The organism is Streptomyces sp. NPDC005374, assembly GCF_042872225.1.
Taxonomy (GTDB): Bacteria; Actinomycetota; Actinomycetes; order Streptomycetales; family Streptomycetaceae; genus Streptomyces.
Window position 1 is genome coordinate 836741 of record NZ_JBIAKA010000001.1, and the last position, 57671, is coordinate 894411.

The window sequence follows — 57671 nt, forward strand, 5'->3', positions numbered from 1 at the left end:
GGTGTACGTCGGCACCCGGGACGGTGTGCTCTACGGCTTCGGCAGCCCCGCCAGGACCGCGCTGACCGCGGCCTCCCTCGACTTCGGCCAGGTCGGCGTGGGTGGCAGCGACTCGGCCGCGATGAAACTGACCGCCACCCAGGACGTCAGCATCTCCGGGCTCAAGGCTTCCGGCGCGTTCACGGTCGACCCGTCCGCCGTACCCACGCCCGAGCAGCCCAAGGCGCTGGCTGCGGACGCCACCCTGGACGTGCCGATCGCCTTCGCCCCCACGACCACCGGCGGCGTCAACGGCACGCTGACCGCGAACCTCTCGGACGGCCAGAAGCTGGTCTTCGCCCTCCACGGCGTCGGCACCCGGCCCGGCCTCGGGGCGGCACCCGCCGCCCTGGACTTCGGGGAAGTGCCCACCGGCAGCACCTCGACGCTGAACCTCCAGGTCACCAACACCGGCACCGAACCGGAGACCATCGACTCGGTCGACTCGCCCACCGGGGTGTTCAGCACCACGGGACTTCCGAGCGCGGGCACGGTCGTACCGGCCGGTGGTTCGTTCGTGCTCTCGGTCACCTACACGCCGACCGACGACCAGGACGACAATGACGCGCTGGTGATCAGCAGTAGCAGTGCCGGCGCCACCCACACCTTGAGCGTGCCGGTCACCGCGTCGGCCATTACCGGACAGGGGCATCTGGAGTTCTCCACCGGCTCGCTGGACTTCGGCAAGGTTCCGGTCGGCGGCTCGAAGTCGCTCTCGTTCACGATCACCAACACCGGCAACATCCCGGTGACGGTGACCAAGGCCAAGGCGCCGACGGGAGACTTCAACAGCCCGGTGCAGCTGTCGGAGGGGCTGATCATCGGTCCTGAGCAGACCGCCGTGCAGAGCGTGACGTTCACGCCCCGTTCGGCCGCGGATCTGAGCGCCTCCTACGAGGTCACCGGGACCGGGACCGACGGGAACGGCACCGGCCAGGGCGCCATGTACGTGCCGATCAAGGGCACCGGTACCGGCACCGCCACGACCACCTCGGTCAGCGACGGGCTGTGGCGGACCAACGGTTCGGCGGTGCCCGCCGACGGCGGGGGCGTCCAGCTGACCCCGGCCACCGCCAACCAGGCGGGCAGCGCGGTGTACACCAAGGCCCTGCGCACCGACGGCCTGCGGGCCACCTTCACCGCGAAGTTCGGCCCCGGCAGCGGTGGGAAGGGCATGACGCTCTCCCTCCTCGACCCCGCCCAGAACTCCGCCTCCGCACTGGGCGGGACCGGCGACGGCCTCGGCGTCGCCGGCCGGCCGGGCACGGTGATCGCGCTCGCCACCGGCTGGAACAACACGCTCCAGGCACAGAACTTCGTGGGCGTCGGCAGCAGTTCGGTCGGCTCGTCGACCATCGCCTACCCGTCACTCGTCAAACTCGCCACCTCCCTGCGCCAGGGCACGCACCAGGTCGACGTCCAGGTGGCCGCCGGCCATGTGTACGTCTGGATCGACGGGACGCAGGTGACGGACGCGACACCGACGCTGCCGTCCACCGTGCTCCTCGCCTTCACCGGTGCCACCGGCGACAGTGCTGACCTGCAGACAGTGAGCGGTCCGGTCATCGCCCAGGGGCCGCCGGCAGCCACCTCGCTCCACCTCACCGCCCCGAGCACGGGTGTCCCGGACCGGCCGCTGACCGTCACAGGCACCTTGACCTCGTCCGCGGCGCTTCCCGCGGGCCAGGTCGTGCACATCACGCGGAACGGGACAGCACTCCCCGATGTGACGACGAATGCGGACGGCTCCTTCACGTTCATCGACACCCCGCCGACGGAGGGCACCCACACCTACGCCGCCGGCTACGCGGGGGACGCGAACCATGCGACGGCGAGCACGACAAGCCTCGTCCAGGTGTCCAAGCTGCCCACCACCGTCACCCTCGCGGCCCCGGCCACGAGCACCCGCGCACAGAAACTGACCGTGTCCGGCACCCTCTCCGGCTCGCCCTTCGCCACCGGCGGGGTCGTCAAGGTGACGAAGACCGACCTCGCGAACACCTCCGGCGTCGCACTCGCCGACGCCAAGGTCGCCGCGAACGGCACGTTCACGTTCACGGACACCCCGCAGATCGGCGGCGCCAACACCTACAAGGTGGCCTACGGCGGCGACATCTCCCACAAGCCCGGCAGTCGCACGGCCACCGTCCAGGTGTCCCGGGCCGCGACGTCCCTGACCGTCGCCACCGACCACGCGACGTACAAGTACGGTCAGTCCGCGAAGGTCACCGCCCACCTCGGCACCACCTACAACAGCCGTACGGTGTCGATCTACGCCCAGCCGTACGGTGGCAGCAAGGTCCTGGTGAAGTCCGGCAAGGTGGACTCCCACGGCAACCTGGCCGGGTCCTACAAGCTCAGCCGCAACACCACGTTCAGCGCGGTGTTCACGGGTGACTACCGGTACGCCCCGAAGACCGTCGCCCGTGCCGTGCAGTCCTATGCGGGCGTCTCGCAGAAGCTGTCCGGCTACTACACGAGCACGCACTACGGAAGCACCCTCTACCGGGTCTACCACCGCACCGTCAAGGAGCAGCTCGACGTCACCGTCGCCCCCAACAAGGCCGGCCAGTGCATCAAGTTCCGAGTGCAGCGGTACTACAGCGGCGCCTGGCACACGCAGACCACCACGCCCTGCTCCGCCCTCAGTTCCACCAGCACCGGCCGCCACAAGATGGCCCTGACCAACTCCGTCAACAGCAGGTTCCGCATCGCCGCGGGGTACGTCCACAGCAGCCAGGACAAGGCCAACCTCAGCACCTGGGGCGCCTGGCAGTACTTCACCGTCAGGCAGTGAGCACGACCACGACCCGCTGAACGGCCCCGCCCTCGGACAACACCCAGGGCGGGGCCGCGCTTCTCCGGTCCTTGGCCGGCAGCCGGTTCAGGGCCCGGCCGCCGGCAACGACCGCCTGTTCCGCGCCTCCTTGATCCGCGCCGCCAGCAACTCGTCCGCCGGATAGCCGACCTCCTCCAAGGTCAGCCCCTGCGGCCGTACGACATGGACGGCGCTGTCCCGGACACCCGTGTCCAGCACCTTCCGCGGCCACTCCACGCCCCGGTGCCCGTCCCCCACGAACAGCAGGGCACCCACCATCGACCGCACCTGGTTGTGGCAGAAGGCGTCGGCCCGGACCTCGATCTCGACGACCCCGTCCGGCCGCCGCCGCACCCCGAAGTCGAGGATCTCGCGGATGGTCGTCGCTCCCTCACGCTTCTTCGCATACGCCGCGAAGTCGTGCTCCCCGACGAGGGACTTGGCGGCGGCGTCCATGGCGGCGACGTCCAACTCCCAGTCGTGCCACAGCACATGGTTGCGCAGCAGCGGATCCACGCCACCGGGCCGGTCCCCCACCCGGTAGACGTACCGCCGCCACAGAGCGGCGAACCGCGCGTTGAACGCAGCCGGAGTCTCCCGCAAGGACCACACCCGCACGTCCTTCGGCAGCCGCCCCGCCAGCCGCTTCAGCAGCTTCTCCCGATGCTCCGCCCACAGCGCCTCGGGCAGATCCACATGCGCCACCTGCCCCCGCGCATGCACCCCCGCGTCGGTCCGGCCGGCCACGGTCAGCTCGTACGTCACGTCCTTCGACCGCGTCACGGTCCGCAGCGCGTCCTCGATCTCCCCCTGCACGGTCCGCCGCCCCCCGGCCTGCTTGGCCCATCCGGAGAACAGGGTCCCGTCGTAGGAGAGATCGAGCCGGACGCGGACGTAACCAGGCTGAACTTCGTCACTCACCCCTGGATCCTTTCAGGTACACAAAAGCGGGCCCGTCCCAAGAAGGAACGGGCCCACTGAAGCGCCCCTTCAGGGGCGCGGGAACTGCGCGACCAGCCACGACGGACCGGCAGCCGAAGGACTACTTACGCGTCCTTGGCCTCTTCGTCGGCCTCGACCTCGGCCGGCTTCGCGTCCTCGACGACCTCAGCCGGAGCAGCAGCCTCGGCGTCCTTCGCGGCACGCTTCGTCGCGGCCTCGGCCTCACCCGTCGCGGCCTGAGCAACCGTCAGCGCCTCGACCAGCTCGATGACGGCCATGGGCGCGTTGTCGCCACGACGGTTACCGATCTTGGTGATACGGGTGTAGCCACCGGGACGGTTCTCGTAACGAGGGCCGATCTCGGTGAAGAGCGTGTGGACGACGCTCTTGTCCGTGATCACCTGGAGCACCTGACGACGGTTGTGAAGGTCGCCCTTCTTGCCCTTGGTGATCAGACGCTCGGCGTACGGACGCAGCTTGCGCGCCTTCGCCTCGGTGGTGGTGATACGGCCGTGCTCGAAGAGGCTCTTCGCGAGGTTCGCGAGGAGCAGCTTCTCGTGCGCGGCGCTGCCGCCCAGACGGGCACCCTTGGTGGGCTTCGGCATGGTGTCTCTCCTAGGTGTCTGCCCCGGCCGTATCAGGTACCGAGGTCAGTATCCGAGCGAGCGGGTTGCTCGTCGGAGACCCGCGCCCCAAAGGGGCGCGGGGCGGTGTCGATATGCGGCTACCGCCGCGCGAGCGCGACCAGCCACAACGGCCCCGCAGCCAACGACCGGCAGTCGGTCCCGAGCTCTTAGTACTGCTCGGTCTCGACGAACCCGGCGTCTGCGTCGTCGTCCGCGCCGAAGGCGTCCGCGGCGGCGGTCGGGTCGAATCCGGGCGGGCTGTCCTTGAGGGCCAGGCCCATGCCGGCCAGCTTCGCCTTGACCTCGTCGATGGACTTCGCACCGAAGTTGCGAATGTCGAGGAGGTCGGCCTCGGAGCGGGCGACGAGCTCACCCACGGAGTGGATGCCCTCACGCTTGAGGCAGTTGTACGACCGAACGGTGAGCTCGAGCTCCTCGATCGGCAGGGCGAGATCAGCGGCGAGGGCGGCGTCCGTCGGGGACGGGCCCATGTCGATGCCCTCGGCGTCGATGTTCAGCTCGCGGGCGAGACCGAACAGCTCGACCAGGGTCTTACCGGCCGACGCCATGGCGTCACGCGGACGCATGGCCTGCTTCGTCTCGACGTCGACGATCAGCTTGTCGAAGTCGGTGCGCTGCTCGACACGGGTCGCCTCGACCTTGTACGTGACCTTGAGCACCGGGCTGTAGATGGAGTCGACCGGGATACGGCCGATCTCCTGGCCCACCTGCTTGTTCTGCACGGCGGAGACGTAACCGCGGCCACGCTCGACCGTGAGCTCCATCTCCAGCTTGCCCTTGCCGTTGAGCGTGGCGAGGACGAGGTCGGGGTTGTGCACCTCGACACCGGCCGGGGGCGCGATGTCGGCGGCGGTGACCAGACCCGGGCCCTGCTTGCGCAGGTACATCACGACCGGCTCGTCGTGCTCCGAGGAGACGACCAGCTGCTTGATGTTGAGGATCAGGTCGGTGACGTCCTCCTTGACGCCCGGCACGGTGGTGAACTCGTGCAGGACACCGTCGATGCGGATGCTGGTGACAGCAGCGCCGGGGATCGACGACAGGAGGGTGCGGCGGAGGGAGTTGCCGAGGGTGTAGCCGAAGCCCGGCTCCAGCGGCTCGATCACGAACCGGGAGCGGAACTCGTCTACGACCTCTTCGGTCAACGAGGGACGCTGAGCAATCAGCATGTTGCGATCCTTCAGTCATGGACGCCCGCTATTTGACGTCCTGCTGTTACTGCAAGGGTACGGGCGGCACGCCTCCGAGGAGACGTACCGCCCGAAACCTAAGACAACCGTGCGTCAGACGCGGCGGCGCTTCGGCGGACGGCACCCGTTGTGCGGGGTGGGCGTGACGTCCTGGATCGAGCCGACCTCGAGGCCGGTGGCCTGGAGGGAGCGGATCGCGGTCTCACGGCCGGAGCCGGGACCCTTGACGAAGACGTCGACCTTGCGCATGCCGTGCTCCTGCGCGCGGCGGGCGGCCGACTCGGCGGCCATCTGCGCGGCGAAGGGGGTGGACTTGCGCGAGCCCTTGAAGCCGACGTGGCCGGCGGAGGCCCAGGAGATCACGTTGCCCGAGGGGTCCGTGATCGAGACGATCGTGTTGTTGAACGTGCTCTTGATGTGGGCGTGCCCGTGAGCGACGTTCTTCTTTTCCTTGCGGCGCACCTTCTTGGCAGCGCCCTGACGACCCTTGGGGGGCATCTATTAACTCCTACGGGGAGGTGGTCGGTCCTACAGCGAAGACCGCTGATGAAGCGTTGTCCGCTGAGGACTACTTCTTGCCCGGCTTCTTCTTGCCGGCGATGGCGCGACGCGGGCCCTTGCGGGTACGAGCGTTCGTGCTGGTGCGCTGACCACGGACGGGCAGACCACGACGGTGACGGAGACCCTGGTAGCAACCGATCTCGACCTTGCGGCGGATGTCGGCCTGGACCTCGCGACGGAGGTCACCCTCGGTCTTGATGTTGTTGTCGACGTACTCACGAATCGCGACGAGCTGCTCCTCGGAGAGGTCGCGAACGCGGGTGTTCGGGTCGATGCCGGTCTCGGCCAGCGTCAGCTGGGAGAGAGTCCGACCGATACCGAACACGTAGGTCAGGGCGACCTCCACGCGCTTTTCGCGCGGGATGTCAACACCGGAAACGCGTGCCATTCAATGGCTCCAGTTGATCTTCGGAGGTCTGACGCGGAACCTGCTCCCAGCCGCCGTCCTCTTCTCTCATGAAGAGTTGGTACGGACCGGGTCCTCGGCCTCCGAACCGAGGGTGTCGGACACCAGGTGTCCGGGCTCCACGTATTTACAATTCAGCTCGCGTCGCGCGAAGTCTCTGCGAAGGCAGAGGGTGTGGCCTGTGTGCGATCAGCCCTGGCGCTGCTTGTGGCGCGGGTTCTCGCAGATGACCATGACCCGACCGTGACGGCGGATCACCCTGCACTTGTCGCAGATCTTCTTGACGCTCGGCTTGACCTTCATTAGTGAGGTTCTCCGGGTCAGTGCCACCACCCCGCCGCAGCGGGATGCGGGCAAGATCTACTTGTACCGGTAGACGATCCGGCCACGCGTGAGGTCGTACGGAGACAGCTCCACCACGACCCGGTCATCAGGGAGGATACGGATGTAGTGCATACGCATCTTGCCGCTGATGTGCGCCAGGACCTGGTGGCCGTTCTGGAGCTCAACCTTGAACATGGCGTTCGGAAGAGACTCGACGACAGTGCCCTCGATCTCGATGGCACCTTGCTTCTTGGCCACGCTTCGCCCTTCGAATCGACTACCTTGATCGACTCACTTGCTTCCCCCTCAGGGGCGCATGCAGGCATGCGGGTGCACGAGAGCCGACGAGTCAGTCTACGTCAGGGCACCCGGAAAGACGAATCGAGGAAGGATGCCCCGCAGCGTAGATCGTTAAGCCAGCGGGTCGGGTGCGGCCGTGATGCCGTGCTCGGCGAGCTTGGCCCTGCCGCCGTCGGGGGCCGTCAGGACCAGCGGGCCCTCCTCGGTCAGCGCCACCGAGTGCTCCCAGTGCGAGGACCATGTGCCGTCCGTCGTGATGACGGTCCAGTCGTCGGAGAGGACCTCCGTCCTCGGCGTGCCCAGGGACACCATCGGCTCGATCGCCAGGCAGAACCCGGTGACCAGCTTCGGGCCCTTGCCCCGGCGCCGGTCCACGTAGTTCAGCAGGTGCGGGTCCATGTGCATCTCGGTGCCGATGCCGTGGCCGCCGTAGTCCTCGATGATCCCGTAGCGGCCGCCGCCGGGCTTCGGCTGGCGGCGGATGTAGGTCTCGATGGCCCGGGAGACGTCCACGAGCCGGCTGCCCTGCTTCATCGCCGCGATGCCCGCCCACATCGACTCCTCGGTCACCCGGGACAGCTCGATCAGCTCCGGGGCGTGCCCCGAGCCCACGAAGGCCGTGTAGGCGGCGTCCCCGTGCCAGCCGTCGATGATCGCGCCGCAGTCGATGGAGATGATGTCGCCGTCCTTGAGGACGACCTCGTCGGACGGGATGCCGTGGACGACGACCTCGTTCACGGAGGTGCAGATCGTCGCCGGGAAACCGCCGTACCCCAGGAAGTTCGGCTTCGCCTCGTGCTCCGCGAGCACCTTGCGCGCGACCTGGTCGAGATCCCTGGTCGTGGCCCCGGGCACCGCGGCCTCACGCGTCGCCGCGTGGATGGCGGCGACGACAAGGCCCGCCTCACGCATCTTGGCGATCTGCTCGGGGGTCTTGATCTGCACCATGCGGCGGGAGCCTTTCTGGAACCGGGGAAACCTGGCAGGGGGACGGGCGCCCTCAACGATACGTGCACCCACACAGCAGCCGCGGCCCCCTGGGAAGGGAACCGCGGCTGTCGTACTCGGGAAGAACCGCTACGCGGCGTCGTCCTCGCGCTTGAGCGCCTCCATGGCGCGGCCGGTGACGTCCTCCACCTTGCCGAGCGCCGAGATCGTGACCACCAGGCCCTGGGCCTTGTAGTAGTCGATGATCGGCTCGGTCTGCGTGTGGTAGACCTCCAGCCGCGTGCGGACCGTCTCCTCGGAGTCGTCGTCGCGCTGGTACAGCTCGCCGCCGCAGACGTCACAGACGCCGTCCTGCTTCGGCGCCTTGTACGACACGTGGAAGACGTGCGCCGAGTCGTTGCGGCAGATTCGGCGGCCGGCGATGCGCTTGACGACCTCCTCCTCGGGTACCTCGAGGTCCAGCACCGCGTCCAGCTTCATGCCCTCGGTCTGCAGCATCTCGTCGAGCGACTCGGCCTGCGAGACATTGCGCGGGAAGCCGTCCAGCAGGAAGCCGTTCACCGCGTCGGGCTGCTCCATGCGGTCCTTGGCCATCCCGATGGTGACCTCGTCCGGAACCAGGTTGCCCGCGTCCATGTAGGACTTCGCGAGCTTGCCGAGGTCCGTCTGCCGGCTGATGTTGGCGCGGAACAGGTCGCCCGTGGAGATGTGCGGGATCGACAGGTTCTGAGCCAGGAACGCGGCCTGCGTTCCCTTGCCGGCGCCCGGCGGCCCGACGAGGACGATACGCATCAGCGGAGGAACCCTTCGTAATTGCGCTGCTGGAGCTGGCTCTCGATCTGCTTCACCGTCTCAAGACCCACACCCACGATGATCAGGATGCTGGTCCCGCCGAACGGGAAGTTCTGGCTTGCCCCGAAGCCGACCAACGCCATCGTTGGTACGAGAGCGATCAGACCCAAGTACAGCGAACCCGGCCAGGTGATCCGGTTGAGTACGTAACTCAGGTACTCAGCGGTCGGTCGGCCAGCCCGGATGCCCGGGATGAAGCCACCATACTTCTTCATGTTGTCGGCTACTTCTTCGGGGTTGAAGGAGATGGCGACATAGAAGAACGCGAAGAAAACGATCAGCAAGAAGTACATGGAAATGTAGATCGGGTGATCGCCCTTGGTCAGGTTGGTCTCGATCCACGTCTTCCAGCTGGAGGTCCCGCTGGAGAACTGCGCCACCAGGGCCGGGATGTAGAGCAGCGACGAGGCGAAGATGACCGGGATCACACCGGCCTGGTTGACCTTCAGCGGGATGTAGGTCGACGTACCGCCGTAGGAACGGCGGCCGATCATGCGCTTCGCGTACTGCACCGGAATGCGGCGCTGGGCCTGCTCGACGAAGACCACCAGGCCGACCATGACCAGGCCGACGGCGATGACGGTGCCGAACTCGATCCAGCCGTCGGCGAGGGTGCCCTGCTTCTTGATGGCCCACAGCGCGGACGGGAAGGTGGCGGCGATCGAGATGAACATCAGGATCGACATGCCGTTGCCGATGCCGCGGTCGGTGATGAGCTCACCGAGCCACATGACGACGGCCGTACCGGCGGTCATCGTGATGACCATGACGATCGTGGTGAAGATCGCGCGGTCGGGGACGATCTGGCTGGAGACCGAGCAGGTGCCGAAGAGAGCACCGCTGCGCGCGGTGGCCACCAGACCGGTGCCCTGGAGGATGGCAAGCGCCACGGTCAGGTAGCGGGTGTACTGCGTGATCTTCGCCGTACCGGCCTGGCCCTCTTTCTTGAGGGCCTCGAGACGAGGGATGACCACAGTCAGCAGTTGCAGGATGATGCTCGCGGTGATGTACGGCATGATGCCGAGCGCGAAGATCGTGATCTGCAACAGCGCGCCACCGCTGAACATGTTGACCAGGCCGAAGAGGCCCTGGTTGCCGGAGGCCTCCGTCACACACTGCTGGACAGCCGTGTAGTTGACGCCGGGGATCGGGACATGGGTACCGACCCGGTAGACCACGATGATGGCGAGCGTGAAGAGCAGCTTCTTGCGCAGGTCGGGTGTCCTGAACGCCCGGGCGAACGCGGTGAGCACGGTGCCTCCTGCGACCCCCGCGCTACTGCGTCAAGGGTGACGGTCTTGAGGATCGACGAATGATGGGTACAGAAAAGGACAGTGCAGGCTACCTTACCGGCGACACAGCTCCCCGTGGAACGACCAACCGGGGATACCCCGTTTATGGGGTATCCCCGGTCTGGATCGCTCAAGTCATCGAGACGCCTGTGGTGTTCAGACGAGCTCGGTGACGGTACCGCCGGCGGCGGTGATCTTCTCCTTGGCGGAGCCGGAGACGGCGTCGACCGTCACCTGCAGCGCCACGGAGATCTCGCCCTGGCCGAGGACCTTGACGAGGCTGTTCTTGCGAACGGCACCCTTGGCGACGAGTCCCTCGACGGTGACCTCGCCACCCTCCGGGTACAGCGCGCCCAGCTTGTCGAGGTTCACGACCTGGAACTCGGTCTTGAACGGGTTCTTGAAGCCCTTGAGCTTCGGGAGACGCATGTGGAGGGGCATCTGGCCACCCTCGAAGCGCTCCGGAACCTGGTAACGGGCCTTCGTGCCCTTGGTACCACGACCGGCCGTCTTACCCTTCGACGCCTCACCACGACCCACACGGGTCTTGGCGGTCTTGGCGCCCGGGGCGGGACGGAGGTTGTGGATCTTGAGCGGGTTGTTCTCCGCCATGATCAGTCGACCTCCTCAACCGTCACGAGGTGGCGGACGGTGTGCACCATTCCGCGGAACTCGGGGCGGTCCTCCTTGACGACCACGGTGTTGATCCCCTTGAGACCAAGGGACCGCAGGGTGTCACGGTGGTTCTGCTTGCTGCCGATGTACGACTTCGTCTGCGTGACCTTGAGGCGAGCCATTACGCACCCGCCCCGGCACGTGCACGGAGAAGAGCCGCGGGGGCGACGTCCTCGAGCGGCAGACCGCGGCGGGCCGCGACCTCCTCGGGACGCTGCAGGCCCTTCAGGGCCTCCACGGTCGCGTGCACGATGTTGATCGCGTTCGACGAGCCGAGCGACTTCGACAGGATGTCGTGGATACCGGCGCACTCGAGCACGGCACGCACCGGGCCACCGGCGATAACGCCGGTACCGGGGGACGCGGGCTTGAGCAGAACGACGCCGGCAGCCTTCTCACCCGTGATCGGGTGCGGGATGGTGCCCTGGATACGGGGGACCTTGAAGAAGTGCTTCTTGGCCTCTTCAACACCCTTGGCGATCGCGGCCGGCACCTCCTTGGCCTTGCCGTAACCGACACCGACGGTGCCATCGCCATCGCCCACTACGACGAGCGCAGTGAAGCTGAAGCGACGACCACCCTTCACAACCTTGGCGACGCGGTTGATCGCGACAACGCGCTCAACGTACGCGGTCTTCTCGGCGGCAGCAGCGCCGCCGTCACGGCCCTTCCGGTCCCGCCGCTCGCCGCCACCGGCACCGCTTCCACGGCGCTGGGGTCCAGCCATTGGATTACCTCTCTCTTTCCGCTAGCTACGGAAGCGACTCAGAACTTGAGTCCGGCTTCGCGGGCGGCGTCCGCCAGGGCGGCGATGCGCCCGGCGTACTGGTTGCCACCACGGTCGAATACGACAGCCTCGACGCCGGCGGCCTTGGCGCGCTCGGCGACCAGGGCGCCGACCGACTTGGCCTGCGCGGACTTGTCGCCCTCGTTGCCGCGGATCGTGGTGTCCAGGGTCGACGCCGACGCCAGGGTGTGACCCTTGATGTCGTCGATGACCTGGGCCACGATGTGGCGGTTGGAGCGCGTCACGACGAGACGCGGACGCTCAGCCGTACCCGAGATGTGCTTACGGATCCGGATGTGGCGACGCTTGATCGCGGCACGCTTGTAAGCGTCGCCCTTGAGGATCTTCTGTCCGTATGCCATGGCTTACTTACCCGCCTTTCCGACCTTGCGGCGGATGACTTCGCCCTCGTACTTGACACCCTTGGCCTTGTACGGGTCGGGCTTGCGCAGCTTGCGGATGTTGGCCGCAACCTCGCCAACCTTCTGCTTGTCGATGCCCTCGACCGAGAAACGGGTCGGGTTCTCCACCTTGAAGGTGATGCCCTCGGGGGCCTCGACGGTGATCGAGTGGCTGTAGCCGAGGGCGAACTCGAGGTTCGATCCCTTGGCCGCAACGCGGTAACCGACACCGCTGATCTCGAGCTTCTTCACGTAACCCTGGGTCACGCCGGTGATCATGTTCGCCACCAGCGTGCGGGACAGGCCGTGCAGGGCCTTGTTCTGACGCTCGTCGTTGGGGCGGGTGACGTTGAGAACGCCGTCCTCACCCTTGGCGATGTCGATCGGCGCTGCGACGGTGTGGGAGAGGGACCCCTTGGGGCCCTTCACCGAAACCGTACGGCCGTCGATGGTGACGTCCACGCCGGCGGGAACCGTGATGGGGAGCTTGCCAATACGCGACATAGCTGTTTCCTCCGATTCCTTTCCGCTACCAGACGTAGGCGAGAACTTCTCCGCCTACGCCCTTCTTGCCGGCCTGCTTGTCGGTGAGGAGCCCGTGCGACGTGGAGATGATCGCCACGCCCAGGCCGCCGAGCACCTTCGGCAGGTTGGTGGACTTCGCGTACACCCGGAGACCGGGCTTGGAGATCCGCTTGATGCCCGCGATGGAGCGCTCACGGTTCGGGCCGAACTTCAGCTCGAGGACGAGGTTCTTGCCGACCTCGGCGTCCTCGACCTTCCAGCCCGTGATGAAGCCCTCCTGCTGGAGGATCTCCGCGATGTGAGACTTGATCTTGGACGCCGGCATCGTCACTGAGTCGTGGTATGCCGAGTTCGCGTTCCGCAGACGCGTAAGCATGTCTGCGATCGGATCAGTCATGGTCATGAATTGGCCTTCGGCCTCTCTCGCCGGGGTTTCCAGGTGCCCATCCCTCTCCTCGATCCGAGACGAGGCGGGTGCGGTGCGGTGGACCTACGGCGTAGTAAGTCGTATGGGCGTCAGGGCGCCCAACCCTCCTAGCCTAAGCCATGGAGGGTGGGCCCCTGACCAATCCCTTTACTTACCGAGAGCTTCGGGAGTCCCTAAAAGACGGGACTACCAGGAGCTCTTGGTCACGCCCGGCAGCTCGCCACGGTGAGCCATCTCACGAAGGCAGACGCGGCACAGGCCGAACTTGCGGTACACGGAGTGCGGACGGCCGCAGCGCTGGCAGCGCGTGTAGCCACGTACACCGAACTTGGGCTTGCGAGCAGCCTTGGCAATCAGAGCCTTCTTCGCCATCTCGCTCACGCCTCCTTGAAGGGGAAGCCGAGGTGACGAAGGAGGGCGCGGCCCTCAGCGTCGTTGGTCGCCGTGGTGACCACGGTGATGTCCATACCCCGGGTACGGTCGATCTTGTCCTGGTCGATCTCGTGGAACATGACCTGCTCCGTGAGACCGAAGGTGTAGTTGCCACGGCCGTCGAACTGCTTGGGGGACAGGCCGCGGAAGTCGCGGATGCGCGGCAGCGCGAGCGACAGGGTGCGGTCCAGGAACTCCCACATGCGGTCGCCACGGAGCGTGACGTGGGCACCGATCGGCTGACCCTCACGCAGCTTGAACTGCGCGATGGACTTGCGGGCCTTGGTGACGGCCGGCTTCTGACCGGTGATCGTGGTGAGGTCGCGGATGGCGCCCTCGATCAGCTTGGAGTCGCGGGCGGCGTCGCCCACACCCATGTTGACCACGATCTTGACGAGGCCGGGGATCTGCATGACGTTCTCGTAGGAGAACTCCTCACGCAGCTTGCCCGCGATCTCCTCGCGGTACTTCGTCTTGAGACGCGGGTTCGTGGTGGTAGTCATCAGATGTCCTCACCCGTCCGCTTGGCAACGCGGATCTTGTTGCCCTCGTCGTCGAAGCGGTAACCGACACGCGTGACGACCTTGTTGCCGTCCTTCTCAACGACCAGCTGGACGTTGGAGACGTGGACAGGCGCCTCGGTCGTGACGATGCCACCGGCCTGCGAACCGCTGGCGGTGGGGCCGGCCTTGGTGTGCTTCTTGACCCGGTTGACACCCTCGACCAGGACGCGGTCCTCGCGGGGGAAGGCCGCGATGACCTTGCCCTGCTTGCCCTTGTCCTTACCGGTGATGACCTGGACCAGGTCGCCCTTCTTGATCTTCATGCTTACAGCACCTCCGGCGCGAGCGAGATGATCTTCATGAACTTCTTCTCGCGCAGCTCCCGGCCGACCGGGCCGAAGATACGGGTGCCACGAGGGTCGCCGTCGTTCTTCAGAATGACGGCGGCGTTCTCGTCGAAGCGGATGTACGAGCCGTCCGGACGGCGGCGCTCCTTGACGGTGCGAACGATGACCGCCTTGACGACGTCACCCTTCTTCACGTTGCCGCCGGGGATCGCGTCCTTGACGGTGGCGACGATGACGTCACCGATGCCCGCGTAGCGGCGACCGGAGCCACCGAGCACACGGATGCAAAGGATTTCCTTCGCACCAGTGTTGTCGGCGACACGCAGTCGCGACTCCTGCTGGATCACGTCTATCTCCTGTTTGTCTGCCGGTTCCCCGGGAGCCGCTCAGCGGAGCGGCTCCCGGAGCCTGGCGGAACTGTCCTGCGAGGAATGCCCCGCAGGAGGATTTACTTGGCCTTCTCGAGGATCTCGACGACGCGCCAACGCTTCGTGGCGGACAGCGGGCGGGTCTCCGCGAGGAGGACCCGGTCGCCGACGCCGGCAGCGTTCTGCTCGTCGTGCGCCTTGAGCTTGTTGGTACGGCGGATGACCTTGCCGTACAGCGCGTGCTTGACGCGGTCCTCGACGGCGACGACGACGGTCTTGTCCATCTTGTCGCTGACGACGAGACCCTCGCGGGTCTTGCGGAAGCCGCGGGCCTCTGCAGTCTGCTCAGTCACGTTGCTCTCACTCATCAGGCGCTCTCCACCGTCTCGATGCCCAGCTCGCGCTCACGCATCAGGGTGTAGATCCGCGCGATGTCCTTACGGACGGCCTTGAGCCGACCGTGGTTCTCGAGCTGACCCGTCGCCGCCTGGAAGCGGAGGTTGAACAGCTCTTCCTTGGCTTCGCGGAGCTTGTTGAGAAGCTCCTCGTCACCCAGTTCGCGCAGCTCGGACGCCTTGGTACCGGCCGACATCACGCTTCACCTGCCTCGCGCTTGACGATCCGGCACTTCATCGGCAGCTTGTGGGCTGCGCGAGTGAGGGCCTCACGGGCGATCTTCTCGTTGGGGTAGGACAGCTCGAACATGACCCGACCCGGGTGCACGTTCGCGATCCACCACTCGGGCGAACCCTTACCGGAACCCATGCGGGTCTCGGCGGGCTTCTTCGTGAGCGGGCGGTCCGGGTAGATGTTGATCCAGACCTTGCCGCCACGCTTGATGTGGCGGGTCATCGCGATACGAGCCGCCTCGATCTGGCGGTTGGTCACGTACGCCGGCGTGAGGGCCTGAATGCCGTACTCGCCGAACGCGACCGTCGTACCACCCTTGGCCTGACCGCGGCGCTTGGGGTGGTGCTGCTTGCGGTGCTTGACCCTACGGGGGATCAGCATGTCCCTCAGGCCTCCGTTCCGGTGCTCTCAGCCGGAGCGGCAGCCGCCGGAGCCTCGGCCTTGGGGGCCTCGGCGGCGGGAGCCTGCTGCGGCTTACGACCGCGACCGCCACGCTCGCCACCACGGCCACCACGGGCCGGGCGGTCGGCGCCGCCGCCACCGCCACCACGGGCCGGGCGGTTGCCGGCGCGGGCTGCGGCGTTCTCTGCGCGGACCTCGGCGATGTTCTTGACGTCGCCCTTGTAGATCCAGACCTTCACACCGATACGGCCGAAGGTCGTCTTGGCCTCGAAGAAGCCGTAGTCCACGTTCGCGCGGAGCGTGTGCAGGGGCACGCGGCCCTCGCGGTAGAACTCCGAGCGGGACATCTCGGCGCCACCGAGGCGGCCACCGCACTGGATCTTGATGCCCTTGGCGCCGGCCTTCATCGTGCCCTGCATGCTCTTACGCATGGCGCGACGGAAGGAGACGCGGGAGGAGAGCTGCTCGGCAACGGCCTGGGCAACCAGCTGAGCGTCGGTCTCGGGGCTCTTGACCTCGAGGATGTTCAGCTGGACCTGCTTGCCCGTGAGCTTCTCGAGGTCACCGCGGATGCGGTCGGCCTCGGCGCCACGGCGGCCGATGACGATGCCGGGACGCGCGGTGTGGATGTCCACACGCACACGGTCACGGGTGCGCTCGATCTCCACCTTCGAGATACCGGCGCGCTCCATGCCGGACGTCATCATCCGACGGATGGCGACGTCTTCCTTGACGTAGTCCTTGTACAGCTTGTCGGCGTACCAACGGGACTTGAAGTCCGTGGTGATGCCGAGCCGGAACCCGTGCGGGTTTACCTTCTGGCCCATTACCGGGTTCCTTCCTTGCTGCTGACGACCACGGTGATGTGGCTGGTCCGCTTGCGGATCCGGTAGGCACGGCCCTGGGCGCGCGGACGGAACCGCTTCAGGGTCGGGCCCTCGTCGACGTACGCCTCGGAGATGACGAGGCTGTCGGCGTCGGTGTGGTCGTAGTTGTGCGCGGCGTTGGCGATGGCGCTGTCGAGCACCTTGCCGACGGGCACTGAGGCTGCCTGCGGAGCGAATCGCAGAACAGCCTGAGCCTCCGTGGCGTCCATGCCACGGATAAGGTCCACCACGCGGCGGGCCTTCATGGGCGTAACGCGGATGTACCGCGCCTGGGCCCTGGCTTCCATGGTTGTCCCTCTCAGTTACTTACGTGTCTGAATGCGATCCGCGTTTAGCGGCGCTTCGACTTCCGGTCGTCCTTGACGTGACCCCGGAAGGTGCGCGTCGGCGAGAACTCGCCGAGCTTGTGGCCGACCATCGACTCGGTGACGAACACCGGGATGTGGATCTTGCCGTTGTGCACCGCGAGCGTGTGGCCGAGCATGGCCGGCACGATCATGGAGCGACGGGACCAGGTCTTGATGACGTTCTTGGTGCCTGCTTCGTTCTGGGCGTCCACCTTCTTGATCAGGTGGTCGTCGACGAAGGGCCCCTTCTTGAGACTGCGCGGCATCTAAACCCGCTCCTAGCGCTTCTTGTTCGTCTTGCGGCGGCGGACGATGTACTTGTTCGAAGCCTTCTTCGGCGAACGAGTACGACCCTCCTTCTGACCCCACGGCGAGACCGGGTGGCGACCACCGGAGGTCTTGCCCTCACCACCACCGTGCGGGTGGTCAACCGGGTTCATCGCCACACCGCGAACGGTCGGACGGACGCCCAGCCAGCGCTTACGACCGGCCTTGCCCCAGTTGATGTTGCTCTGCTCGGCGTTGCCGACCTCGCCGACCGTGGCGCGGCAGCGCTGGTCGACCAGGCGGATCTCACCGGACGGCATACGAAGGTGGGCCATCGTGCCCTCCTTCGCGAGCAGCTGCACCGAGGCGCCGGCGGAGCGGGCGAACTTGGCGCCGCCACCGGGACGGATCTCGATCGCGTGGATCGTGGTACCGACCGGGATGTTGCGGATGGCCAGGTTGTTGCCCGGCTTGATGTCGGCCCCGGGACCGTTCTCGACGCGGTCACCCTGCTGCAGGTTGCGCGGGGCGAGGATGTAGCGCTTCTCGCCGTCCGCGTAGTGCAGCAGCGCGATGCGCGCGGTGCGGTTGGGGTCGTACTCGATGTGCGCGACCTTCGCCGGCACGCCGTCCTTGTCGTGACGACGGAAGTCGATCACGCGGTAGGCGCGCTTGTGTCCGCCACCCTGGTGGCGAACGGTCACACGACCGGCGTTGTTACGGCCGCCCTTGCTGTGCAGCGGGCGGACCAGCGACTTCTCCGGCGTGGACCGCGTGACCTCGACGAAGTCGGCGACGCTCGAGCCACGACGGCCCGGCGTAGTCGGCTTGTACTTGCGGATTCCCATTTCTCAGTCCTCGTCCGATATCGGACGATCCGACCCGCTTACGCGGTCGGACCGCCGAAGATGTCGATACGGTCGCCCTCGGCAAGGGTCACGATCGCGCGCTTGCTGTCGGCACGCTTGCCGAAGCCCGTCTTCGTCCGCTTGCGCTTGCCCTGGCGGTTGATCGTGTTGACGCCGGTGACCTTGACCGAGAAGACCGCCTGGACGGCCTGCTTGATCTGGGTCTTGTTGGCGCCGGGGGCCACGATGAACGTGTACTTGCCCTCGTCGAGAAGCGCGTAGCTCTTCTCGGACACGACCGGCTTCAGCAGGACGTCACGGTGGTCCGTGAACGACTTGCTGGCCGGCGTGACGACGGTGTTCTTGCCCTCGGTGGCGTGACGCTTCGCCTTGGCGACGCGCGCTACCTTCTTGGCCTTGGCGGCCTTCGAGGCGATGCTCGGGTGACGCGTAGCCATCAGGCTTCGCTCCCTTCGGTGTCAGCGGCCTTGGGGCCAGACACGAAGGACTCGAAAGCGGCCTGGGTGAAGACCACGTCGTCCGAGACGAGAACGTCGTACGTGTTCAGCTGGCCCGGCTCCAGGATGTGGACCTGGGGCAGGTTTCGGGCGGACAGCCACGCGGCCTCGTCGGCACGGTCGATCACGAGCAGCAGGTTCTTGCGCTCGCTGATCTTGCCGAAGAGCGTCTTGGCGGCCTTCGTCGAAGGCGACTCGCCCTCGATGACGCCGGAGACGACGTGGATGCGGTTGTTGCGGGCCCGGTCGGTGAGGGCGTGGCGCAGGGCCGCGGCCTTCATCTTCTTCGGGGTCCGCTGCGAGTAGTCACGCGGGGTGGGGCCGTGAACGACGCCACCGCCGGCGAACTGCGGCGCACGGGTCGAACCCTGACGGGCGCGGCCGGTGCCCTTCTGGCGGTACGGCTTCTTGCCGCCACCACGGACCTCGCCACGACGCTTGACCTTGTGCGTGCCCTGACGGGCGGCGGCCAGCTGCGCGACGACGACCTGGTGAAGCAGCGGGATGCTGATCTTCTCTACGTCGAAGATCTCGGCCGGGAGCTCAACGGTCCCGGCGGTGTCGCCGGAGGGCGACAGAATGTCAATGGTGCTCATAGTCCTCAGGCCCCCTTGGCCGCGGTGCGGACCAGGACGAGGCCGCCGTTCGGACCAGGAACCGCGCCCTTGATGAGGAGCAGGCCCTTCTCCGCGTCAACGGCGTGAACGGTCAGGTTCTGGGTGGTGACCCGCTCGTTGCCCATGCGACCCGCCATGCGGAGGCCCTTGAACACACGGCCCGGGGTGGCGCAGCCACCGATGGAACCGGGAGAGCGGTGCTTGCGCTGGGTGCCGTGACCGGCGCCGAGGCCCTTGAAGTTGTGACGCTTCATGACACCGGCGAAGCCCTTGCCCTTGCTCTTGCCGGTCACGTCCACCTTGACGCCGGCCTCGAAGACCTCCGCGGAGATCTCCTGGCCCAGCGTGTACTCGGAGGCGTCCGCGGTGCGGATCTCGACGAGGTGGCGGCGGGGCGTGACGTCGGCCTTGGCGAAGTGACCCTTGAGGGGCTTGTTCACCTTGCGAGGGTCGATCTCGCCGAAGGCGATCTGGACCGACTCGTAGCCGTCGACATCGTTCGTACGCACCTGGGTCACGACGTTGGGGCTGGCCTTGACGACGGTGACCGGAACAACACGGTTGTTCTCGTCCCACACCTGCGTCATGCCGAGCTTCTCGCCCAGGATGCCCTTGATCTGCTTAGCCATTCTCAGATCACCGGCCTTCAGAGCTTGATCTCGATGTCGACACCGGCCGGGAGGTCGAGTCGCATCAGAGAGTCAACGGTCTTGGGGGTCGGGTCGAGGATGTCGATCAGGCGCTTGTGCGTGCGCATCTCGAAGTGCTCGCGCGAGTCCTTGTACTTGTGCGGCGACTTGATGACGCAGTACACGTTCTTCTCAGTGGGCAGCGGCACCGGGCCCGCGACCGACGCACCAGTGCGAGTCACCGTCTCGACGATCTTCTTCGCCGAGGAGTCGATGACCTCGTGGTCGTAGGCCTTGAGCCGGATGCGGATCTTCTGTCCCGCCATGGCTACTCCGTAGTCCTGTCTATTTACCGCTCTGGAACCCGGCGTTCCTTTGACTTCCGCCGACCCACGCGGTCGGGTGTGTCGCACTCTCACCGACACAGATGTCCCTTGTTCGAACATCCCTTGTCTGGGAAAGAGGTCCACCGGGCGCCTGGCCAGTGCCGCACTACGCTTCCCGAAAGATTCCCGTACGTCCGCCCCAGCGCTGCCTTACGGCAGTTGGGGCGACGAGTACTGTGGGACTCGCTTCCGGTCCTCCCGGCGGGAGGCGCACAGCATCAACACTCGACCGAGCAACCCCGCTAGTCTGCCATACGGGGCACGGGCCTGGCCAATCGAGCCGGAGACCTTACCCCGAGAGTGACGCAGGTCAAACACGAGTCCTCTTTGCAACAAAACGTGGCTGAGCGGACGTATGTCCTCCACACCTGGTCTACGCTGTGCCGCCTGTTGCACACGGAGCGCGTGGGGACGCGCTCGGGGGTTGGGGGGCTTGCACATGTCATCAGTGCTGCGCAGATCCGGTCGCTGGCTTTTGCGGCTCGGGATATCCGTCGGAACGGCCGTCCTGGTTCTCGGCCTGCTCCCGGTCACGGCTGAGGCACATCGCGACGGATGCCACCGCTGGCACTCGTGTCCGTCCGACACTGGGTCGTACGTCTGCGGGGATCTCGGCTACGACACCTACTGCGGAGGCACAGGGGGAGGCGGTCTCCCGGAAGATCTCCCGGAATCGCTGGACCTCACCGCACCGAAGCAGCCGAAGATCGCCCGGCCGCACGCGGTCGCGGGAGGCAGGGTCAGCCTGACCGTCACGGCGGAACAGGGCTCTCGGATCGAGGTGGCCGAGACCGACGAGTACGACTTTGCCGGGGACACGGTGGCGACGGCCACGGCGACCGGCGGCGCCCAGACGATCACCTTCAAGGCCGCCGACGGCAGCCACACGTACTCGGTCACCGCCACGGACAGCGCCGACAACGTCAGCGACGCCTCCGACGACATCACCGTCGACGTGGACGGCGACGCGCCAGAGGTCACCGGCTTCTCCGTCGTCGGTCCGGACACCACGACCGCCACCACGACGGTGTCCTTCGGCTCCGAGGCGGAGGCGGCGTACAAGCTGACCGTGTCGGGCCGCGAAGAGCGGCTGACCGGCACGGTCGACGACAGCGGCAGGGTCTCGGACGCGGCACTCGTCCTCCCGGACGGCAGCTACACCCTCCGGCTCACGGTCACGGACAAGGCGGGCAACGCCGGGCACGCGGAGCAGAAACTCCGCGTGGACCTCGGCAAGCTCACTCCTCGGCTGACCGCCGAACAGAAGCCCGGGGTCGGCCTCGTACGGTTCGGCGTCACCGCCCCGCCGAAGAGCAAGGGCAGCCTCACGTACGGCGACACCGTGCGGCGGACCTTCACGACGGACGCCGACGGCCGGGCCGAGGTCAGTGCGGAGATGTCGGACGGCAGCTATCCGGCGCCGGTCCTCGAGGTCACCGACCGCTATGGACGTCAGGGTCGTACGAGTGGTCGGAAGCTGGTCGTCGACACGGCTGCCCCCGGGCTCACGGTCACATCGGACAGTGCCCGCGCGGCTCACGGTGGCCTGTCCCTGACCGTGACGACCGAGGCACGCGCCAAGGTCGAGATCGCGTACGGCACGGGCGCGCCGAGGCTCTTCACCTCCTCCGGACACGCGACCGCGGTGAGCAGGGCCTTCTCCCCCGGCACCTACCGTGTCACGGTCACCGCCACGGACCCGTACGGCAACGTCACGACCAGACGGCTGAGCGTGACGGTGGAGGACCGGCGTACCGCGGGCGACTGGCTGGTCCTGCTGCTGCAGGTGCTCCTCGTCCTCGCGCTGATCGTGGCCGCCCTGTACGTCCACCACCGCACGCGGCCGAGCCGCGAGGCGCGTCGGGCGAGGCATGCGGTCGAGCGGTACGAGCGGACTCTGGCCGACTGGGAGCGCGAGCGGACCCGGCTGGTCGAACTCGCCGAGTTCGCCGCTGAGTTGGGGGAGGTGGAGCCGGGCACCGGGGGATGGCTCGCCGCCTGGGGTCGGCGCCGACGGGGCGAGTCCGTGTGGTGGGTGACCGATGCCGACATGGTGCAGCCCGCCACGAACGGCCAGGAGATCGCCGTACGCGACTCGGGCTCCCTGGTGGTCACCGACCAGCGGCTGGTGTTCATGGGCCGTACCCGGCGCGAGTGGCTCTTCGCGAAGCTGGAACACGTCGAGCACCTCGGCCATGACACCACGCTGATGCAGGTGAGCAACCGCGCGAACGTGTCCGGGGTCCGCTACCGCCGGGAATCGGAGAGGACCCGCCTCGCCATCGAGTCGGCTGTCGCCGACGCGCCCAGGGGTGTGGCGCCCGCCCTGGGAGCCGGGCGCGGGCCCGTGCTGTCCCGCGTGCGGCAGGCGATCACGGCCCACGACCGCCGCCGACCCGCCGCACCGCAACCGGCTGCGGCCGCCGCGCAGCGCGAGCCGACGGGCGCGGCGGTCTGATCCGCTGTGGACCGGCCCCCAGGACGGTGCTCTCATGAAGTGCATGCGGGTACGGGGGCCATGGGGGATCAGGCGGAGCGGCTGGTGGTTGCTCGTCGGCGCGGCTGCGGGGGTGTCGTCCGCCTCCTGGCTGACGGCCAGGCTGCTGCCCGGTGCGGTGGCTGGAGCGGTCGTCGCCGTGGCCGCGACGGCGGGCGCGGTCCTGTCCCAGCGCGGCCAGCGGCTCGTCGAGGAGAGCGCACGGCATTCCTCGGCGTTCCAGGAGAAGTTGCTGGTCGACGACCGCGGCACGGTCCCCCGGGTGCGGGACCTTGCGGATCCGCTCGATGCCGGTGTCCACCCGGCCGCGCCGATGGGCGACGCCGATGTCCCTGGGGCACGGGTGCCGCCGTTCGTCCGCCGAGATCTGAGCGGTGAGATCGAGGAGGCGGTGCGTAACCGTCCCTTCGTCCTGGTGGTCGGCGAGTCGACGGCGGGCAAGACCCGGGCGGCCTTCGAGGCAGTCCGCTCGGTGCGGCCCGAGGCCGCGTTCATCGCGCCCGACCCAGCCGCTTCGTCAGCGCTTCAGGCAGCCGCGGCAGCGGTGCAGCGCGAGCGTTCCTCGGTCGTCTGGCTGGACGACATCGACCGGCATCTGGCGGCCGGAGCGCTGACGTCTTCCCTGCTGCGACGGTTCGCCTCACCCGGAGTCGGCCGTGCCTGCGTGGTCGTGGCGACGATCAGGGCACAGGAGCGGGCTCGCCTCACGAACGCGAGAGAAGCAGGCGATGCGCTGGGCGCGCGCACCGTCCGGGACGTGTTGGGCCAGGCCCACGAGATCCGACTCGACCGTCGCTGGCACCAGGGCGAGGTGGACGGGGCCCGGGAGCACCACGGAGACAGCCGCCTGGCGCGGGCCGTCGACAACGCGGGGCGTTACGGCATCGCCGAGTTGCTGGCCGCCGGCCCGCAGCTGCTGACCGCCTGGCAGGACGCCTGGGCACCCGGGAGCGGACACGTCCGCGGTGCCGCGCTGGTGAGCGCAGCGGTCGAGGCTCGCCGGGCGGGGTGGAGCCGTCCACTGCCGGTCGCGCTCCTGCGAGAACTCCACGAAGACCATCTGGCCGCGCGCGGCGGTCCTTTGCTCCGCCCGGAGAGCTGGAGCGAAGCGCTTGCCTGGGCCACGACCCCGCTGCTCGCCACGAGCAGCCTTCTCCTCCCCCGGGACCAGCCGGACACCTACTACGTCTTCGACTACCTCCCCGACGCCGTGGACGCCGGCCCTTCCACCACGCCGATCCCGGACACCACTTGGGCCCGGCTGATAGCGGCGGCCGAACCCGGCCTCAGCGAGGACCTCGGCTGGACGGCCCTCGGGCAGATGCGCCATACGGCGGCCCGGGACGCGTTCACCCGAGCCCTGGATGGCGGCGTCCTCACCGCCGCCTCAGGCCTGGCACAGCTCCTGGGAGACCGCTTCCAGATCGACGAGGCCTGTCGGCTCCTGCGCACCACGCTCGCCTCGGCTCCACCTGGCACGCCACCGGAGACGCTGTTCTCCCTGCGCTCGTCCCTGGCCTGGTGGAGCGGTGCGGCAGGCAACGGCGCGGAGGCCCTCGGACTGGTCTCCACCCTCCGTGACGACGTCCGGGGCAGGTACGGCGACGACCATGCGATCACCATCGGCGTCACGCAGAACGTCGCCCGTTGGACAGGCACTCACGGCCGGACCCAAGAGGCACTGGCGCTGTCCCTCGACGTCGAGGAGCGTGCCCTACGTCTGTTCGGCCCCGATCATCCGCTGGCCTTCCTCGCCCGCTTCGAGGTCGCGGTCTGGACACGCGACGACGGGGCGATCCGGCTGTGGCAGGACCTCGCGGCCGACGCCCGCCGAGTCCTCGGAGACATCAACCGGACCACCAACGACGTGCTCTGGAACCTGGCCGGGAGGCTGGCCTCGTCAGGCGACACCACCCAGGCCCTGCGGATCCTCACGAAGGTCGTCCAGGACCGAGCGGCCATCTTCGGCCCCGACCACCCGTGGACCTTCGCGAGCCGTCTCCAGCTCGCGGGCCTGTACGGCGAGACCGGTCGGCTGCCCGAGGCACAGTCCCTGCTGACGGCGACGGTGGACGAGTCGGCGCGGGCTCTGGGCCACGGCCACGAACTCACCCTCGCGGGACGCCATCAGCAGGCCCTGTGGGCAGCGCTGTCCGGCAGACAGGAGGACGTCTCGGCTGCCCTGGCAGCCCTGCTCGCCGACTGCGAACGACACCTCGGCCGCGACCATCCGCTCACCGAGGACTGCCGAGCCAGGGCTGCCGACCCCACTCGCCCGCCGTGGTACTACGAGCCGCCGTCCTGGTGACGGACGTGCGGGAGGAAGGCGGACCAGGCCTCCGGTACGACGGCGAGCCTGGGCCCGTCGGTCTGCTTGGAGTCGCGGACGTGGACGGTTCCGGGCGTGAGGGCGAGCTCCACGCAGGAGTCACCCTCACTGCCGCTGCTGTAGCTGCTCTTGAACCACACCAGCTCGCTCATGTCTCCCCCAGCAGTTGTTCGATGAATGCCGTCGACTCACGGGGTGTGAGCGCCTGCGCCCGGATGATGCCATAGCGCAGTTCGAGGATACGGAGCTGCCTGGGCTCGGCGACAGGCCGTCCGCCGGCCACCACCGGTGAACGCCCCACCGCCGAGCCGTCGGTGAACTTCAGCACCTCGATGCTGCCGTCCACTCCCGCGTGCTCCTCCCGGTCCATCGGCATCACCTGAAGCTCGACGTTCCCCAACTGCGCGATGTTCAGGAGGTGTTCGAGCTGGCGGCGCAGCACCGCCCGCCCGCCGAGCGGCCGCCGCAGCGTCCACTCCTCCAGGACGAACCCGAGCTCGGGCGCGGGATCCCGCTCGAACACGGCCTTACGGGCCACGCGTGCCGCGATGAACCGCTCCACCTCGTCCGCGCTGTAGGCGGGGCGCCGCATGAGGAGCAGCCCGCGCGCGTACTCCGGGGTCTGCAACAGCCCGTGGATGTTCAGCGGGTCGTACAGCTGGATCTCGACCGCCCTGGCCTCCGACTGCGCCAGGTCCCGCACCTTCTTCGGGTACCGGACCTTCCGCACGTCCTCCTTCATCGCGGCGATGAGTCCGCCCGCGTCCAACACCCTGTCGGCGTCGTCCAGATACTCGGGCCGGGGAATCCGCTTCCCACCCTCGATCTTGTAGACGAGGTCCTCGCCGTACCCGACCGCCTCCCCGAACTCGGCGGCCCGCATCCCCACCGCCTCCCGCCGCAGCCTCAACTGCCGCCCCACGGTGGCGATGACCGCCAGCCCCCACTCGTCGTCCGGGTCCACCTCCCAACCGGGCTCGTCCGCCTCGGTCCTGAGCCGCCCCGCCTCCGCGTCCACCGACATCGCGCGCCCCTTCCGAACAGTGACCGTGAGCAACGGTCCCGTCACTCTCATGACGGTAAGCGGAAGTGGCCACGCTGAGTGACATGAATCAAGAAACCCGGCCCACCGCTGCCGTACGCCCGACAGCGCGCCCCACCGCAACGCGGCTCGCCGCGTGCCGGTGATCCAGCGCTCGGCCCCACGCGTGATCAAAGCTTTTCCATGACCTCGGGGCAAATACCAACCCCACCCGACCCCACCGAGCCCCTGCAGCAACCCTGGTCACCCGGAAGAGTGGCGTTCCTCAACTCAGCTGGATTTGCTACCGGTTCGCTGGCATATGCTCGCCGCGACCACACAACAGCAGACATGCGACGGCCCCCGCCGGGACGGCAATCCCAGTGCGAGGGCCTGACCACCGAGGAAGAGAAGAGCTTCCCGATGGATACCCAGCACCTTAGCGCGCCCCCGTGTGCCCAGCCGCTGAATCCGCGCGGCATCACCCACCTCAACGCCCCGCACACGACCCGCTTCACGACCGTCGGCAACCACCTCGCCCAGCACCGGCAGCTCTCCCTCACCGCGATCGGCCTGGCCCTGCACATCCAGTCGCTGCCCGACCAGGCCCGCGTCGACATCAAGACCCTCGCCGACCGCTTCCCCGAGGGCGAGACCCGTATCGCCGCAGCCCTGCGCGAGTTGAAGGCCCACGGCTATCTGGCCCAGGTCCGCAAGCGCCTCCCCAACGGCCGCGTCGTCACACACACGGTGTCGTACAACCAGCCTCACGCCCAGCACCCCGGACACGGCCCCGCGCCCGCCACGCCCACGGCGGCACCCCGGCCGGCGTCCGACGACGTACCGCCACCACCGCTGCCCGCCGATCCAAGCATCGAGAACGAGCCGACGACGACCCCGGTGCCCCCGAAGGCCGCCAAGCCGCCGCTGCCAGAGCCCCGAACACCCGATCTCGACCGCCACCGGACCGCCACCGCCCTGCTCACCACACTCCACCACCTCGACCCCCGTCTCCTCCTCTCCGAGCGCGCCGTACGCCACCTCTCCCCCGCCGTCGCCGCCTGGCTCGAACGCGGCGCACGCCCCGAAGCCGTACGCCTCGCACTGACCACGGATCTGCCCTCCCCTCTCCGTAATCCGGCCGCCCTCCTCGCCCACCGCCTCACGGAACTGCTGCCGCCACCCGCCCCGGCGACAGCACCGCCGCCGCGCGGCGACGACCGACCAGCGCCTCCTCCTCCGTTCCACAGCTGCGAGGGCTGCGAACGCGCGATCCGAAGTCCCCAGCCAGGGGCCTACTGCCGCGACTGCCGCGATGGGGGCCTCAGTACGCCCTCGGCAGCTTGAACTACCGCACAGCAAAAGCGACTTCAAATGTCAGAGCGGCGTTTTAGGGTGTTCGTCGTGACAACAGATCTGTTTCTCCAGATTGTGCTCCTGGAGGGCGCCGACGCCGAAGTCTGGTACGAGCGGACTGGGGAAACCGGCACTACGTGATCGCGGCGAGCACCCGTGCGGTTCTGGAGGACCACGCCTGCGCCGCGTGCGAAGGCCCGCTGAGCCCACGCCCAACGCGCCTGCAACAATGCCAGCTGGCCGATCAAAGCCGTTAAGCGAGCTTCCCAGCCTCGGGCTGACCGCCATGGCCACTGTCCTGTTCTACGGCGTCCTCGACCAGTCGCCCTTCGAGACCCCGCCGGATCCCGTCACCCTCCGACCCGGAGAGCGGCTCGATGCTCTGGACGACGCTCAGCCAGTCCAGCAGTAAACACCCATGCCGGTTTCGTCAACCGAGCGAGCCAGGTCCACAAGCCTCTGCAAAATATCCAGGGCAGCGGGGAGTTCGATCTCCACACCGTTGGCCGACTTCTCGCCAACCCACCAAAGGGCCAGTTCACGGATCTCAGAACTCGAAGACGAAATGAGCGAACTCAAGAGTTCATCGGAGAGTCGGAATACCATGGGACCATCATCAATTTCCGCAACCACCTCAGGGAGATCACTCTCCACCAGCGATTCAAATGGAACTCCAGTCAGACTGGACTCCCAATCCAAGAGCGCCTCCTCCGCATCGAAATTTCCGAACCCTGCGGCCCTGAGCGACGAACCCGGACCGTAGTTCAGGGCGCCAGTCGCCCCTTCTTCGCTTGCTACGAAAAACTTCACGATACTGCTCACCGGATCGCCCTTCTTTGCCATATGGAGGCTTGCATTCAAGGGAGACGGCTGGGCTGCCCCACTATTGAGGCGGCCCAGCCGGAGTGCCTTGTCGTTGCAGGACAGAGATCCGATAGGAATCTATCGGGCTACTGCCAGAGGATTCCGACTCCTGGACCATACTTGGGACCGTAGTCGAATACGTGCTGACCCCACATTCGCTGGGTAGTCAGATCGTACCAGCCGACACCCGGAACGCTTGACCCCGTGTTGACCCAGTCCGGGCCGGGCATTCCGCTCGGCGTCGAAAAGAGCTCACTCAGCGCTGAATCGTTTCCAGCAAGCTCTTTTACGCGCGCATCAAGAATGTTCCCCTTGATCGTATTGGCTCGACTCGGCCGACGGGCGATTCTCGTAAGATCCTTCGGGGAAAATCCAATAGTTCCCGAATTCCATTCAGAGAGTGCAGTATTCGCATGGTCAAGGAGTCGCGAGGCCAATTGATCTGGATTTGCTATTTCGCTGCCATGCATGTCGACGGCGCGGGCATTGTCGCCGGATTCGACCGCGTCCTCGCCGGCGTCCGACGCCCTGCCCGCGTCCTTCTCCGCCGACTTCGCCGCCGACTTCTCCGTCGCCTTGGCGGCCGTCTTCTTCTCGACCGCCTTGGCCGCCTTCTCCCCGGCCGTCTTGACGACCTTCTTCTCCACAACCTTGGTCGTGGCCTTGACGGTCGTCTCCTTGGCGGTATTCACGGCCGCCTGTTCCGTGCTCTTGAACAACAGACTTCTGCCCAAGGCCAGCTCGGCCCTGGTCGCTATCAGGTACGGCTCTCCCTGGCCGCGGGTGACGACCAGCATGGCGACCGTGGCCGAGGTCATCAGGCAGGCGCTCAGGGTGGGGTTGGTGTAGCAGGTCACCGCGTCCGCGGCGCCGGAGTACTCGTAGACGGCGTTCGGGACGGCCTTCGTCGCCTGCCAGGCCTTGTGCCTGATCTGGGACCAGCTCCAGAACTCGCCGTTCGGGTCCTCCTTGGTCACCGGGCTGTTGTCCGCGTACGCGTAACCGCCCAGCTGCAGGAGGTCGGAGAGGTCCATCACCGGGTCGATGGTCGTGAAGCGGCCCGTCACCGGGTCGTAGTCCCGCGCGCCCAGGTGGATCAGGCCCGTGCTGGACTCGTCCGCGCCGCCGATGTACGTCCTCGAACCAGCCCAGGAAGCCGCGCCGGCCAGGTCACCGCGCAGGTTGCCCCACGCGTCGTAGGAACGGGACGCGACCGCCATCCCTGACGCCAGCTTGATCTGGACCGTGCCCGTGCCCTGGGTGTTGCTGATCTGCGCGGCCAGGGTCGGGGCCGAGGTGGCACTGGAGGTGTAGCGGACCACCGCGGGGGCGCCCGCCTGCGCGTAGGTGCGCACAGCCCTGGTGGAGGTGTTCGTCTGGGAGCCCCAGACCTCGGTCTCCCCCAGATACAGCGTGGTCCAGCCGCCGGTCGTCTTCGCGATCCGGTTGCCGCCCGCGTCGTACAGGTACGACGTGCTCGCGGAGAGAGCGAACTTCTGCGTCGACGCGCTCGCCGTGCACGCGGCCAGCGTCAGGTCTGTGCCCGCCGTGGTCGCCGGGGCGTTGAGGCAGAGCTTCGAGGCCGCGTTGTAGAACGTGCCGTCGGAGCGGAGCGCGAAGGACTGGGTCGTCGCGTCGGGCACGCAAGTCTTGAGCGTGATCGCCGAACCGGACGCCGTGCCCGCCGCCGTCACGCACTTGCCCAGCACGGTCAGCTTGCCGCCGTTCGCGCTGAACTTCTGCGCGGGGCTGCCGTTGCAGGTGTAGATCTGGATGACCGTGCCGTCAGCGGTCCCGGCACCGGCGTCGTCCAGGCACAGGCCGCCCGGTCCGGTGACCGCTCCCTTGCCCGCGCCGAAGCCGGACACCGAGGTCAGCAGACCCTCGCCGTCGTACACGAAGGACTGGGAGTCACCGTTCATCGTGCGCGTGGCGGTGCGGCCGGCGTCGTCGAAGGTGGCGGAGTTCGTCTCCGTGACCGTCTTGGTGCCGGAGTCGGCCGGGGTGACCGTCGTCCTGGTCCAGCCGGTCAGGGTGTTGGGCTGGCCCGTGTCGCCGTAGGCGTACGAAGTGCCGCCGTCCAGCGCCGTGTTGAGGGCTCCGGTCGAGGTGCGCTGGGTGCTGTGGTCGGTGACCGTGGTGCGGTTGCCGAGGTCGTCGTAGCGGTACGACTGCCAGTACGGGAGAGAGCCGTAGGCCGCCGTGCCCGTCGCGATCGTCGAGGCGGAAGGGGCTGTTCCCACTCCACCCGACGCGATCGCTTGCGCGTCGGACGCCTTCCAGGTGGCGCCCGCCGAGTCCGTGCAGCTCTTCGCCGTGGCGCCGGTCCAGGCCTCGACGAGCTGGCCCCGGGCGTCGTACGTGAAGCACTGGTTGTCCCAGGTGGTGGTCGCCCCGGACGTCGAACCCGTCGCCACCAGGCTGGTGTTGCCCGTCTGGTCGTAGGCGTAGGCGGTCTGGGAGACCAGTCCGTTCGCCGTCTGGGTGGCGGCGTAGGCGTGGACGAGCAGGCCGGTGGGCTCGTCGTAGAGGGCGCTGGTCCACACCCGGTAGGGGTTCTCACCGGTCGTGGTGCGGGTGATCTGGCCGTACGGGTTGTAGATCGCGCCCGTGGTGTACCAGTCCCAGCCGGAGGTGGAGACCGGCAGGTCCTGGGCGTTGTAGCGGGTGATGATCTTCTCGGCCGTGGCCATGCCGCCGGGGGTGGCGGGGAGGGTGGCCGACTGCTGCTTGCCGGTGCGGGTGTAGGTGTACGCCCAGTGGTACGAGCCGGAGAGGTTGTTCGTGGTACCGGTGATCGCCGGGATCGTGACGTTCTTGCCGGTGAGCTGGCCCTTCGGGGTGTAGCCCGTCGCCTCGGTGATGATGTCGCCGCTCGCGGTGCCGGGTGTGGTGTGGCGGACCGAGGTCGCCGGGCGGCCGATGCCGTTGGTCGCCGTGTCGTACGTCCACTCCGCCGCCGGCAGCGTCGCGGAGCCCACCGTGAGCGAGGTCTGGCGGCCCAGGGGGTCGTAGCCGTAGTGCAGGATCTTGCCGGTGGCGTCCTTGGTCTGGGTGACGCGGTCCTGGTCGTCGTACCAGGTCCGGCCCGTGCCCGAGTCGGGGTCGGTGTTGGTCAGGACACGGTGGCGGGAGTCGTAGGTCCAGGACCAGATGTGACCGGCCTTGTCCTTGACCTGGGTGCGGTTGCCCAGGGTGTCGTAGGTGGTGTCGGTGTAGGTGTTCGCGCTGCGGTCGGCGTTGGTGTACGTGATCTGCTTGACCCCGCGGCCGAGGGCGTCGCCGATGGTCTTGGTGGCGGTCGCGCCGGTGGGCGGGACGACCAGGACCGAGGCGTCGGTGTCGCTGTAGGTGGCCGTCGTGGTCGCGAACTCCGCGTTGTGGTGCAGGGTGACCGACTTGACCGGACGGCCCAGACCGTCGTACGTCGTCTTCGTCGAGTTGGGGATCGGCTGCTGGCTGGTCGGCAGGTGCCAGCTCTTCGCAGGCAGGCCCGTCGTGTAGTAGCCGTTGTCGGTGCGGGCCGCGTTGCCGTGGTCGTCGTAGCGGACCGAGGCGACGATGCGGCCGAGGCCGGTGGCGTCCGGGGACTGGGTCTGGACGGTGCGCATCAGACCGTCGTAGAAGGTGACCGAGTCGCTGTACGTGCCGTTGTCGCGCAGGCTGCTGGTGATGACGCGGGTCGGTGTACGGGATCCGAGCCCGTACGTGATCCTCGTGGTCGGGAGAGCGTCGTCGTCGCCGGGGAGCCAGCCGGTGGTGAGGCGACCGAGCAGGTCGTAGGCGTAGCGGGTGACGCTGCCGTTGGGGTCCTTGGTGGTCAGGGACAGGCCGCGGGCGGGGTCGATCGAGGTGACCGTCGCCTGCTGCTTGGCGTTGGTGAGGGTGGTGCCGGTGACGACGTAGACACTGCTGCCCGGGGTGTAGGCGGTCCCGGTCACCTGGCCGCCCTGGGTGACCTTGGTGGGCCTGCCGTAGTCGTCGTAGGCGGTGGTGGAGCTGGTGACGCTCGCGGTGCCGTCGCCGTTGAGGGCCTTCTCGCTGGTGGCGTCACCGAGCGCGTTGTAGCCGGTGCTGGTGTCGGAGACGACCTTGGCGGTGGCCGCGGTCGTGACGTCGTCGCAGTCGGTGGCCGTGGTCAGGATCCGCCCAGGCAGGCCGTAGAGGTTCAGCGACGCCTTGTTGTCGTACGTCGTGAGGGTGCAGGTGGTGTCGCCGGTGACCGGGGCCGTGTCAGCGGGAGACGCCAGAGTGACTGTCGAGGCCTCGCTGAGCCTGGGCAGACCGTCGCCGTCCACGGCGGTGGTGGTACGGGTGCCGCGCCACTTGCCGTTGTAGGCGGTGAGGTCGTCGACGCGCTTCATGTAGGTGCTGCGGGCGACCAGGTCGCTGTCGCCGGTGCGGGCCCGCCGGGCCGTCTCGGTGCTCGGGCCGGGCAGGGTGATCACGCGGCTGTGGGCGGCCGCCGCGCTCTCCGCGGAGAGGTAGGTGACGGTCTCGGCGGCCTGGCCGGCGTATTCGTCGGCGTCGTCGGAGCTGAGCGTGGCGCCGGTGTCGTCCTTGAGGGCCTTTCCGGAGCCGCGCAGGTAGTACGTCGTGTTCTTCGAGCGGGTGGCGGCGGCGCCGTCGGGGTCACCGACCTGTGTCGTGACGTAGGCGTATCCGCGCCAGTCGCTGTGGGTGCGCTGCGAGGGCTTGGTGAACTCGGCGTCGCTCTTGCCCCAGTTGCCGCCGCCCCCGTAGGTGTAGGTCGTGACCAGGTCGGGTGAGGCGAGCGCGGTCTGGGTGACCACCGTGTCCTGCTCGGCGACACGGGCGACGGTGAACTTGTTGAACCAGGACAGCGGCGGGTCCTCGACGCTCTCGTCGGGCGACCAGTGCACCGGGTAGCAGGCGGCCGTGTTGTCGGCGATGTCGGTCGTGGCGGGGGCATAGGCGCAGCCCTTGTTGTACTCGACGACCGTCTTCTTGCCGTTCTCGTCCGTGATCCCGGTGATGCGCGGGTGAATGTACGTCAGTTCGATGTCGCCGCTGTTGTCGCGCACCCGGTTGGGCAGTGCGGTGCCGTCGAAGGCGACCACGGGCAGGACCTGGCCGGGGGCGTCGTCCGGGTCGGTGGTGTCGGTGTCGTAGGCGCCTTGCTGGATCCCGGACAGCCACAGGCCCGGAGAGGTCTGGTACCACTCGCCCTTGAATGCCTGGCTGAGCGTCCACTCGTCGATCGGGTGGAGGGTGCTGGTGCCGTCGCGGTGGGCCCAGGTGACCACCTTCGCCAGTCGCTTGCGGGTCCAGAAGGACGGGAAAGCGGGGCACTGCTTGGAGGTGGCCGTCTTGCAGAGCAGCGTGCGGGGGGTGTCGTACCAGACGCGGGACTTCTCCGGGTCGTCGGAGGTGAAGTCGTCCGCGTCGCACTTGCCGTTGTTCGCGTTGAGGCAGCGCTCGTCGGTCCGGAACTCGACCTTGGCCGCGGGGACCGCGTCGAGGTCGTCCTTGTTCAGGCCGTACTCGATGCTGAGCGGGTAGGAGGCGCGGGCGTACTTGACGGCCGTCTTGGTCGCCTTGTTCTTGGCGTAGTAGTTGTATTCCTGCCGGTGGTTGACGACCATCGCGTTGCCGTGCAGGTCGACGACCTCGTCGAGCTGCCAGGCCCAGGCCTGGTCGCAGGAGGAGTCCTTGAAGGCGTCCGCGTGGCAGGGTTCGTTCGGGTCGTTTCCGAAGACGGGGACGGTGGAGACCGAGTCGGTGTCGGCGTGCCCGCCGCCGACCTTGTCCAGGCCGAAGTAGTACTTGGTGCCGTCGCGGGTGGTGGCGATCCAGTACTCGCCCTTGTCAGCGGCGTCGCCTCCGTCGCCGTTGTCGGCACCGGTCTTCCGCTCCACCTTGGTGCCGTCGTCGGAGCGCGGGTGCCACTCTCCGGTCGTGTCGTCGCGGACCAGTTCGACGGTGGTGCCGCCGAGGCTCATCACCGCGTTCCAGGAGGCCCAGCACAGGTCGCCGGTCTTCTTGGCCTTGCCCTTGTTGTTGGCGTTGGCGCCGTCCTGGTCCTGGCCGCAGCCGCGGTACGACCGCTCGATGTGCCCGGTCTCGTACGACCAGCCCTCACCGATCCAGGAGGTCTGCGGGTTGGCGGAGGCCGTCTTGCCGTCCACCGCCTGGGAGTTGTACGAGAAGGCGATGGTCGGCGTCGGGCCGGCGGAGACGGGCGGGGTGTCGAGGGCGTAGGTGTAGGAGAAGCCGCCGGACGACGAACCGGCCGCCCAGGTGCCCGCCGAGGACAGCGGGGTGGCCCGGAAGGAACCGCCGCCTCCGTTGCCGGAGTCGCCCACGCCCAGGATCCCGCCGGACCCGGCGGAGGCGGCGGCGCTGACGGCCTTCGCGGAAGTGCCGTGCCAGACGGCCGACTGGACACTGCCCTTGGTGAGAGCCGCCGCCGCGTCGGACGTGGTGGTGCCGGTCGCGGTGTCGGCGGCCATCGGGGTGGACAGGTCGAGGGTGGCCTCGACCTTGCTGGCGCCCAGGTCGGTGGCCTCGTTGCCGTCCGCGTCCGTGGTCGTGGCGTCGGGCCGCTGGTCGGCCGAGTCCTCCAGGGGCTCAGGGGTGGCGCAGGCCTCGTTGTCCGGCTGGGTGAGGAAGCACTCGGGGTAGCGGACCAGCTGGAGACGGTCGGACCACTGGGCGCCGAAGTAGTTCTTGAAGTCGGTGGCGTCGATCTGGACCTTGGCGGGCGCCGGGGTGGTGTCACTGGTGGTGATCTGCATCAGCAGGCCGTTCACGCCGGCCGCGGCGGTGTCGGCCTGGCTGAGCACGTTCACCGACCAGGTGCCTGTGGGCTGCTGAGCCGTGTCGGCGGAGGCGGCACCGATCTTCACCGGGACCCCGCCGTCGACCTGGACAAGCCCGTCGGAGGCGGCGGCCAGCTTCTCCGGGGTGACGTCGGCGGTGCCGTCGGGACCGGCGGCCGGGATGGTGGTGCTGCCGTCCGGCGGGTCGGTGTCGTCCTGGGCCTGGTCGATCCCGTACTGGCGGGCATAGCCGTCCAGGGACTGGTCGGCGCCGTCCACGGGGTCGGTCGCCGGTACGTCCACCACGGCAGCGACATCGTCGTCCGGGGGCGGCTCGGCGACCGCCCTGCCGTCCAGCACCCCGACGGACAGGGCGAGCGACAGCAGCAGGACACCGCCGGGGGCCATCACACGGCGGATGCCTCTGTGCCAGCGCGGACGTGATCGACCGAACACGAAAGGAACCCCCCGGTGGGCGCGGCCGGGAAGTCACCCCGGTCGGCGGTGCGGACGAAGCCGTAAGGAAAATGTGAGGAAACCAAGAAGATGATCAGCCGGGATTATTGGCCACCTGTGCACTTACGCGCCAGAGTGTTCGACCTTGTGTGGCATTGATCACTGACGGAAACATGACAAGAAGGCCCAACTCCGGCCAGATTGCAGGCAATTAAAGCTGGAATAAGGCACTCCCGCGCCCTTGTGCGGCAACAGCCGCCTCGAAGCTCTTGTCCAGCCCCCCTCATCCCTTCATGATCTCCACACGTCCTCCCCGTGTCCCGGCAGAGACCACCGGATCGCCCGAGCGGGAGGGCCGTTCGCATGTCGCCACCGTCAGAGGGGAAACGGTCCGGTGTCCTCCGCTTCTTGGCCGGGCAGGCTGAGTCAACGTCATCTACGCCTGCTCGCGGCCCTGTTGGCTCTACTCCTGGCCGCCGCGACCGCCTGGGCGCTGTTCCCGGCCCACGACCCGGACGGCAGCGGGACGGCGAAGAACCCCGTCACGCCCCACCCCCGCACGGAGCCCGAGGCCCGCGCCCTGGCCAAGCACAGCGGCCGGCCGGTCGAGGTGGTAGCCGCCCGCACCGCGAAGACCACCACCTGGGCCAACCCGGACCGCACCCTGACCTCCCGGATCCACGTCATGCCGGTACGCGCCAAGGTCGACGGCCAGTGGCGGGCCATCGACCCGACGCTGCGCCGCAGGTCCGACGGGAACTGGGCGACGACGGCCACGACGACACCGGTGGTGCTCTCGGGCGGGACCAGGAAGAAGGCCACGTCTTCCGGTGTCAACCGGGCCTCCTATATCCGCCACGCAGCGGACACCGAGGACGTCACGAGCACCCTCGCCACCCTCACCACAGCCGACCACACCATCCACCTCACCTGGCCGGGCCCGCTCCCCGCACCCGAGGTCGAGAGCAACGAGGCTCTCTACCGCGAGGTCCTGCCGGGCGTGGACCTGGTGCTGGCCGCCAACGACGGCGGCTTCTCCGAGGTTCTCGTCGTCAAGTCCGCCGAGGCCGCCGCCAATCCCGCGCTGAAGACCATCTCCTACGGCCTGAGCTCGCCGGACCTGACGCTGAAGCTCGACTCACGCAGCGGATCCATCCACGCCTACGACGCCGAGGGCAACGACGTCGCGGCCACCCCGACCATGCTGATGTGGGACTCGGCGGGCAAGGACGCCACCAGCGACAACCTGACGCACGGCGACGGCGGCCCCGACGACCCGGATCCGACGCCGAGACCCACAGCAGATCAGAGTGGACCGGCCGGCCCGAGCACAGAACCCGAGGACGACGCCGACGCCGCCGCCCGGCGCCGGGCGGCCGAGGACGAACGCGCCGACACCGACTTCGACGACGCCTCCCCCGAGCCCACCGCGACCACGGAGACCGACGGTGACGCCACGGCGTCCGCCTCCGCCCCCGCCTCCGAGCCCGATCCGGCGGTCACCCAGCCCGCAGGCGACGAGGACGCTGTCGTGGTCCCCACCACCACCGCGATCGACCGGGAGATCCCGGGCCTGGCCGGCCCCCAGCCCGGCACCCACACCTCCCGCCTCGACCCCTCGCTCGCCGCCGACGGCACCATCACCCTCACCCCGGACCAGGAACTGCTGACCGGGGCGAAGACGACGTACCCCGTCTTCATCGACCCCAGCACCAACACCGACGCGGGCAACTGGACCACCGCCTACAAACGGGGCTCCTGGGCCACCGCCACCTTCTTCAACGGCCGCGGCTTCAACAAGGGCACCAACGAGGCGCGCGCCGGTTACGAGTCCGACACCTTCGGCAGCAGCCGTTCCTTCTTCACGATGGAGTGGCCGGAGAAGGTGCGTACGACCTCCATCAAGGAGGCCACGCTCAACATGAAGGAGACGTACGCCTGGTCGTGTTCCAAGCGGGACATCGAGGTGTGGCGCACCGGTGACATCGACAAGAAGACCAGCTGGTCCAATCAGCCCGGCTGGAGCGACCACCTGGACACCAAGTCGTACGCCAAGGGCTACAAGAAGAGCTGCGCGGCCGGGAACACCGTCTTCGACGTCAGGAGCGCCGCCCAGTACGCCGCCGACCAGAGCCTGACCCACTGGACGCTGGGTCTGCAGGCGGGCGACGAGGACGACCAGTTCGCATGGAAGAAGTTCCAGGCGACGAACGACAACGCGGGTCCGAGCATCGACGTCACCTTCAACACCAAGCCCAACAAGCCGAGCAAGCTCAAGATGAGTCCGGGCAAGTGCACCACCACCCCGCCCTACGTCACCATCGGCGACAACGACCAGATCACCTTCTCCGCCGCTGTCTCGGACCCCGACGGCAAGGACGACCTGGACGTCATCCACCTCACGCTGAAGAACACGACCACCGGCACGGTGTACAACCGGGAGGAGACCGCCTCGGGCAAGAGCACGGCGAGCGTGGTGTTCGACAACACCGACTCCAGCGGCAAAAGCGTCCTCAAGGACGGCACTTACTCCTGGAACGTGTACGTCAAGGACGATTTCAGACCGACAGCGGCCCAGTCCTCCACCAGCTACACCTGCTACTTCAAACTCGACACCGTGGCCCCGAAGACGCCGAAGGTGACTTCCACCGACTTCGACGAGGCGGACGGCGACAACGACAGCGGCGAGGACCAGTGGTCGAAGGCCACGTTCGGTCAGTCCGGCTGCATGACGTTCACCAACTGGATCACGGACAAGGTCAGCCAGTACGCCTACAGCTGGAACAGCGAGTCGTACGACAAGACCACCAAGATCGCCGACTACAACAGCTGCACCACCAAGGCGGGCGAGGTGATCACCGGCAACACCATCACGTCGGTCGTCTCCGTCACCCCACCGCTGGCCGGCCCCGCCATCCTCTACGTCAAGGCCCTCGACGCGGCCGGCAACGAGTCGGTGACCCCGAACGCGTACAAGATCTTCGTGAGCCCGAAGGACCATGACGAGGCCGCCGGCGACATCACCGGTGACGACAAGCCGGACCTGCTGACCATCACCGAGAGCACGGACGAGGACGGCGTCGTCCACGACGACCTGCGCGCCTATCCGTCCGGCACCAAGGGCGACCTGTTCATCGGCATGTCCCCCTCCTACGGCACGACCACCAAGAACACCGCCTACGCCGACGGCTGCACCCAGACCATCAGCTGGAAGGGCGCCCTGATCACCCACCTCGGCGACTACTACCCGGGCGACGGCCTCCAGGACCTGGTCGCACGTATGGGCGACGGCACCCTGTACCTCTACCCCGGCGACGGCTACGGCGGCTTCAACACCTGCGCCCGTCTGCCGCTCCTGCTGCCCGCCAAGGGCACCGACAGCGGCGGCGCGAGCGTCGACGTCCCCGCCCCGTCCGCCTTCGACCAGATCCTCTCGGCCGGTGACGTCACAGGCGACGACCGCCCCGACCTGTTCGTCACCGCGGGCACCCAGTTCTGGGTCTTCACGGGCTACACCGGCGCTTCCTTCTCCGGCGCCCGGCTGCTCAACGACGGCACCTCCTGGCCCAGCCGGGACCTGGTCACCGTCTCCGACATCACCGGCGACGGCATCGCCGACCTGCTCTACCGTTCCACCAGCGGCCGCGCCCTGCTGCGCCAGGGCAAAGCCGATTCGGCGGGCAAGGGCCTCGACGTCCTCTCCCTCGCCACCGCTGCCGCCTCGTCGACCGGCATCGACAGCGAGTACGCCGCGAGCGGCTGGTCCCCGACCGACATGCCCCGTCTGCTCGGCGTTCCCGACGTCACGGGCGACGGCATCCCCGACGTCTGGGCCCACATGGCCGACGGCAGCGTACGGCTGTACTCGGGCGGCAAGTCGGTGGTCGGCGGCTACACGGCGGTGATCGGCAACTGGACGGGGAAGCTGGCGTTCGGCTGAGACGCCGGGGGCGACAGCGAGCCCGTCGCCCCCGGCCCCTGCTCAGCGCACGTCCACGTGATCCCCGCCGCTCGTCGCGGAGCCCGTCGTGTCGTTGCCGCCGTACGACCGAGGCCACGTGCCGTCCTTCGACGCGGTGACCGTGGTCTTCAGAGCGCCGGCGCTGCTCGACGTGACCTTCTTGACCGTGGCGAATCGCGGAACTGGAGGCCGACCGAACGGCCGCCGTAGGCGCCGTACTTCTTGGTCCGCCAGTTCGCGCGGGTGAGCTTGCCGGTGACGGTACCGCCCGGGCGTTCAGGAGGCTGAGGGCCAGGGCCCCCACGAGCGCGACTCCGGTGGCCGTACGTCTGCCAGTGGTCACCTGATCCTGACTGTCGCTCGGCCTACGGCCAGTCCACCAGCGCCGCGAACACCCCGTAGACGCATGGCACCATCGCCGGCGCGGCGAGCGCGAGCCCCACCCGGCGGGCCGCGTTGCGGCGCTCCCACGGCAGGGCCCAGCCGGCCGCCAGCAGGAACAGGGCGATACCCAGGCCACCGAGCAGTACCGGGAAGGCGAGCCCGAAGCTGGACTCGAAACGGTCCGCCTCCGGACCCGCGCAGGAGTCGCACGCCATCACGGAGAGCCCGCCGAAGACATAGGCGGCCAGACACGCGGGCAGGGTGAGGAGCGTCGAGAGCAGCGGGGCGACCCAGGCACCGGTCGCGCGGTCGTCGTCGAGCGTGAGGTCCGGCATGGGTCCATCACATCGCCCGGCGCACCCCGTCGCATGAGCGTTCGTACTCAGGTTCCCCGAGCTGTCGTACGGGTGGTTCAGACCCCGGCGTTCCGCAGCCGCGCGAACGACGTGTCCAGCCCCCGCTTCAGCAGCCGTGCCGCCGGACGCTCCACGAACCGTTGCACCAGCCAGCTCAGCACCATGAACCCGGCGATGACGCACACGATCAGCAGCCGGGCGTCCATCGTGTCGCGCAGGCGGTTGATGATCGCCGTACCGGCCGCGTAGTGCATCAGGTACAGCGGATAGGTGAGCGCGCCCGCCGTCACCAGCCACTTCCAGCGGATGCGGTCCGTGGCGCCGAGGGCGATGGCGACCATGGCGAGCAGGAAGACCGTGAAGATCAGAACGCTCCCCCGCCATCCCGATACATGCTCGACCTCGTCGATCCGGATGCCCAGTTCCCGCTGGCCCATCAGCCAGGCCATCGCGAGGATGCCCCACAGCAGCAGGTCCTGGCCGAAGCGGTGCATCAGGTAGAGGGACAGGCCCGCGATGAAGTACCAGGCGCCCTCGGGGTTCGCGACCAGCTCCAGCAGGGGCAGCTCGGAGATCGGGGCGAGCATGGCCGCGGCGCCCCAGACACAGCAGAAGACGACGACCTTGCGGTAGGTCAGGCCGGTCCACACGACGACCAGGAAGAGGAGGTAGAAGCGCAGTTCGGACCAGAGGGTCCAGTAGACGCCGTCGACGTTCATGACGCCCGAACCGGACTGGAGCATCGTGATGTTGAGGAGTACGTCCCGCATGCGCAGGCGGTCCCAGACGCCGGGCAGCAGCGTCAGGACGGCGGTCGTGAAGGCGATGGCGAACCAGTAGGCCGGGTACAGCCGGATCACCCGTGACGTGAAGAACTGCCTCGGGGTACGGCCCCAGCAGGACATGCAGATCACGAAGCCGCTGATCACGAAGAAGATCTCGACGCCGATCCAGCCGTAGGAGGAAAACCGGAAGACCGTCGGCATGATGTCGGACACCGGCCGGTCCCAGATGCGGTTGCCGGGCTGGTCGACGCGGTGGGTGCCGGCGTAGTGGTGCATGGCGACCATGAGGGCGGCGAGGAGCCGGATGCCGTCGATGGCGTAGAGCCGGCGTCCGGCACGGTCGCGTACGGCGGTGCGGCGTGCGGCGCGAGTGGGCTGCTCCGGCGGGCCGGGCACGGTGAGGGGCGGAAGCGGGCTGCCGCCGACGACCCGTCGCGGTATCGACGTCCTGCTCTCCGCGTCCTGTATCGACACCTGCGTGTCCGTCCGTCCTCGCGAGGGAATCCCGGGCCGGGAGTGGCCACCGGACGCCTCAGGCTACGACCCTCACAACCACCCCACAGCGACCAGACACGAACATTCCTCCCAGGGGCAGCGGGGAGTTGCCGCAACCCTCGCCGAGCCGTCCCCGGGAGTTCTCCGAGACTTCACCCGCCGGCGGGGCAACCCGAAGGGGCCCGTACGACCGAAGTCGTACGGGCCCCTCAGAGACCTGCAGATCTACAGACCTACCGGGTCAAGATCAGGCGTTGATCTTGGTGACCTGGCCGGCGCCCACCGTGCGACCACCCTCACGGATGGCGAACTTCAGGCCCTCTTCCATGGCGATGGGCTGAATGAGCTCAACCTTCATCTCCGTGTTGTCGCCGGGCATGACCATCTCGGTGCCCTCGGGGAGGGTCACGACGCCGGTCACGTCCGTCGTACGGAAGTAGAACTGGGGACGGTAGTTGTTGAAGAACGGCGTGTGACGGCCGCCCTCGTCCTTGGACAGGATGTACGCCTGCGCCTCGAACTCGGTGTGCGGGGTGACCGAACCCGGCTTGATGATGACCTGGCCGCGCTCGACGTCCTCGCGCTTGATGCCACGGAGGAGCAGACCGACGTTCTCACCGGCCTGGCCCTCGTCGAGCAGCTTGCGGAACATCTCGATACCGGTGACCGTGGTGGTGGTCTTCTCGGTCTTGATGCCGATGATGTCGACGGTCTCGTTGACCTTCAGGACACCACGCTCGATACGGCCGGTGACGACCGTACCGCGACCGGTGATCGTGAAGACGTCCTCGATCGGCATCAGGAACGGCTTGTCGACGTCACGCTCGGGCTGCGGGATCGCCTCGTCGACGGCGGCCATCAGGTCCAGGACCGTCTGGCCCCACTCCTTGTCGCCCTCGAGCGCCTTCAGCGCCGAGACCTTGACGACCGGCAGGTCGTCGCCCGGGAACTCGTACTCGGAGAGGAGCTCACGAACCTCGAGCTCGACGAGCTCCAGGATCTCCTCGTCGTCCACCATGTCGGCCTTGTTCAGGGCGACGACGATGTAGGGAACACCGACCTGGCGGGCCAGGAGCACGTGCTCCTTGGTCTGCGGCATCGGGCCGTCGGTGGCGGCGACCACGAGGATGGCGCCGTCCATCTGCGCCGCACCCGTGATCATGTTCTTGATGTAGTCCGCGTGACCGGGGCAGTCGACGTGGGCGTAGTGACGCGTCTCCGTCTGGTACTCGACGTGCGCGATGGAGATCGTGATACCGCGCTGGCGCTCCTCGGGAGCCTTGTCGATCTGGTCGAACGCCGAGGCCTCGTTCAGGTCGGGGTACGCGTCGTGCAGCACCTTGGTAATGGCGGCCGTGAGGGTCGTCTTACCGTGGTCGATGTGACCGATGGTGCCGATGTTGACGTGGGGCTTAGTCCGCTCGAACTTCGCCTTCGCCACGGGGTCCTCCTGTGGAGTGGTTCTGAACGCCTTGCTTCATCGGCGCCAGGTGATCTTTGCTGGAAAGCCTCGGCCCGGGGGCATTCCCCCACGAACGGGGGTGAATGCCCCTCCGGGCTCCGGAGTCAAGCCTAAAGCGTGCGAACGCGGTGCGTTACTCGCCCTTGGCCTTCGCGATGATCTCCTCGGCGACGTTCCGCGGAACCTCGGCGTAGGAGTCGAACTGCATCGAGTAGCTTGCGCGACCCGAGGTCTTGCTGCGGAGGTCTCCGACGTAGCCGAACATCTCCGAGAGGGGCACGAGGCCCTTCACGACGCGGGCACCGGCCCGCTCCTCCATGGCCTGGATCTGGCCACGGCGGGAGTTGATGTCGCCGATGACCTCACCCATGTAGTCCTCGGGCGTGGTGACCTCGACGGCCATCATCGGCTCGAGCAGCACAGGGCTGGCCTTGCGCGCGGCCTCCTTGAAGGCCTGCGAACCGGCGATCTTGAAGGCCAGTTCGGAGGAGTCGACCTCGTGGTAGCCACCGTCGATCAGCGTCACGCGGACGCCGGTCATCTCGTAGCCCGCGAGGATGCCGAACTGCATGGCCTCCTGCGCACCGGCGTCCACCGACGGGATGTACTCCCGCGGGATACGGCCACCGGTCACCTTGTTCACGAACTCGTACGCCGGGCCGTCGGCCTCGGTGATGGGCTCGATCGCGATCTGCACCTTGGCGAACTGACCGGTACCACCGGTCTGCTTCTTGTGGGTGTAGTCCACCCGCTCGACGGCCTTACGGATCGTCTCACGGTACGCGACCTGCGGCTTGCCGACGTTGGCCTCGACGCGGAACTCGCGCTTCATACGGTCGACCAGCACCTCGAGGTGCAGCTCGCCCATACCGCCGAGGATGGTCTGGCCCGTCTCCTCGTCCGAGTGGACGTGGAAGGAGGGGTCCTCCTCCGCGAGACGCTGGATGGCGACACCCAGCTTCTCCTGGTCACCCTTGGACTTGGGCTCGATCGCGACCTGGATGACCGGCGCCGGGAAGTCCATGGACTCCAGGATCACCGGCTGCTTGTCGTCGCACAGCGTCTCACCGGTGGTGGTCTGCTTCAGGCCCATCACGGCGACGATGTCGCCGGCGCCCACCGCCTCGATCTCCTCACGCTTGTTCGCGTGCATGCGGTAGATCTTGCCGATGCGCTCCTTCTTGCCCTTGACGGAGTTCAGCACCGCGGTGCCAGTCTCCAGGCGGCCCGAGTAGACCCGGACGAAGGTGAGCTTGCCCAGGTGCGGGTCGCTCATGATCTTGAAGGCGAGCGCAGACAGCGGCTCGTCGACGGACGGCTTGCGCTTGACGACGACCTCGGGGTCCTTGACGTCGTGGCCTTCGATGGCCTCCACGTCGAGGGGGGTCGGCAGGTAGCGCACGACCGCGTCGAGCAGGGGCTGGACGCCCTTGTTCTTGAACGCGGTGCCACAGAACACCGGGGTGACCGTGACGCCGTTGGACTTGCCGGACGCGATGGTGACGCGACGGATCGCGGCGTACAGCTGCTCCTCGGTGGGCTCCTGGCCCTCCAGGAACAGCTCCATGATCTCGTCGTCGTTCTCCGCGACGGCCTCGACCAGCTTGCCGCGGTACTCCTCGGCGGCCTCGGCGTGCGTGGCCGGGATGTCGACGACGTCGTACATCTCGCCCTTGGCGGCCTCGGCGGACCACACGAGCGCCTTCATGCGGACCAGGTCCACAACGCCCTTGAAGTCCATCTCGGCACCGATCGGAAGCTGCATGATCAGCGGTACCGCACCGAGGCGGTCCTTGATCATGTCGACGCAGCGGTGGAACTCCGCGCCGGTCCGGTCGAGCTTGTTGACGAAGCAGATGCGCGGCACGCCGTAACGGTCGGCCTGACGCCACACCGTCTCGGACTGCGGCTCGACACCGGCGACACCGTCGAACACCGTGACGGCACCGTCGAGCACGCGGAGCGAACGCTCCACCTCGACCGTGAAGTCGACGTGACCCGGGGTGTCGATGATGTTGATCGTGTAGTCGTTGTCCTCGAGCGGCCAGTGACAGGTGGTGGCAGCAGAGGTGATCGTGATGCCACGCTCCTGCTCCTGCTCCATCCAGTCCATGGTGGCAGCGCCGTCGTGGACCTCACCGATCTTGTAGCTGACGCCGGTGTAGAAGAGGATCCGCTCGGTGGTGGTCGTCTTGCCCGCGTCGATGTGGGCCATGATCCCGATGTTGCGGACCCTGGCCAGGTCAAGTGAAGTGGTAGCCATAAGGCTTCGGTCTTCTCTCGGTCTCGATGGGGGTAGCGACTACCAGCGGTAGTGCGCGAAGGCCTTGTTGGACTCGGCCATCTTGTGGGTGTCCTCGCGCTTCTTCACAGCGGCACCGAGGCCGTTGGAGGCGTCGAGAAGCTCGTTGAGCAGACGCTCGGTCATGGTCTTCTCGCGACGGGCGCGGGAGTAACCGACCAGCCAGCGCAGGGCGAGCGTGTTCGCACGGCCCGGCTTGACCTCGATCGGGACCTGGTAGGTCGCGCCACCGACACGGCGGGACTTGACCTCGAGGGTCGGCTTGATGTTCTCCAGCGCGCGCTTCAGCGTGATGACCGGGTCGTTGCTGGTCTTCTCGCGCAGGCCCTCCATGGCGCCGTACACGATGCGCTCGGCGGTGGAACGCTTGCCGTTCAGCAGCACCTTGTTGATCAGGGAGGTGACAAGAGGAGAACCGTAGACCGGGTCGATGATGACCGGGCGCTTCGGGGCGGGGCCCTTACGAGGCATTTTCTACTTCTCCTTCTTGGCGCCGTAGCGGCTGCGGGCCTGCTTGCGGTTCTTGACACCCTGGGTGTCAAGCGAACCGCGGATGATCTTGTAGCGAACACCGGGCAGGTCCTTCACACGACCGCCACGCACGAGCACGATGGAGTGCTCCTGCAGGTTGTGTCCCTCACCCGGAATGTAAGCAGTGACCTCGATCCCGCTGGTCAGACGCACACGCGCGACCTTACGCAGGGCCGAGTTCGGCTTCTTCGGGGTGGTCGTGAACACACGCGTGCAGACGCCACGACGCTGAGGGGAACCCTCGAGTGCGGGCGTCTTGTTCTTCTCGACCTTGTCCTGCCGGCCCTTCCGGACCAGCTGCTGGATCGTAGGCACTACTTCTCCGGTTTCTGTGTGCCGATGGTGAAGCTAACCTGGAACGTCGCCGACCCACGCGGTCGGGTGTGTCGAATCCGGCGAACTTCCGCCGCGAGGCGAAAGGGAGCGCAGATTACGGTGGCCGCTTACAGCTCGACATGCGGTTGAAGGCACGCACGAGAGCCAGGGCACACCCCAGGCACAAGGTCTGAGCGTACCTAGCTCATTCGCTGCGGTCAAAACAAATGGACGGCGACAACATCTCCGGGCCGACGGTGTCAAGCCCCTACGCCGTGGACGATCTTCGATTTCATCAACCGCACACACCGGAGCACGGCGGTCCGCCCGCTCACCCGGAGGCCAGACCCACCGCAAACAGCAAGGTCACCAGCACCGACCACGCGGCGATGGACAGCCAGCCGAACACCAGCCCGGTCAGCGCGAGGCCGTCGCCGCCCTCTCCCGTCCGGTCCATCTCCGCCCGCGCCGCATGCCCGAGGATGACCGCCGGAATGCCGGTGAACCCGAACGTCGGCACGCACAGCAGCCCGCACACGGCGGCTCCGACCGCCTTGCCGTTCGCCCGCGGCCGCGGGGCGGGCAGAAACGTCCGCGGTACGGCGGTGACGGGCGCCGGCTGCGGCACGGGCCCGAGCGGCAGATCGGAGACGAGCAGCGCCAGCTCCCCCACCGTACGGGCGCCGTAGGCCCGCTCCACCCGCTTGTCGAACTCCTCCTTCTCCATCCGCCCCTCCCCGTACCCGGCCCGCAGCACGTCGACGGCGCGCTCACGGTCGGCGTGGGAGGCGAGCATGGCGGAGGCGTAGGCGTCGGGCTGTGGGGCGGCGTACCCGGGCCAGGGCCGCGCGACAGGGGCGTCCGCACCGGACCAGGGGCGCATCGCGGAGGCGTCCCGGCCGGGCCCCGGCCACGGCGCACCTCTGCCCTGCCCGGCGCGCGGCACACCACTGCCCGACGACTCGCCCTCGCCTTCCCAGGGCCGCCACGACGAATGCGACACGGAGCACCTCCCGAACCCCCGAGATCCCTCCATGATGCGGCATTACGCGCCTTTGTCGACGGTACGTGCACCGGCCGCGGCGACCGGTTGACGCCCGCCCCGCCCCACCGCGGGTCCAAAGCGCCCGTCCACACCCGCTTTCCGGGCCGCCGGCTCCCGCCACGCCGAAGGGCGGCCACCCCGTACGAAACGGGGTGACCGCCCTTCAGTGGTTCAGCCTTCAGTGGTTCAGACGCAGGTCCTACTGGTTGTACGGACCGTAGTCGTAGTCCTCCAGCGGGACGGCCTGGCCGGAGCCCGTGCCGAAGGGCGAGTAGTCGATGTCGTCGTAGCCGACGGCCGAGTACATCGCGGCCTTGGCCTCCTCGGTCGGCTCCACCCGGATGTTGCGGTAACGGGACAGACCCGTACCGGCCGGGATGAGCTTACCGATGATGACGTTCTCCTTCAGGCCGATGAGGCTGTCGGACTTGGCGTTGATCGCCGCATCCGTCAGGACTCGGGTCGTCTCCTGGAAGGAAGCGGCCGACAGCCAGGATTCCGTCGCCAGCGAGGCCTTGGTGATACCCATCAGCTGCGGACGACCGGAGGCCGGGTGACCGCCCTCCTGGACCACACGACGGTTCTCGGTCTCGAACTTCGACCGCTCGACCAGCTCGCCGGGCAGCAGCTCGGCGTCGCCGGACTCGATGATCGTCACACGGCGCAGCATCTGCCGGATGATGATCTCGATGTGCTTGTCGTGGATCGACACACCCTGCGAGTTGTAGACCTTCTGGACCTCGCCGACCAGGTGGACCTGGACGGCACGCTGACCCAGGATGCGCAGCACGTCGTGCGGGTTGGTGGCACCCACGGTGAGCTTCTGGCCCACCGTGACGTGCTCGCCCTCGCTCACGAGGAGTCGGGCTCGCTTGGAGATCGGGAACGCCGTCTCCTCGCTGCCGTCGTCCGGCGTGATGACGAGCTTCTTGGTCTTCTCGGTCTCCTCGATGCGGACACGGCCGTCCGCCTCGGAGATCGGGGCGACACCCTTCGGGGTACGGGCCTCGAAGAGCTCGACGACACGCGGCAGACCCTGCGTGATGTCGTCACCGGCCACACCACCGGTGTGGAAGGTACGCATCGTCAGCTGGGTGCCGGGCTCACCGATCGACTGGGCGGCGATGATGCCGACCGCCTCACCGATGTCGACCAGCTTGCCGGTGGCCAGCGAGCGGCCGTAGCACATGGCGCAGGTGCCGACATGCGACTCGCAGGTCAGGATCGAGCGGGTCTTGACCTCCTCGATGCCGTGGTGCACCAGCTGGTCGATGAGCACGTCGCCCAGGTCCACGTTGGCCGGCGCGATCACCTTGCCGTCGATGACGACGTCCTCGGCGAGCATGCGGGCGTAGACGCTGGTCTCGACGTCGTCCGTCTTGCGCAGCACACCGTCGGCACCACGCGTGGCGATCTTCAGCTTCAGACCGCGCTCGGTGCCGCAGTCCTCCTCGCGGATGATGACGTCCTGCGAGACGTCCACCAGACGACGGGTCAGGTAACCCGAGTCGGCGGTACGCAGGGCGGTGTCCGCCAGACCCTTACGGGCACCGTGCGTGGAGATGAAGTACTCGAGGACGGACAGGCCCTCACGGAAGGACGCCTTGATGGGACGAGGAATCGTCTCGTTCTTGGCGTTCGACACCAGACCACGCATACCGGCGATCTGCCGCATCTGCATCATGTTTCCTCGGGCACCCGAGTCAACCATCATGAAGATGGGGTTCGTCTTGGGGAAGTTCGCGTTCATCGCCTCGGCGACCTCGTTGGTCGCCTTGGTCCAGATCGCGATGAGCTCCTGCGTGCGCTCTTCCTTGGTGATCAGACCGCGCTCGTACTGCTTCTGGACCTTCTCGTCCTGAGCCTCGTAGCCCTTGACGATCTCCACCTTCGCGTCGGGAACGACGATGTCGGAGATGGCCACGGTGACGCCGGAACGGGTCGCCCAGAAGAAGCCCGCCGCCTTCAGGTTGTCGAGCGTCGCCGCCACGATGACCTTGGGGTAGCGCTCGGCCAGGTCGTTGACGATCTCGGAGAGCTGCTTCTTGCCCACCGAGTAGTCGACGAACGGGTAGTCCTCGGGCAGCAGCTCGTTGAAGAGCGCGCGGCCCAGGGTCGTACGCAGCCGGAAGGTGTCACCCTGCTGCCACTCGGGGTCGCCCTCCTCCTGCGCCGGCGGCGTCCAGCCACGCGGCGGGATGGTGCCCACCGGGAAGCGGATGTCGACCTGCGACTGGAGCGCGAGCTCACCGGCGTCGAACGCCATGATCGCCTCGGCCGTGGAGCCGAAGGACCGGCCCTCGCCCTTGGTGTCACGCAGCTCACCGTCGGTGGTGAGGAAGAACAGACCAAGAACCATGTCCTGGGTCGGCATGGTGACGGGACGACCGTCAGCCGGCTTCAGGATGTTGTTCGAGGACAGCATCAGGATACGGGCCTCGGCCTGCGCCTCCGCGGAGAGCGGCAGGTGCACGGCCATCTGGTCACCGTCGAAGTCCGCGTTGAACGCGGTGCAGACGAGCGGGTGGATCTGGATGGCCTTGCCCTCGACCAGCTGCGGCTCGAAGGCCTGGATGCCGAGGCGGTGCAGGGTGGGCGCACGGTTCAGCAGCACCGGGTGCTCGGCGATGACCTCTTCGAGGACGTCGTACACGACGGTGCGGCCGCGCTCGACCATGCGCTTGGCGCTCTTGATGTTCTGCGCGTGGTTCAGGTCGACCAGGCGCTTCATCACGAACGGCTTGAAGAGCTCCAGCGCCATCGCCTTCGGCAGACCGCACTGGTGCAGCTTCAGCTGCGGACCGACGACGATCACGGAACGCGCGGAGTAGTCCACACGCTTGCCGAGCAGGTTCTGACGGAATCGACCCTGCTTGCCCTTGAGCATGTCGCTCAGGGACTTCAGCGGGCGGTTACCGGGACCGGTGACCGGACGGCCACGACGGCCGTTGTCGAACAGCGCGTCCACGGCCTCCTGGAGCATGCGCTTCTCGTTGTTCACGATGATCTCGGGCGCACCGAGGTCGAGAAGGCGCTTCAGGCGGTTGTTGCGGTTGATCACACGGCGGTACAGGTCGTTCAGGTCGGAGGTCGCGAAGCGGCCACCGTCCAGCTGCACCATCGGGCGAAGGTCCGGCGGGATGACCGGGACGCAGTCGAGGACCATGCCCTTGGGGCTGTTGGAGGTCTGCAGGAAGGCAGACACCACCTTCAGCCGCTTCAGCGCACGGGTCTTCTTCTGGCCCTTGCCGGTACGGATGATCTCGCGAAGCCGCTCGGCCTCTTCGTCGAGGTCGAAGGACTCCAGGCGCTTCTGCAGCGCCGCGGCACCCATCGAGCCGTCGAAGTACGTGCCGAAACGGTCACGCAGCTCGCGGTAGAGCAGCTCGTCACCTTCGAGGTCCTGGACCTTGAGGTTCTTGAAGCGGGTCCACACCTCGTCGAGACGGTCGATCTCGCGCTGCGCACGGTCACGCAGCTGCTTCATCTCGCGCTCGGCACCTTCGCGCACCTTGCGGCGCACGTCGGCCTTGGCGCCCTCGGCCTCCAGCTCGGCCAGGTCGGTCTCGAGCTTCTTGGCGCGGGCCTCCAGGTCGGAGTCGCGACGGTTCTCGACCTGCTGACGCTCCACGGAGACGTGCGCCTCCAGCGAGGGCAGGTCACGCGTGCGGCGCTCCTCGTCGACGTACGTGATCATGTACGCCGCGAAGTAGATGACCTTCTCGAGGTCCTTGGGGGCGAGGTCGAGCAGGTAGCCCAGCCGCGACGGAACGCCCTTGAAGTACCAGATGTGGGTGACGGGAGCGGCAAGCTCGATGTGGCCCATCCGCTCACGACGCACCTTGGCGCGAGTGACCTCGACGCCACAGCGCTCACAGATGATGCCCTTGAAGCGGACGCGCTTGTACTTGCCGCAGTAGCACTCCCAGTCCCGGGTCGGACCGAAGATCTTCTCGCAGAAGAGTCCGTCCTTCTCGGGCTTGAGGGTGCGGTAGTTGATGGTCTCGGGCTTCTTGACCTCGCCGTGGCTCCACTGACGGATGTCGTCAGCGGTGGCCAGACCGATCCGGAGCTCATCGAAGAAGTTGACGTCGAGCACTATGCGTCAATCCCTCTCAGGGTTGTAAGTCTTGGGGTCTGAAACGGGGGTCCAGGGGCCGGCCGGAGGTTCCTCACCAGGACCTCCGGCCGGACTCCCGTCAGACCTCTTCGACGCTGCTCGGCTCGCGCCGGGACAGGTCGATGCCGAGCTCTTCCGCCGCGCGGAAGACGTCCTCGTCGGTGTCGCGCATCTCGATGGACATGCCGTCCGAGGACAGCACCTCCACGTTGAGGCACAGGGACTGCATCTCCTTGATGAGCACCTTGAAGGACTCGGGGATGCCGGGCTCGGGGATGTTCTCGCCCTTGACGATGGCCTCGTAGACCTTCACGCGGCCGGTGACGTCGTCGGACTTGATGGTCAGCAGCTCCTGGAGGGCGTACGCGGCGCCGTATGCCTCCAGCGCCCACACCTCCATCTCGCCGAACCGCTGGCCACCGAACTGGGCCTTACCACCCAGCGGCTGCTGGGTGATCATCGAGTACGGACCGGTCGAACGGGCGTGGAGCTTGTCGTCGACCAGGTGGTGCAGCTTGAGGATGTACATGTACCCGATGGAGATCGGGTCCGGGAACGGCTCACCGGAGCGGCCGTCGAACATCCTCGCCTTACCGGTCGGCTGCACCATGCGCTCGCCGTCGCGGTTCGGGATGGTGTGGTTCAGCAGACCCGCGAGCTCGTCCTCACGCGCACCGTCGAACACCGGGGTGGCGACGTTGGTGCCCGGCGCGACCACGTCGGCGCCGATGGCCTGCAGGCGCTGCGCCCAGTCCTCGCCGAGACCGGAGACGTCCCAGCCGCGGCTGGCGAGCCAGCCGAGGTGGATCTCCAGGACCTGTCCCGGGTTCATTCGGGACGGCACACCCAGCGGGTTCAGGATGATGTCGACCGGAGTTCCGTCCTCGAGGAACGGCATGTCCTCGATCGGAAGGATCTTCGAGATAACACCCTTGTTGCCGTGTCGGCCGGCGAGCTTGTCGCCGTCGGTGATCTTGCGCTTCTGCGCAACATACACACGGACCAGCTGGTTGACGCCGGGCGGCAGCTCGTCGCCCTCCTCGCGGTCGAAGACACGGACGCCGATGATCTTGCCGGTCTCGCCGTGCGGCACCTTGAGCGAGGTGTCGCGGACCTCACGGGCCTTCTCACCGAAGATCGCGCGCAGCAGGCGCTCCTCCGGCGTCAGCTCGGTCTCACCCTTGGGCGTGACCTTGCCGACCAGGATGTCGCCCGCGGTGACCTCGGCGCCGATGCGGATGATGCCGCGCTCGTCGAGGTCGGCGAGGACCTCCTCGGAGACGTTCGGGATGTCCCGGGTGATCTCCTCGGGGCCGAGCTTGGTGTCACGGGCGTCGACCTCGTGCTCCTCGATGTGGATCGAGGAGAGGACGTCGTCCTGCACGAGGCGCTGCGACAGGATGATCGCGTCCTCGTAGTTGTGACCCTCCCACGGCATGAACGCCACGAGCAGGTTCTTGCCCAGCGCCATCTCGCCGTTCTCGGTGGCCGCGCCGTCGGCGAGGACCTGGCCCTCGATGACGCGGTCGCCCTCGTCGATGATGACCTTCTGGTTGACCGAGGTGCCCTGGTTGGAGCGCGAGAACTTCGCCAGGCGGTACGTGATGTACGTGCCGTCGTCGTTGGCGGTGGTGATGTAGTCCGCGGAGACCTCCTGGACCACACCGTCCTTCTCGGCCTTGACCACGTCGCCGGCGTCGACGGCGGAGCGGTACTCCATGCCGGTGCCGACGAGCGGGGCCTCGCTCTTGATGAGCGGCACGGCCTGACGCATCATGTTCGCGCCCATGAGGGCACGGTTGGCGTCGTCGTGCTCGAGGAACGGGATCATGGCGGTCGCGACCGACACCATCTGGCGCGGCGAGACGTCCATGTAGTCCACGTCGTCACCGGGGACGTAGTCGACCTCGCCGCCACGACGGCGGACCAGGACGCGGTTCTCGGTGAAGCGCATGTCGTCGTCGAGCGTGGCGTTGGCCTGCGCGATGACGAAGCGGTCCTCCTCGTCGGCCGTCAGGTAGTCGACCTCGTCGGTGACGACATCGCCGTCGACCCTGCGGTACGGCGTCTCCACGAAGCCGAACGCGTTGACGCGGCCGTAGGAGGCGAGCGAACCGATCAGACCGATGTTCGGGCCTTCAGGGGTCTCGATCGGGCACATGCGTCCGTAGTGGGACGGGTGCACGTCACGGACCTCGAAGCCGGCCCGCTCACGGGAGAGACCACCCGGGCCAAGAGCCGACAGACGGCGCTTGTGGGTGAGACCCGACAGTGGGTTGTTCTGGTCCATGAACTGCGACAGCTGGCTGGTGCCGAAGAACTCCTTGATGGAGGCGACGACCGGCCGGATGTTGATCAGGGTCTGCGGCGTGATCGCCTCGACGTCCTGGGTCGTCATGCGCTCACGGACGACGCGCTCCATACGAGCCAGACCCGTGCGGACCTGGTTCTGGATGAGCTCGCCGACGCTACGCAGACGACGGTTGCCGAAGTGGTCGATGTCGTCGGTCTCGACGACGATGTTCGTGCCGCTGTCGCCGACCGTCTCGGTCTCGCCCGCGTGCAGCTTCACCAGGTACTTGATCGTCGAGATGATGTCCTCGACGGTCAGGATGCCCGCGTCGAGCGGAGCCTCCGCACCCAGCTTCTTGTTGACCTTGTAGCGGCCGACCTTGGCGAGGTCGTAGCGCTTCGGGTTGAAGTAGAGGTTCTCCAGAAGGGTCTGGGCGGCCTCACGCGTGGGCGGTTCGCCCGGACGCAGCTTGCGGTAGATGTCGAGCAGCGCGTCGTCCTGGCCCTGGGTGTGGTCCTTCTCCAGGGTGGCGCGCATCGACTCGTACTCGCCGAACTCCTCGAGGATCTGCTCGGTGGTCCAACCGAGCGCCTTGAGAAGGACGGTCACGGACTGCTTGCGCTTGCGGTCGATGCGGACACCGACCATGTCGCGCTTGTCGATCTCCATCTCCAGCCAGGCACCCCGGGAAGGGATGATCTTGGCCGAGAAGATGTCCTTGTCGGACGTCTTGTCGATGGAGGAGTCGAAGTAGACACCCGGCGAACGGACCAGCTGCGACACCACGACACGCTCGGTGCCGTTGATGACGAAGGTGCCCTTGTGGGTCATGAGCGGGAAGTCGCCCATGAAGACCGTCTGGGACTTGATCTCGCCGGTCTCGTTGTTGGTGAACTCGGCCGTCACGAAGAGCGGTGCCGCGTACGTGAAGTCGCGGTCCTTGCACTCGTCGATGCTGTTCTTCGGGGGCTCGAAACGGTGGTCGCGGAAGGTCAGCGACATCGACCCGGAGAAGTCCTCGATCGGGGAGATCTCCTCGAAGATCTCCTCCAGACCGGACTTGGTGGGGACGTCCTGACCTGACTCCAGAGCGGCCTCGACCCGACTCTGCCAGGCGGTGTTCCCGAGCAGCCAGTCAAAGCTCTCGGTCTGCAGCGCGAGCAGGTTGGGAACCTCGAGGGGCTCCTTGATCTTTGCAAAGGAGATGCGCAGCGGGGCGGTGCTGGCGCCGTTGTTCGTATTCGCGTTCGAGGCAGTGCGCGAGGCGGCCAAGAGGGGGTCCTTCCGAGGGCTCGGACTCACTACGCGCTCCCCGGTCCCTCATCCACGGCACAGAGACAGATCTCCCCGATTTGACCAAAAGGCCAGGTCAGAGATGTTCCGTTCATCGGTGCTGAGGCGAGGGCAGACCCCTGGTGACGGGCAGGGGGCAACTAACAGGCAGCGCAAAGGGTCAGTGTAGCCATTCGGCGCACTGATGTCCAGCCCTGCTTTTCTGCCCAGTCTTCAAAAACTCTCGCTGTCCTCAACGCCCTCGGCATGCTGCCCTCAACGCACACTGATACTGCCCTCTTCGTCGCCGATCCATGCCTCGGATTCGGACCGTTCTGGCGACGCGTCCTGAGAATTGCGCGCTGCGTGCGGTTCGTCAAGGCCCCCCTGCCCGAACCTGGGGTTCCGGGAGACACGACGAAGATCACCATACCCCTCGCCCTCAAGGCCGCACGGTAACCGTGACCGCGCCTCCAGGAACGCCGAAGAGCGACCACCCAGATGGATGATCGCTCTTCAGTGCTTACGCGTTACAGGCCGAACGAGGCCCGCGAGAGGTCTTACTTGACCTCGACGGACGCGCCGGCGCCCTTGAGGGACTCGGCAGCCTTCTCGGCGGCCTCCTTGGCGACCTTCTCGAGGACCGGCTTCGGAGCGCCGTCCACGAGGTCCTTGGCCTCCTTGAGACCCAGGGAGGTCAGCTCACGCACGACCTTGATGACCTGGATCTTCTTCTCGCCGGCGCCGGTGAGGATGACGTCGAACTCGTCCTGCTCCTCGACGGCCTCGGCGGCGGCGGCCGGACCAGCCGGACCGGCGACGGCGACGGCCGCGGCGGCGGTGACGTCGAACTTCTCCTCGAAGGCCTTCACGAACTCGGAGAGCTCGATGAGGGTCATCTCCTCGAACTGCGCGAGCAGGTCTTCCTGGCTGAGCTTCGCCATGAGGGGCGATCCTTCCACTAATTCGGCTGGTGCCGGTATGTACATGTGTGGCGGGCGTACGTTCGGCCCGCTACGACCTCTGCCTCAGGCGGGCTGCCTCAGGCGGCGGTCATTTCGCGAGCCGAGTTACTCGGCACCGCCCTGCTCGTCCTGCTTGGCACGAAGCGCTTCCACAGTGCGGACGAGCTTCGACGGGAGCGCCTGGAAGACCTGAGCAGCCTGAGTCTGCTTGCCCTTGAAGGCACCCGCCAGCTTGGAGAGCAGAACCTCGCGGGACTCGAGGTCCGCAAGCTTCTTGATCTCGTCGGCGGACAGCGCCTTACCGTCAAGGACACCGCCCTTGATGACGAGGTTCGGGTTGTCCTTGGCGAAGTCACGAAGACCCTTCGCCGACTCCACCGGGTCACCGGTGACGAAGGCGACCGCCGTCGGACCGTTGAACAGGTCGTCGAGCGTCGTGATCCCGGCCTCGTTGGCCGCAATCTTGGTCAGCGTGTTCTTCACCACGGCGTACTGGGCGTTCTCACCGAGCGAACGGCGCAGGTTCTTGAGCTGCGCCACAGTGAGACCCCGGTACTCGGTCAGCACGGCGGCGTTCGAGCTGCGGAACTGCTCCGTCAGCTCGGCTACCGCGGCAGCCTTGTCGGGCCTTGCCATAGAGCGTCGGCCTCCTTCCGGGTGATGAGGACCGCTCAGAAGGGGCTGGACAAACGAAACGCCCCGGCGCAGGCGCACGGGGCGTGACTCAACCGGAACACATCTGCCGTGAGGCAGCGAACTCCAGGAGCGACTTCCACAGACACCTACGCGGGTCGTCCGCAGTATTCAGCGGATCCTTCGGCCACCGCACCCTCAGTTGAGAACACGGCAACGACCAGCGGTCTTTGGCTTCTGTAGGAGCGTACGTGACCGGATCCCTGTCAAGCAAATCCGGTCCTACGACGCTCAGCCGTTCTGGAGTCCCTTCATCATCTCGGCCAGGTCGGCGGTGTCCTTCTCGGGCGGGGCCGTGACGGTGACCGGCTTGTTGTAGTCGAGGAAGGTGATGGTCATGTCGAGCGGGCCCTTGTCGGCGGCACCCTGCATCCGGAACTGCTTGGTGTGCTCCTCGCCGTCGACCCACATGTCGATGGCCAGCTTGTCGACGCCCAGCTTCTCGTACTGCTGGAGGCTCTTCTCGCGCTGCTCGCGGACGGCCTTGGTCTCGTCCTTGAAGGAGGCCTTGAGGTCGGCCACGGTGACGGTGCCCGAGTAGCGGGTCGTCTCGACGCCGTCGACGGTCTCGGTGCCGACCTTCTTCACGTTCTTGGCGCCGGTGAGGAACGTGGACTCGGTCGCCGGGTTCTGGTCGGCCGCGCCGGCGCCCGGCGTGGTGGCCCCGAGGTTCTTGTCGCCCAGCGCGGACATGTCGAACTTGATCCAGGTCTTGCCGTCCATCTCCTTGGCCAGGTCGGCGTTGCCGCCGACGTACATGGCCTTGTCGACGAGCCGGATCTCCACGGTGCCCTTGGTGCCCTGGTCGGGCACGGTCATCTTCATGGTCATCGCGACGCTGGGCTTGAGCCGCATGGAGGCCTCGCCCTCGACCCGCCCCTGCTCGGGCACCTTGCCCTTCATGCGATAGCGGACGGAGGTGATGTCCTCCGTGTTCTTCGCCGCCTTGGCGACCGCTGCCGCGGGCGTCATCTTCGGCGACTCGTCGCCCCCCTTGGAACAGCTGACCGCACCCGCGGCGAGGGCCACGACGGCGAGCCCGGCGCCGATGGTCCGACGATGCACGGAACGT

Annotated in this window: 53 protein-coding genes and 1 pseudogene (2 of these 54 running past the window's edge); 6 read left to right on the forward strand and 48 right to left on the reverse strand. The window is 67.4% G+C overall.

The features are described 5' to 3' along the window. Window positions 1–2836, forward strand: the 3' portion of a protein-coding gene (locus ACFYRX_RS03890) for a choice-of-anchor D domain-containing protein (RefSeq protein WP_389096345.1). 1556 nt of this gene lie to the left of the window's left edge; 2836 of the gene's 4392 nt are visible here — the last part of the coding sequence; the start codon falls outside the window, past its left edge; its stop codon occupies window positions 2834–2836. An 87-nt stretch (window positions 2837–2923) separates the two neighbouring features. On the opposite strand, the gene truA is transcribed toward ACFYRX_RS03890, so the two are convergent. From truA to rpsJ, 31 genes are all read right to left on the reverse strand, one after another. Continuing rightward, complete coding sequence (gene truA / locus ACFYRX_RS03895) at window positions 2924–3778, reverse strand: tRNA pseudouridine(38-40) synthase TruA (RefSeq protein ID WP_389096347.1); 855 nt, start codon at window positions 3776–3778, stop codon at window positions 2924–2926. 125 nt (window positions 3779–3903) lie between these two features. Continuing rightward, entirely contained in the window at window positions 3904–4404 is a 501-nt protein-coding gene (gene rplQ, locus ACFYRX_RS03900) for a 50S ribosomal protein L17 (RefSeq protein ID WP_389096349.1), read from the reverse strand. A 188-nt stretch (window positions 4405–4592) separates the two neighbouring features. Beyond that, window positions 4593–5615 (reverse strand): DNA-directed RNA polymerase subunit alpha, encoded by a 1023-nt coding sequence (locus tag ACFYRX_RS03905; RefSeq protein ID WP_003966937.1) that lies wholly within the window; start codon window positions 5613–5615, stop codon window positions 4593–4595. A gap of 114 nt (window positions 5616–5729) precedes the next feature. Continuing rightward, on the reverse strand, window positions 5730–6134 hold the full coding sequence (rpsK, locus tag ACFYRX_RS03910; protein ID WP_003956432.1) for a 30S ribosomal protein S11: 405 nt from the start codon (window positions 6132–6134) through the stop codon (window positions 5730–5732). 70 nt (window positions 6135–6204) lie between these two features. Next, on the reverse strand, window positions 6205–6585 hold the full coding sequence (gene rpsM, locus ACFYRX_RS03915; protein ID WP_053753917.1) for a 30S ribosomal protein S13: 381 nt from the start codon (window positions 6583–6585) through the stop codon (window positions 6205–6207). A 207-nt stretch (window positions 6586–6792) separates the two neighbouring features. Continuing rightward, window positions 6793–6906 carry a 50S ribosomal protein L36 gene (rpmJ, locus tag ACFYRX_RS03920; protein ID WP_003998809.1) on the reverse strand — a complete coding sequence of 38 codons (114 nt, stop codon included), beginning with the start codon at window positions 6904–6906 and terminating at the stop codon, window positions 6793–6795. Between the two features lie 57 nt (window positions 6907–6963). Further along, window positions 6964–7185 (reverse strand): translation initiation factor IF-1, encoded by a 222-nt coding sequence (gene infA, locus ACFYRX_RS03925; RefSeq protein WP_003948620.1) that lies wholly within the window; start codon window positions 7183–7185, stop codon window positions 6964–6966. 153 nt (window positions 7186–7338) lie between these two features. Next, window positions 7339–8175 (reverse strand): type I methionyl aminopeptidase, encoded by an 837-nt coding sequence (gene map / locus ACFYRX_RS03930; protein WP_389096352.1) that lies wholly within the window; start codon window positions 8173–8175, stop codon window positions 7339–7341. Window positions 8176–8304: 129 nt separating this feature from the next. Beyond that, window positions 8305–8967: an adenylate kinase gene (locus ACFYRX_RS03935; protein WP_389096354.1), complete on the reverse strand. Its 663-nt coding sequence runs from the start codon at window positions 8965–8967 to the stop codon at window positions 8305–8307. After that, a complete protein-coding gene (secY, locus tag ACFYRX_RS03940) occupies window positions 8967–10280 on the reverse strand; it encodes a preprotein translocase subunit SecY (protein WP_389096356.1) in 1314 nt (437 codons plus the stop codon). The genes ACFYRX_RS03935 and secY overlap by 1 nt, the downstream gene beginning before the upstream one ends. Window positions 10281–10475: 195 nt before the next feature. After that, a complete protein-coding gene (rplO, locus tag ACFYRX_RS03945; RefSeq protein ID WP_053746341.1) occupies window positions 10476–10931 on the reverse strand; it encodes a 50S ribosomal protein L15 in 456 nt (151 codons plus the stop codon). Between the two features lie 2 nt (window positions 10932–10933). Continuing rightward, window positions 10934–11116, reverse strand: coding sequence for a 50S ribosomal protein L30 (gene rpmD, locus ACFYRX_RS03950; RefSeq protein WP_006376032.1), 183 nt, complete (start codon window positions 11114–11116; stop codon window positions 10934–10936). Beyond that, on the reverse strand, window positions 11116–11721 hold the full coding sequence (gene rpsE / locus ACFYRX_RS03955; RefSeq protein ID WP_389096359.1) for a 30S ribosomal protein S5: 606 nt from the start codon (window positions 11719–11721) through the stop codon (window positions 11116–11118). Before rpsE ends, rpmD begins: the two co-directional genes overlap by 1 nt. Window positions 11722–11759: 38 nt before the next feature. After that, window positions 11760–12143, reverse strand: a complete 384-nt coding sequence (gene rplR / locus ACFYRX_RS03960; protein ID WP_057607911.1) for a 50S ribosomal protein L18 — start codon at window positions 12141–12143, stop codon at window positions 11760–11762. Window positions 12144–12146: 3 nt separating this feature from the next. Beyond that, window positions 12147–12686: a 50S ribosomal protein L6 gene (rplF, locus tag ACFYRX_RS03965; RefSeq protein ID WP_326665475.1), complete on the reverse strand. Its 540-nt coding sequence runs from the start codon at window positions 12684–12686 to the stop codon at window positions 12147–12149. A gap of 25 nt (window positions 12687–12711) precedes the next feature. After that, window positions 12712–13110: a 30S ribosomal protein S8 gene (rpsH, locus tag ACFYRX_RS03970; protein WP_007384075.1), complete on the reverse strand. Its 399-nt coding sequence runs from the start codon at window positions 13108–13110 to the stop codon at window positions 12712–12714. Window positions 13111–13320: 210 nt separating this feature from the next. Further along, window positions 13321–13506: a type Z 30S ribosomal protein S14 gene (locus ACFYRX_RS03975; RefSeq protein ID WP_003948630.1), complete on the reverse strand. Its 186-nt coding sequence runs from the start codon at window positions 13504–13506 to the stop codon at window positions 13321–13323. Between the two features lie 5 nt (window positions 13507–13511). After that, window positions 13512–14069 carry a 50S ribosomal protein L5 gene (rplE, locus tag ACFYRX_RS03980; protein ID WP_389096362.1) on the reverse strand — a complete coding sequence of 186 codons (558 nt, stop codon included), beginning with the start codon at window positions 14067–14069 and terminating at the stop codon, window positions 13512–13514. Continuing rightward, complete coding sequence (rplX, locus tag ACFYRX_RS03985) at window positions 14069–14392, reverse strand: 50S ribosomal protein L24 (RefSeq protein ID WP_127832083.1); 324 nt, start codon at window positions 14390–14392, stop codon at window positions 14069–14071. The genes rplE and rplX overlap by 1 nt, the downstream gene beginning before the upstream one ends. 2 nt (window positions 14393–14394) lie before the next feature. Continuing rightward, the gene (rplN, locus tag ACFYRX_RS03990; RefSeq protein ID WP_003998823.1) at window positions 14395–14763 is read right to left on the reverse strand and encodes a 50S ribosomal protein L14; all 369 of its coding nucleotides are present in this window, start codon (window positions 14761–14763) and stop codon (window positions 14395–14397) included. A 101-nt stretch (window positions 14764–14864) separates the two neighbouring features. After that, window positions 14865–15152 carry a 30S ribosomal protein S17 gene (rpsQ, locus tag ACFYRX_RS03995; RefSeq protein ID WP_007384073.1) on the reverse strand — a complete coding sequence of 96 codons (288 nt, stop codon included), beginning with the start codon at window positions 15150–15152 and terminating at the stop codon, window positions 14865–14867. Beyond that, window positions 15152–15376 (reverse strand): 50S ribosomal protein L29, encoded by a 225-nt coding sequence (gene rpmC, locus ACFYRX_RS04000; RefSeq protein ID WP_005481220.1) that lies wholly within the window; start codon window positions 15374–15376, stop codon window positions 15152–15154. The genes rpsQ and rpmC overlap by 1 nt, the downstream gene beginning before the upstream one ends. Then, on the reverse strand, window positions 15376–15795 hold the full coding sequence (gene rplP / locus ACFYRX_RS04005; RefSeq protein ID WP_004927269.1) for a 50S ribosomal protein L16: 420 nt from the start codon (window positions 15793–15795) through the stop codon (window positions 15376–15378). Before rplP ends, rpmC begins: the two co-directional genes overlap by 1 nt. A gap of 5 nt (window positions 15796–15800) precedes the next feature. Next, window positions 15801–16643, reverse strand: coding sequence for a 30S ribosomal protein S3 (gene rpsC, locus ACFYRX_RS04010; protein WP_389096364.1), 843 nt, complete (start codon window positions 16641–16643; stop codon window positions 15801–15803). Next, window positions 16643–16990 carry a 50S ribosomal protein L22 gene (gene rplV, locus ACFYRX_RS04015; RefSeq protein ID WP_030619142.1) on the reverse strand — a complete coding sequence of 116 codons (348 nt, stop codon included), beginning with the start codon at window positions 16988–16990 and terminating at the stop codon, window positions 16643–16645. The genes rpsC and rplV overlap by 1 nt, the downstream gene beginning before the upstream one ends. 44 nt (window positions 16991–17034) lie before the next feature. Then, a complete protein-coding gene (gene rpsS, locus ACFYRX_RS04020) occupies window positions 17035–17316 on the reverse strand; it encodes a 30S ribosomal protein S19 (protein ID WP_052580781.1) in 282 nt (93 codons plus the stop codon). Window positions 17317–17328: 12 nt separating this feature from the next. Further along, window positions 17329–18165, reverse strand: coding sequence for a 50S ribosomal protein L2 (gene rplB, locus ACFYRX_RS04025; protein ID WP_057584677.1), 837 nt, complete (start codon window positions 18163–18165; stop codon window positions 17329–17331). A gap of 38 nt (window positions 18166–18203) precedes the next feature. After that, on the reverse strand, window positions 18204–18623 hold the full coding sequence (gene rplW, locus ACFYRX_RS04030) for a 50S ribosomal protein L23 (RefSeq protein ID WP_389096367.1): 420 nt from the start codon (window positions 18621–18623) through the stop codon (window positions 18204–18206). Further along, entirely contained in the window at window positions 18623–19279 is a 657-nt protein-coding gene (rplD, locus tag ACFYRX_RS04035) for a 50S ribosomal protein L4 (RefSeq protein ID WP_057607914.1), read from the reverse strand. The genes rplW and rplD overlap by 1 nt, the downstream gene beginning before the upstream one ends. A 5-nt stretch (window positions 19280–19284) precedes the next feature. After that, window positions 19285–19929, reverse strand: coding sequence for a 50S ribosomal protein L3 (gene rplC, locus ACFYRX_RS04040; RefSeq protein ID WP_020118531.1), 645 nt, complete (start codon window positions 19927–19929; stop codon window positions 19285–19287). 17 nt (window positions 19930–19946) lie between these two features. Then, the gene (rpsJ, locus tag ACFYRX_RS04045; RefSeq protein WP_003948644.1) at window positions 19947–20255 is read right to left on the reverse strand and encodes a 30S ribosomal protein S10; all 309 of its coding nucleotides are present in this window, start codon (window positions 20253–20255) and stop codon (window positions 19947–19949) included. Window positions 20256–20754: 499 nt separating this feature from the next. Here rpsJ and ACFYRX_RS04050 point away from each other — a divergent pair, with 499 nt between their 5' ends. Both ACFYRX_RS04050 and ACFYRX_RS04055 read left to right on the forward strand, forming a co-directional pair. Then, complete coding sequence (locus tag ACFYRX_RS04050) at window positions 20755–22773, forward strand: Ig-like domain-containing protein (protein WP_389096369.1); 2019 nt, start codon at window positions 20755–20757, stop codon at window positions 22771–22773. A gap of 34 nt (window positions 22774–22807) precedes the next feature. Then, the gene (locus ACFYRX_RS04055; RefSeq protein WP_389096371.1) at window positions 22808–25120 is read left to right on the forward strand and encodes a tetratricopeptide repeat protein; all 2313 of its coding nucleotides are present in this window, start codon (window positions 22808–22810) and stop codon (window positions 25118–25120) included. Here ACFYRX_RS04055 and ACFYRX_RS04060 read toward each other — a convergent pair. Continuing rightward, window positions 25099–25293 carry a DUF397 domain-containing protein gene (locus ACFYRX_RS04060; protein WP_389096373.1) on the reverse strand — a complete coding sequence of 65 codons (195 nt, stop codon included), beginning with the start codon at window positions 25291–25293 and terminating at the stop codon, window positions 25099–25101. The two genes, ACFYRX_RS04055 and ACFYRX_RS04060, sit on opposite strands and share 22 nt — an antisense overlap. After that, complete coding sequence (locus ACFYRX_RS04065) at window positions 25290–26165, reverse strand: helix-turn-helix domain-containing protein (protein ID WP_389096375.1); 876 nt, start codon at window positions 26163–26165, stop codon at window positions 25290–25292. Before ACFYRX_RS04065 ends, ACFYRX_RS04060 begins: the two co-directional genes overlap by 4 nt. Before the next feature lie 420 nt (window positions 26166–26585). On the opposite strand from ACFYRX_RS04065, the gene ACFYRX_RS04070 reads away from it, so the two are divergent. Together ACFYRX_RS04070 and ACFYRX_RS04075 are read left to right on the forward strand one after the other, a co-directional pair. Continuing rightward, window positions 26586–27509, forward strand: a complete 924-nt coding sequence (locus ACFYRX_RS04070) for a helix-turn-helix domain-containing protein (RefSeq protein WP_389096377.1) — start codon at window positions 26586–26588, stop codon at window positions 27507–27509. A 295-nt stretch (window positions 27510–27804) separates the two neighbouring features. Further along, window positions 27805–27930, forward strand: coding sequence for a hypothetical protein (locus tag ACFYRX_RS04075; RefSeq protein ID WP_389096379.1), 126 nt, complete (start codon window positions 27805–27807; stop codon window positions 27928–27930). Here ACFYRX_RS04075 and ACFYRX_RS04080 read toward each other — a convergent pair. Together ACFYRX_RS04080 and ACFYRX_RS04085 are read right to left on the reverse strand one after the other, a co-directional pair. After that, window positions 27912–28340, reverse strand: coding sequence for a hypothetical protein (locus ACFYRX_RS04080; protein WP_389096381.1), 429 nt, complete (start codon window positions 28338–28340; stop codon window positions 27912–27914). The two genes, ACFYRX_RS04075 and ACFYRX_RS04080, sit on opposite strands and share 19 nt — an antisense overlap. A gap of 128 nt (window positions 28341–28468) precedes the next feature. Next, window positions 28469–35572 carry a ricin-type beta-trefoil lectin domain protein gene (locus ACFYRX_RS04085; protein ID WP_389096383.1) on the reverse strand — a complete coding sequence of 2368 codons (7104 nt, stop codon included), beginning with the start codon at window positions 35570–35572 and terminating at the stop codon, window positions 28469–28471. Window positions 35573–36014: 442 nt separating this feature from the next. Here ACFYRX_RS04085 and ACFYRX_RS04090 point away from each other — a divergent pair, with 442 nt between their 5' ends. After that, entirely contained in the window at window positions 36015–39560 is a 3546-nt protein-coding gene (locus tag ACFYRX_RS04090) for a hypothetical protein (RefSeq protein WP_389096385.1), read from the forward strand. Between the two features lie 42 nt (window positions 39561–39602). Here ACFYRX_RS04090 and ACFYRX_RS04095 read toward each other — a convergent pair. From ACFYRX_RS04095 to ACFYRX_RS04155, 13 genes and pseudogenes are all read right to left on the reverse strand, one after another. Next, window positions 39603–39844, reverse strand: a pseudogene (locus tag ACFYRX_RS04095) (hypothetical protein); the annotation flags it as partial. Window positions 39845–39946: 102 nt separating this feature from the next. Further along, window positions 39947–40300: a hypothetical protein gene (locus tag ACFYRX_RS04100; protein ID WP_389096387.1), complete on the reverse strand. Its 354-nt coding sequence runs from the start codon at window positions 40298–40300 to the stop codon at window positions 39947–39949. 77 nt (window positions 40301–40377) lie between these two features. Further along, a complete protein-coding gene (locus ACFYRX_RS04105) occupies window positions 40378–41580 on the reverse strand; it encodes an acyltransferase family protein (RefSeq protein ID WP_389096389.1) in 1203 nt (400 codons plus the stop codon). 268 nt (window positions 41581–41848) lie between these two features. Continuing rightward, window positions 41849–43042 carry an elongation factor Tu gene (tuf, locus tag ACFYRX_RS04110; protein WP_389096391.1) on the reverse strand — a complete coding sequence of 398 codons (1194 nt, stop codon included), beginning with the start codon at window positions 43040–43042 and terminating at the stop codon, window positions 41849–41851. Between the two features lie 154 nt (window positions 43043–43196). Next, window positions 43197–45326 carry an elongation factor G gene (gene fusA / locus ACFYRX_RS04115; RefSeq protein ID WP_389096393.1) on the reverse strand — a complete coding sequence of 710 codons (2130 nt, stop codon included), beginning with the start codon at window positions 45324–45326 and terminating at the stop codon, window positions 43197–43199. A 39-nt stretch (window positions 45327–45365) separates the two neighbouring features. Beyond that, window positions 45366–45836: a 30S ribosomal protein S7 gene (rpsG, locus tag ACFYRX_RS04120; RefSeq protein WP_005481264.1), complete on the reverse strand. Its 471-nt coding sequence runs from the start codon at window positions 45834–45836 to the stop codon at window positions 45366–45368. Window positions 45837–45839: 3 nt separating this feature from the next. After that, window positions 45840–46211: a 30S ribosomal protein S12 gene (gene rpsL, locus ACFYRX_RS04125; protein ID WP_003948652.1), complete on the reverse strand. Its 372-nt coding sequence runs from the start codon at window positions 46209–46211 to the stop codon at window positions 45840–45842. A 331-nt stretch (window positions 46212–46542) separates the two neighbouring features. After that, entirely contained in the window at window positions 46543–47007 is a 465-nt protein-coding gene (locus ACFYRX_RS04130) for a DUF1707 and DUF4190 domain-containing protein (protein ID WP_389096926.1), read from the reverse strand. 448 nt (window positions 47008–47455) lie between these two features. Beyond that, window positions 47456–51355 (reverse strand): DNA-directed RNA polymerase subunit beta', encoded by a 3900-nt coding sequence (locus tag ACFYRX_RS04135; protein ID WP_389096395.1) that lies wholly within the window; start codon window positions 51353–51355, stop codon window positions 47456–47458. A 100-nt stretch (window positions 51356–51455) separates the two neighbouring features. Then, a complete protein-coding gene (rpoB, locus tag ACFYRX_RS04140; protein WP_389096397.1) occupies window positions 51456–54941 on the reverse strand; it encodes a DNA-directed RNA polymerase subunit beta in 3486 nt (1161 codons plus the stop codon). Between the two features lie 560 nt (window positions 54942–55501). Continuing rightward, entirely contained in the window at window positions 55502–55885 is a 384-nt protein-coding gene (rplL, locus tag ACFYRX_RS04145) for a 50S ribosomal protein L7/L12 (RefSeq protein ID WP_389096399.1), read from the reverse strand. Window positions 55886–56011: 126 nt separating this feature from the next. After that, window positions 56012–56542, reverse strand: a complete 531-nt coding sequence (rplJ, locus tag ACFYRX_RS04150; RefSeq protein ID WP_389096401.1) for a 50S ribosomal protein L10 — start codon at window positions 56540–56542, stop codon at window positions 56012–56014. 288 nt (window positions 56543–56830) lie between these two features. Then, window positions 56831–57671, reverse strand: partial view of an LppX_LprAFG lipoprotein gene (locus ACFYRX_RS04155; RefSeq protein WP_389096403.1) — the 3' portion only. Its footprint extends 17 nt past the window's final position; 841 of the gene's 858 nt are visible here — the last part of the coding sequence; the start codon falls outside the window, past its right edge; it ends in the stop codon at window positions 56831–56833.

Coding starts and splice junctions, on each gene's coding strand:
- ACFYRX_RS03975 (WP_003948630.1), bottom strand. CDS start 13,506: ATGGCGAAGAAGGCTCTGATTGCCAAGGCTGCTCGCAAGCCCAAGTTC.
- rplE (WP_389096362.1), bottom strand. CDS start 14,069: ATGACTACCACCACGAACCCGCGTCTCAAGACGAAGTACCGCGAGGAG.
- rplV (WP_030619142.1), bottom strand. CDS start 16,990: ATGGAAGCCAGGGCCCAGGCGCGGTACATCCGCGTTACGCCCATGAAG.
- ACFYRX_RS04130 (WP_389096926.1), bottom strand. CDS start 47,007: ATGCTCGCCTCCCACGCCGACCGTGAGCGCGCCGTCGACGTGCTGCGG.
- rplD (WP_057607914.1), bottom strand. CDS start 19,279: ATGAGCACCATTGACATTCTGTCGCCCTCCGGCGACACCGCCGGGACC.
- rplP (WP_004927269.1), bottom strand. CDS start 15,795: ATGCTGATCCCCCGTAGGGTCAAGCACCGCAAGCAGCACCACCCCAAG.
- rplF (WP_326665475.1), bottom strand. CDS start 12,686: ATGTCGCGTATTGGCAAGCTCCCCATCACGGTTCCCGCCGGCGTGGAC.
- fusA (WP_389096393.1), bottom strand. CDS start 45,326: ATGGCTACCACTTCACTTGACCTGGCCAGGGTCCGCAACATCGGGATC.
- rpsM (WP_053753917.1), bottom strand. CDS start 6,585: ATGGCACGCGTTTCCGGTGTTGACATCCCGCGCGAAAAGCGCGTGGAG.
- ACFYRX_RS04060 (WP_389096373.1), bottom strand. CDS start 25,293: ATGAGCGAGCTGGTGTGGTTCAAGAGCAGCTACAGCAGCGGCAGTGAG.
- rplQ (WP_389096349.1), bottom strand. CDS start 4,404: ATGCCGAAGCCCACCAAGGGTGCCCGTCTGGGCGGCAGCGCCGCGCAC.
- rpsC (WP_389096364.1), bottom strand. CDS start 16,643: ATGGGCCAGAAGGTAAACCCGCACGGGTTCCGGCTCGGCATCACCACG.
- rplW (WP_389096367.1), bottom strand. CDS start 18,623: ATGGCTACGCGTCACCCGAGCATCGCCTCGAAGGCCGCCAAGGCCAAG.
- rpmD (WP_006376032.1), bottom strand. CDS start 11,116: ATGGCTCGCCTCAAGGTCACGCAGACGAAGTCGTACATCGGCAGCAAG.
- rpmJ (WP_003998809.1), bottom strand. CDS start 6,906: ATGAAGGTCAAGCCGAGCGTCAAGAAGATCTGCGACAAGTGCAGGGTG.
- rpsG (WP_005481264.1), bottom strand. CDS start 45,836: ATGCCTCGTAAGGGCCCCGCCCCGAAGCGCCCGGTCATCATCGACCCG.
- ACFYRX_RS04055 (WP_389096371.1), top strand. CDS start 22,808: ATGAAGTGCATGCGGGTACGGGGGCCATGGGGGATCAGGCGGAGCGGC.
- rplC (WP_020118531.1), bottom strand. CDS start 19,929: ATGGCTAAGCAGATCAAGGGCATCCTGGGCGAGAAGCTCGGCATGACG.
- rplR (WP_057607911.1), bottom strand. CDS start 12,143: ATGGCATACGGACAGAAGATCCTCAAGGGCGACGCTTACAAGCGTGCC.
- rpmC (WP_005481220.1), bottom strand. CDS start 15,376: ATGTCGGCCGGTACCAAGGCGTCCGAGCTGCGCGAACTGGGTGACGAG.
- ACFYRX_RS04050 (WP_389096369.1), top strand. CDS start 20,755: ATGTCATCAGTGCTGCGCAGATCCGGTCGCTGGCTTTTGCGGCTCGGG.
- rplX (WP_127832083.1), bottom strand. CDS start 14,392: ATGAAGATCAAGAAGGGCGACCTGGTCCAGGTCATCACCGGTAAGGAC.
- rplL (WP_389096399.1), bottom strand. CDS start 55,885: ATGGCGAAGCTCAGCCAGGAAGACCTGCTCGCGCAGTTCGAGGAGATG.
- ACFYRX_RS04065 (WP_389096375.1), bottom strand. CDS start 26,165: ATGTCGGTGGACGCGGAGGCGGGGCGGCTCAGGACCGAGGCGGACGAG.
- rpsH (WP_007384075.1), bottom strand. CDS start 13,110: ATGACCATGACTGATCCGATCGCAGACATGCTTACGCGTCTGCGGAAC.
- ACFYRX_RS03935 (WP_389096354.1), bottom strand. CDS start 8,967: ATGCGTATCGTCCTCGTCGGGCCGCCGGGCGCCGGCAAGGGAACGCAG.
- rpsE (WP_389096359.1), bottom strand. CDS start 11,721: ATGGCTGGACCCCAGCGCCGTGGAAGCGGTGCCGGTGGCGGCGAGCGG.
- ACFYRX_RS04100 (WP_389096387.1), bottom strand. CDS start 40,300: ATGCCGGACCTCACGCTCGACGACGACCGCGCGACCGGTGCCTGGGTC.
- rpsJ (WP_003948644.1), bottom strand. CDS start 20,255: ATGGCGGGACAGAAGATCCGCATCCGGCTCAAGGCCTACGACCACGAG.
- rpsS (WP_052580781.1), bottom strand. CDS start 17,316: ATGCCGCGCAGTCTCAAGAAGGGGCCCTTCGTCGACGACCACCTGATC.
- rpsQ (WP_007384073.1), bottom strand. CDS start 15,152: ATGAGTGAGAGCAACGTGACTGAGCAGACTGCAGAGGCCCGCGGCTTC.
- rplO (WP_053746341.1), bottom strand. CDS start 10,931: ATGGCGGAGAACAACCCGCTCAAGATCCACAACCTCCGTCCCGCCCCG.
- ACFYRX_RS04070 (WP_389096377.1), top strand. CDS start 26,586: ATGGATACCCAGCACCTTAGCGCGCCCCCGTGTGCCCAGCCGCTGAAT.
- rplB (WP_057584677.1), bottom strand. CDS start 18,165: ATGGGAATCCGCAAGTACAAGCCGACTACGCCGGGCCGTCGTGGCTCG.
- ACFYRX_RS04075 (WP_389096379.1), top strand. CDS start 27,805: ATGGCCACTGTCCTGTTCTACGGCGTCCTCGACCAGTCGCCCTTCGAG.
- rpsK (WP_003956432.1), bottom strand. CDS start 6,134: ATGCCCCCCAAGGGTCGTCAGGGCGCTGCCAAGAAGGTGCGCCGCAAG.
- rplJ (WP_389096401.1), bottom strand. CDS start 56,542: ATGGCAAGGCCCGACAAGGCTGCCGCGGTAGCCGAGCTGACGGAGCAG.
- ACFYRX_RS03905 (WP_003966937.1), bottom strand. CDS start 5,615: ATGCTGATTGCTCAGCGTCCCTCGTTGACCGAAGAGGTCGTAGACGAG.
- ACFYRX_RS04085 (WP_389096383.1), bottom strand. CDS start 35,572: ATGGCCCCCGGCGGTGTCCTGCTGCTGTCGCTCGCCCTGTCCGTCGGG.
- map (WP_389096352.1), bottom strand. CDS start 8,175: ATGGTGCAGATCAAGACCCCCGAGCAGATCGCCAAGATGCGTGAGGCG.